At 67.1% G+C, this 56734-nt stretch carries 52 protein-coding genes, 1 tRNA gene and 1 pseudogene (1 of these 54 cut by a window edge); 13 read left to right on the top strand and 41 right to left on the bottom strand.

What is annotated here, in order from left to right:
- The 3 genes from murI to clpS form a co-directional block, all read right to left on the bottom strand.
- Positions 1-293, bottom strand: partial view of a glutamate racemase gene (gene murI, locus AB4Y72_RS18095; protein ID WP_441427519.1) — the start only. It extends 745 nt beyond the left edge of the window; 293 of the gene's 1038 nt are visible here — the first part of the coding sequence; it begins with the start codon at positions 291-293; the stop codon falls past the left edge of the window.
- 85 nt (positions 294-378) lie between these two features.
- The gene (locus AB4Y72_RS18090; RefSeq protein WP_441427518.1) at positions 379-945 is read right to left on the bottom strand and encodes a DUF2017 domain-containing protein; all 567 of its coding nucleotides are present in this window, start codon (positions 943-945) and stop codon (positions 379-381) included.
- Positions 938-1303: an ATP-dependent Clp protease adapter ClpS gene (gene clpS / locus AB4Y72_RS18085; protein ID WP_441427517.1), complete on the bottom strand. Its 366-nt coding sequence runs from the start codon at positions 1301-1303 to the stop codon at positions 938-940. Before clpS ends, AB4Y72_RS18090 begins: the two co-directional genes overlap by 8 nt.
- A 154-nt stretch (positions 1304-1457) precedes the next feature.
- On the opposite strand from clpS, the gene AB4Y72_RS18080 reads away from it, so the two are divergent.
- The 3 genes from AB4Y72_RS18080 (at position 1458) to AB4Y72_RS18070 (ending at position 3875) form a co-directional block, all read left to right on the top strand.
- Positions 1458-2786 (top strand): nicotinate phosphoribosyltransferase, encoded by a 1329-nt coding sequence (locus AB4Y72_RS18080; RefSeq protein WP_441427516.1) that lies wholly within the window; start codon positions 1458-1460, stop codon positions 2784-2786.
- Positions 2787-3440 (top strand): isochorismatase family protein, encoded by a 654-nt coding sequence (locus AB4Y72_RS18075; RefSeq protein WP_441427515.1) that lies wholly within the window; start codon positions 2787-2789, stop codon positions 3438-3440.
- An 84-nt stretch (positions 3441-3524) separates the two neighbouring features.
- Positions 3525-3875, top strand: coding sequence for a hypothetical protein (locus AB4Y72_RS18070; protein WP_441427514.1), 351 nt, complete (start codon positions 3525-3527; stop codon positions 3873-3875).
- A 95-nt stretch (positions 3876-3970) separates the two neighbouring features.
- On the opposite strand, the gene AB4Y72_RS18065 is transcribed toward AB4Y72_RS18070, so the two are convergent.
- From AB4Y72_RS18065 to AB4Y72_RS18030, 8 genes are all read right to left on the bottom strand, one after another.
- Positions 3971-5758: a DEAD/DEAH box helicase gene (locus AB4Y72_RS18065; protein ID WP_441427513.1), complete on the bottom strand. Its 1788-nt coding sequence runs from the start codon at positions 5756-5758 to the stop codon at positions 3971-3973.
- Between the two features lie 223 nt (positions 5759-5981).
- Positions 5982-6299: a DUF3039 domain-containing protein gene (locus AB4Y72_RS18060; protein ID WP_370122952.1), complete on the bottom strand. Its 318-nt coding sequence runs from the start codon at positions 6297-6299 to the stop codon at positions 5982-5984.
- Between the two features lie 83 nt (positions 6300-6382).
- Complete coding sequence (gene nagB, locus AB4Y72_RS18055) at positions 6383-7165, bottom strand: glucosamine-6-phosphate deaminase (protein WP_441427512.1); 783 nt, start codon at positions 7163-7165, stop codon at positions 6383-6385.
- A gap of 59 nt (positions 7166-7224) precedes the next feature.
- Positions 7225-8796 (bottom strand): transporter, encoded by a 1572-nt coding sequence (locus tag AB4Y72_RS18050; protein WP_441427511.1) that lies wholly within the window; start codon positions 8794-8796, stop codon positions 7225-7227.
- Positions 8778-9590 (bottom strand): ABC transporter ATP-binding protein, encoded by an 813-nt coding sequence (locus tag AB4Y72_RS18045; RefSeq protein WP_441427510.1) that lies wholly within the window; start codon positions 9588-9590, stop codon positions 8778-8780. Before AB4Y72_RS18045 ends, AB4Y72_RS18050 begins: the two co-directional genes overlap by 19 nt.
- A gap of 146 nt (positions 9591-9736) precedes the next feature.
- The gene (locus AB4Y72_RS18040; RefSeq protein WP_441427509.1) at positions 9737-10837 is read right to left on the bottom strand and encodes an NADH:flavin oxidoreductase/NADH oxidase; all 1101 of its coding nucleotides are present in this window, start codon (positions 10835-10837) and stop codon (positions 9737-9739) included.
- Positions 10837-11829, bottom strand: a complete 993-nt coding sequence (locus AB4Y72_RS18035) for a co-chaperone YbbN (protein ID WP_441427508.1) — start codon at positions 11827-11829, stop codon at positions 10837-10839. Before AB4Y72_RS18035 ends, AB4Y72_RS18040 begins: the two co-directional genes overlap by 1 nt.
- A 56-nt stretch (positions 11830-11885) precedes the next feature.
- Entirely contained in the window at positions 11886-13820 is a 1935-nt protein-coding gene (locus AB4Y72_RS18030; RefSeq protein WP_441427507.1) for a hypothetical protein, read from the bottom strand.
- Between the two features lie 321 nt (positions 13821-14141).
- Between AB4Y72_RS18030 and AB4Y72_RS18025 the strand changes: the two genes are divergently transcribed.
- Complete coding sequence (locus tag AB4Y72_RS18025) at positions 14142-15329, top strand: AI-2E family transporter (RefSeq protein WP_441427533.1); 1188 nt, start codon at positions 14142-14144, stop codon at positions 15327-15329.
- 107 nt (positions 15330-15436) lie between these two features.
- Here AB4Y72_RS18025 and AB4Y72_RS18020 read toward each other — a convergent pair whose 3' ends face one another.
- Positions 15437-16234, bottom strand: coding sequence for an alpha/beta hydrolase (locus AB4Y72_RS18020; protein ID WP_441427506.1), 798 nt, complete (start codon positions 16232-16234; stop codon positions 15437-15439).
- 23 nt (positions 16235-16257) lie between these two features.
- Positions 16258-16638, bottom strand: a complete 381-nt coding sequence (locus tag AB4Y72_RS18015; protein ID WP_441427505.1) for an ATP/GTP-binding protein — start codon at positions 16636-16638, stop codon at positions 16258-16260.
- Positions 16639-16692: 54 nt separating this feature from the next.
- Between AB4Y72_RS18015 and nucS the strand changes: the two genes are divergently transcribed.
- Both nucS and AB4Y72_RS18005 read left to right on the top strand, forming a co-directional pair.
- On the top strand, positions 16693-17388 hold the full coding sequence (gene nucS / locus AB4Y72_RS18010; RefSeq protein WP_441427504.1) for an endonuclease NucS: 696 nt from the start codon (positions 16693-16695) through the stop codon (positions 17386-17388).
- 289 nt (positions 17389-17677) lie between these two features.
- Positions 17678-17881 (top strand): cold-shock protein, encoded by a 204-nt coding sequence (locus AB4Y72_RS18005; protein WP_050687909.1) that lies wholly within the window; start codon positions 17678-17680, stop codon positions 17879-17881.
- Positions 17882-18223: 342 nt separating this feature from the next.
- Here the strand turns inward: AB4Y72_RS18005 and AB4Y72_RS18000 are convergent, their stop codons facing one another.
- The 13 genes from AB4Y72_RS18000 to AB4Y72_RS17940 form a co-directional block, all read right to left on the bottom strand.
- Complete coding sequence (locus tag AB4Y72_RS18000) at positions 18224-20875, bottom strand: bifunctional lysylphosphatidylglycerol flippase/synthetase MprF (RefSeq protein ID WP_441427503.1); 2652 nt, start codon at positions 20873-20875, stop codon at positions 18224-18226.
- Positions 20872-22224: an alpha/beta hydrolase gene (locus AB4Y72_RS17995; protein ID WP_441427502.1), complete on the bottom strand. Its 1353-nt coding sequence runs from the start codon at positions 22222-22224 to the stop codon at positions 20872-20874. Before AB4Y72_RS17995 ends, AB4Y72_RS18000 begins: the two co-directional genes overlap by 4 nt.
- A 5-nt stretch (positions 22225-22229) precedes the next feature.
- Positions 22230-22661 (bottom strand): DUF2550 domain-containing protein, encoded by a 432-nt coding sequence (locus AB4Y72_RS17990; protein WP_120954425.1) that lies wholly within the window; start codon positions 22659-22661, stop codon positions 22230-22232.
- A 10-nt stretch (positions 22662-22671) separates the two neighbouring features.
- On the bottom strand, positions 22672-22956 hold the full coding sequence (locus tag AB4Y72_RS17985; RefSeq protein ID WP_354187349.1) for a F0F1 ATP synthase subunit epsilon: 285 nt from the start codon (positions 22954-22956) through the stop codon (positions 22672-22674).
- A 1-nt stretch (position 22957) separates the two neighbouring features.
- A complete protein-coding gene (atpD, locus tag AB4Y72_RS17980) occupies positions 22958-24412 on the bottom strand; it encodes a F0F1 ATP synthase subunit beta (RefSeq protein WP_441427501.1) in 1455 nt (484 codons plus the stop codon).
- Between the two features lie 81 nt (positions 24413-24493).
- Positions 24494-25387 carry a F0F1 ATP synthase subunit gamma gene (locus AB4Y72_RS17975; RefSeq protein WP_441427500.1) on the bottom strand — a complete coding sequence of 298 codons (894 nt, stop codon included), beginning with the start codon at positions 25385-25387 and terminating at the stop codon, positions 24494-24496.
- Positions 25388-25463: 76 nt separating this feature from the next.
- Positions 25464-27101 carry a F0F1 ATP synthase subunit alpha gene (gene atpA, locus AB4Y72_RS17970; protein ID WP_441427532.1) on the bottom strand — a complete coding sequence of 546 codons (1638 nt, stop codon included), beginning with the start codon at positions 27099-27101 and terminating at the stop codon, positions 25464-25466.
- Between the two features lie 87 nt (positions 27102-27188).
- Complete coding sequence (locus AB4Y72_RS17965) at positions 27189-28013, bottom strand: F0F1 ATP synthase subunit delta (protein WP_441427499.1); 825 nt, start codon at positions 28011-28013, stop codon at positions 27189-27191.
- The gene (locus AB4Y72_RS17960) at positions 28013-28564 is read right to left on the bottom strand and encodes a F0F1 ATP synthase subunit B (protein ID WP_441427498.1); all 552 of its coding nucleotides are present in this window, start codon (positions 28562-28564) and stop codon (positions 28013-28015) included. The genes AB4Y72_RS17965 and AB4Y72_RS17960 overlap by 1 nt, the downstream gene beginning before the upstream one ends.
- Positions 28565-28612: 48 nt before the next feature.
- The gene (atpE, locus tag AB4Y72_RS17955; protein WP_003804776.1) at positions 28613-28831 is read right to left on the bottom strand and encodes an ATP synthase F0 subunit C; all 219 of its coding nucleotides are present in this window, start codon (positions 28829-28831) and stop codon (positions 28613-28615) included.
- Between the two features lie 125 nt (positions 28832-28956).
- A complete protein-coding gene (gene atpB, locus AB4Y72_RS17950; protein ID WP_441427497.1) occupies positions 28957-29757 on the bottom strand; it encodes a F0F1 ATP synthase subunit A in 801 nt (266 codons plus the stop codon).
- A 434-nt stretch (positions 29758-30191) separates the two neighbouring features.
- Positions 30192-30677 carry a hypothetical protein gene (locus AB4Y72_RS17945; protein ID WP_441427496.1) on the bottom strand — a complete coding sequence of 162 codons (486 nt, stop codon included), beginning with the start codon at positions 30675-30677 and terminating at the stop codon, positions 30192-30194.
- A gap of 155 nt (positions 30678-30832) precedes the next feature.
- Complete coding sequence (locus AB4Y72_RS17940; RefSeq protein ID WP_441427495.1) at positions 30833-31957, bottom strand: MraY family glycosyltransferase; 1125 nt, start codon at positions 31955-31957, stop codon at positions 30833-30835.
- A 308-nt stretch (positions 31958-32265) separates the two neighbouring features.
- Between AB4Y72_RS17940 and AB4Y72_RS17935 the strand changes: the two genes are divergently transcribed.
- Positions 32266-33162 (top strand): glycosyltransferase, encoded by an 897-nt coding sequence (locus AB4Y72_RS17935; RefSeq protein ID WP_441427494.1) that lies wholly within the window; start codon positions 32266-32268, stop codon positions 33160-33162.
- An 18-nt stretch (positions 33163-33180) separates the two neighbouring features.
- Here the strand turns inward: AB4Y72_RS17935 and AB4Y72_RS17930 are convergent, their stop codons facing one another.
- From AB4Y72_RS17930 to argS, 10 genes are all read right to left on the bottom strand, one after another.
- Positions 33181-33948, bottom strand: coding sequence for a WecB/TagA/CpsF family glycosyltransferase (locus AB4Y72_RS17930; protein ID WP_441427493.1), 768 nt, complete (start codon positions 33946-33948; stop codon positions 33181-33183).
- A complete protein-coding gene (locus AB4Y72_RS17925) occupies positions 33945-34733 on the bottom strand; it encodes an L-threonylcarbamoyladenylate synthase (protein ID WP_441427492.1) in 789 nt (262 codons plus the stop codon). Before AB4Y72_RS17925 ends, AB4Y72_RS17930 begins: the two co-directional genes overlap by 4 nt.
- Before the next feature lie 15 nt (positions 34734-34748).
- Positions 34749-35639, bottom strand: coding sequence for a peptide chain release factor N(5)-glutamine methyltransferase (gene prmC, locus AB4Y72_RS17920; protein WP_441427491.1), 891 nt, complete (start codon positions 35637-35639; stop codon positions 34749-34751).
- A gap of 17 nt (positions 35640-35656) precedes the next feature.
- Entirely contained in the window at positions 35657-36739 is a 1083-nt protein-coding gene (gene prfA, locus AB4Y72_RS17915; RefSeq protein ID WP_441427531.1) for a peptide chain release factor 1, read from the bottom strand.
- A gap of 55 nt (positions 36740-36794) precedes the next feature.
- On the bottom strand, positions 36795-38954 hold the full coding sequence (gene rho, locus AB4Y72_RS17910; protein WP_441427490.1) for a transcription termination factor Rho: 2160 nt from the start codon (positions 38952-38954) through the stop codon (positions 36795-36797).
- A gap of 318 nt (positions 38955-39272) precedes the next feature.
- The gene (gene thrB, locus AB4Y72_RS17905; protein ID WP_441427489.1) at positions 39273-40259 is read right to left on the bottom strand and encodes a homoserine kinase; all 987 of its coding nucleotides are present in this window, start codon (positions 40257-40259) and stop codon (positions 39273-39275) included.
- A gap of 2 nt (positions 40260-40261) precedes the next feature.
- A complete protein-coding gene (gene thrC / locus AB4Y72_RS17900) occupies positions 40262-41368 on the bottom strand; it encodes a threonine synthase (protein WP_441427488.1) in 1107 nt (368 codons plus the stop codon).
- Complete coding sequence (locus AB4Y72_RS17895) at positions 41369-42685, bottom strand: homoserine dehydrogenase (protein ID WP_441427487.1); 1317 nt, start codon at positions 42683-42685, stop codon at positions 41369-41371.
- Positions 42686-44173 carry a diaminopimelate decarboxylase gene (gene lysA, locus AB4Y72_RS17890; RefSeq protein WP_441427486.1) on the bottom strand — a complete coding sequence of 496 codons (1488 nt, stop codon included), beginning with the start codon at positions 44171-44173 and terminating at the stop codon, positions 42686-42688.
- A 5-nt stretch (positions 44174-44178) separates the two neighbouring features.
- Positions 44179-45843, bottom strand: a complete 1665-nt coding sequence (gene argS, locus AB4Y72_RS17885) for an arginine--tRNA ligase (protein WP_441427485.1) — start codon at positions 45841-45843, stop codon at positions 44179-44181.
- A gap of 185 nt (positions 45844-46028) precedes the next feature.
- Here argS and AB4Y72_RS17880 point away from each other — a divergent pair.
- From AB4Y72_RS17880 to AB4Y72_RS17870, 3 genes are all read left to right on the top strand, one after another.
- Positions 46029-46104 (top strand) — tRNA-Arg (locus tag AB4Y72_RS17880).
- Positions 46105-46273: 169 nt separating this feature from the next.
- The gene (locus AB4Y72_RS17875) at positions 46274-47365 is read left to right on the top strand and encodes a M4 family metallopeptidase (RefSeq protein WP_441427484.1); all 1092 of its coding nucleotides are present in this window, start codon (positions 46274-46276) and stop codon (positions 47363-47365) included.
- Between the two features lie 121 nt (positions 47366-47486).
- Positions 47487-47795, top strand: coding sequence for a protealysin inhibitor emfourin (locus AB4Y72_RS17870; RefSeq protein ID WP_441427483.1), 309 nt, complete (start codon positions 47487-47489; stop codon positions 47793-47795).
- A gap of 94 nt (positions 47796-47889) precedes the next feature.
- Here the strand turns inward: AB4Y72_RS17870 and AB4Y72_RS17865 are convergent, their stop codons facing one another.
- On the bottom strand, positions 47890-48855 hold the full coding sequence (locus AB4Y72_RS17865) for a GlxA family transcriptional regulator (protein ID WP_441427482.1): 966 nt from the start codon (positions 48853-48855) through the stop codon (positions 47890-47892).
- 81 nt (positions 48856-48936) lie between these two features.
- On the opposite strand from AB4Y72_RS17865, the gene AB4Y72_RS17860 reads away from it, so the two are divergent.
- Together AB4Y72_RS17860 and hrpA are read left to right on the top strand one after the other, a co-directional pair.
- On the top strand, positions 48937-49104 hold the full coding sequence (locus AB4Y72_RS17860; RefSeq protein WP_441427481.1) for a hypothetical protein: 168 nt from the start codon (positions 48937-48939) through the stop codon (positions 49102-49104).
- Positions 49105-49204: 100 nt separating this feature from the next.
- Positions 49205-53281, top strand: a complete 4077-nt coding sequence (gene hrpA, locus AB4Y72_RS17855; protein ID WP_441427480.1) for an ATP-dependent RNA helicase HrpA — start codon at positions 49205-49207, stop codon at positions 53279-53281.
- Positions 53282-53336: 55 nt separating this feature from the next.
- Here hrpA and AB4Y72_RS17850 read toward each other — a convergent pair whose 3' ends face one another.
- The 4 genes from AB4Y72_RS17850 to AB4Y72_RS17835 form a co-directional block, all read right to left on the bottom strand.
- Positions 53337-53765, bottom strand: a complete 429-nt coding sequence (locus AB4Y72_RS17850) for an HIT family protein (RefSeq protein ID WP_441427479.1) — start codon at positions 53763-53765, stop codon at positions 53337-53339.
- On the bottom strand, positions 53762-54916 hold the full coding sequence (locus AB4Y72_RS17845; protein WP_441427478.1) for an NAD(P)-dependent alcohol dehydrogenase: 1155 nt from the start codon (positions 54914-54916) through the stop codon (positions 53762-53764). Before AB4Y72_RS17845 ends, AB4Y72_RS17850 begins: the two co-directional genes overlap by 4 nt.
- Positions 54917-55016: 100 nt before the next feature.
- Entirely contained in the window at positions 55017-55403 is a 387-nt protein-coding gene (locus tag AB4Y72_RS17840) for a hypothetical protein (protein WP_441427477.1), read from the bottom strand.
- 145 nt (positions 55404-55548) lie between these two features.
- Positions 55549-56013 carry a MarR family winged helix-turn-helix transcriptional regulator gene (locus AB4Y72_RS17835; RefSeq protein ID WP_441427476.1) on the bottom strand — a complete coding sequence of 155 codons (465 nt, stop codon included), beginning with the start codon at positions 56011-56013 and terminating at the stop codon, positions 55549-55551.
- A 281-nt stretch (positions 56014-56294) separates the two neighbouring features.
- Here AB4Y72_RS17835 and AB4Y72_RS17830 point away from each other — a divergent pair.
- Positions 56295-56734, top strand: a pseudogene (locus tag AB4Y72_RS17830) (HNH endonuclease); the annotation flags it as partial.

The raw sequence follows: 56734 nt of genomic DNA, 5'->3' as shown, positions 1-56734 counted from the left end.
CCGGAATCGACGAGTTCGTCCATGACACCGAGGGCGTTCGCCCGGACCTCGGCAATGGGCAGGGGGCCGTAGGGGCCGTGCGCCGTGTCGCCGACGTAAAGGATGGATTCGTTGGGCAGCTGGTCGATGATCGACCGGGCTACGGTGAGGCCGCCGACGCCGGAATCGAAGACGCCAATGGGCCGCGATCCCAATTCTGCTGCCGGCTGGGCGCCCCCGGGTCCGGTGGCGGTGCTGCTCGCTGGGCTGTCCGCAGCAGCCGCTGCCTGATCCGTACTCGATGCTGAAGTCATAATTATTCGAGGATAGGACAACGCCTGCGGGGCAGCCATCACATTGTGGCGCGCAACTCGTGTCTCATGGGTCACATTCTTGCGCTCAGTGGCGGGCGTCGAGGGAGTGCGCCATGGCCTGGACCAGAGACTCCTGCAGCCAGGTGGTGAAGTTATAGACCAGCGCGAGGTAGCTCTCGACGTCCTCGGCCTGGGACCAGTCCTGCATGAGGTGGACGTTGTCGGCGTCGGCGTCGTCGCGGATGTCGAGGCGTTCGGCCAGCACCAGCCGGACGTCGTTGAGCGCGGTGGCCCAGTGCCGGGCGTCGTCCGGGGTCAGCACGAGGTTCTCCCGGTCCAGGCTCAGGGCGGCAGCCTTCAGCGCCCCGATCTTGCCTTCGCGCAGCGACCGCTCGGTGTAGCGGCGGAACTCCAGGGAGGCGTCGTCGTCGTTCTTCATCACGTTCGGCAGCAGCCGGCGCAGGGCGCGGTCCGTGGGCTCGCGGGCCTCGGTGTCCAGGCCCACGAGGGCAGCCAGCGGGTCCTCGTTGGCGCGCACCTCCGGCTCGAGCATGGAGATGACGTCGTCGAACAGGCTGCGCAGCAGTTCCCGCTCTGCCGGTTCCAGATGGCCCCGGATTCCCTTGTGTCCGTATTTGAATGCCTTAGCCACGTTTGCCTTTGCCTTTGCCGGAACCGCTTCCGTCCCCGCCGGTGGCTTTTTCCACCGTGGCCCACAGGCCGTAGCCATGCATGGCCACGGCGTGCTGCTCCACCTGTTCCTTGCTGCCGTGCGCCACAATCGAGCGGCCCTTCTTGTGGACCTCCATCATGAGCTTGTTGGCCTTGGTCTCCGAGTAGCCGAAATAGCTGCGGAACACGAAGCTGACGTAGCTCATCAGATTCACGGGGTCGTTCCAGATCACGAGGTTCCAGGGGATGTCCGGGGCGGTCAGGACGTCGGTGGACGTCACTGTTCCTGTCTGGGTGCTCTCCCGTGTGTCCGGGCCGAGGGCAACGCTGAGGGTCATCTGTCCATTCTATGGGGATGCTGGGCCCACGCCGGCGAGGGCCCCGCGGCGAAGCGAAGCGAGACGTGGGAGGCGGTGGGTGGGCCCACGCCGGCGAGGGCCCCGCGGCGAAGCGAAGCGAGACGTGGGAGGCGGTGGGGACTAGAGTGAATTTGTGAGTACCTCCGCTGGCTGGGACCGTCCCCGCACGTCCCTGTATACCGACCACTACGAGTTGACGATGCTGCAGGGGGCTTTGCAGTCCGGGGCGGCCCACCGGAAATCGGTCTTTGAGGCCTTCGCACGGCGGCTGCCGGACGGGCGCCGCTACGGGATCGTGGCGGGCACCGGCCGCCTGCTCGAGGGGATCACGAATTTCCGCTTCGGCGCACCCGAGCTGGACTACCTGCGCCGCACCAAGGTCGTGAACGACCAGACCCTGGAGTACCTGGCCGATTACAGCTTCTCCGGCGACATCTGGGGGTATCCGGAGGGTGAAGCGTACTTCCCGAACTCCCCCGTGCTGATCGTGGAATCGACGTTCGCCGAGGCCTGCATCCTGGAGACGTACCTGCTCTCCGTGCTCAACCACGACTGCGCGATCGCCTCGGCCGCTTCCCGGATGATCTCCGCGGCCGGAACCCGCCCGTGCATCGAGATGGGGTCGCGGCGGACGCACGAGGAGTCCGCCGTTGCGGCAGCCCGGGCAGCGGTCATTGCCGGGTTCGACAGCACCTCGAACCTGGAGGCCGGATTGCGCTACGGGCTGAAGACGGTGGGCACGGCCGCGCACTCCTTCACCTTGCTCCACGACTCCGAGCGCGAGGCCTTCGAGGCCCAGATTGCCGCCTTCGGGCCGGGGACTTCGCTGCTGGTTGACACGTACGACGTCGAATCGGCCGTCCGCACCGCCGTCGACCTCGCCGGGGACAAGCTGGGCGCGGTCCGGCTGGACTCCGGCGACCTCGTCGCCCAGGCCCAGTGGGTGCGGCAATTGCTCGACGAGCTCGGCAATGACCGCACCAAAATCGTGGTGACCTCCGACCTCGACGAATTCGCCATCGCGGCGCTGCAGTCCGCACCGGTGGACTCCTACGGCGTGGGCACGTCCCTGGTGACCGGCTCCGGCGCCCCGACGGCAAGCATGGTCTACAAGCTCGTCAGCCGCACCGACGACGCCGGCGAGTTCACCCCGGTCGCCAAGGCCGCCAAGAACAAGGCCAGCAAGGGAGGCCGCAAGTACGCGCTCCGCAAGCTCAACGAACGCGGGACCGCCACGGCCGAAATCGTGGGCGTCGGCCACCACCCGGAGGACGACGGCAACGACCGCCCGCTGCTGCGGCAGTTCGTCAAGAACGGCGAGCTCCTGCCCGGGTGGACCGGCCCCGAGGGGGTCCAGCGCGCCCGCCGGCGCCATGCGGAGACCATGAGGGAGCTCCCCGCGGTCGTGAACCGGCTGCAGCGCGGCGAAGCTGCCATCCCCACCATCTACGAGGAGGACTAAATGTCCCGCGCCCTGATCATCGTTGACGTCCAAAACGATTTCTGTGAGGGCGGTGCCCTGCCCGTCGCCGGCGGGGCCGGCGTCGCCGGGGAGATCAGCGAGTATGTTGACGCGCACCATGGCCAGTTCGACCACATCGTGGCCACCCAGGACTGGCACATCGATCCGGGAGCGCACTTCTCGGACGAACCTGACTTCGTGGAGAGCTGGCCGCCGCACTGCGTGGCGCGCACCCGGGGGGCGGAACTGCACCCTGATCTCGATCCGGAGTACATCCAGGCGTACTTCCGCAAAGGCCAGTTCGCCGCGGCGTATTCCGGCTTCGAAGGCCTCCTGGCCCCCGACGACGACGTCCCCACCGGCGACCGGAAGCCCGGCGCCATGCCCGTCCCCGGCGCCGAAGACGCCGATAGCTCTGAGGGGTCCGTTTCCGGCGAGGATGCGATCGGGCTGGACGACTGGCTGCAGAGCCACGACGTCGAGGATATCGTGGTGGTGGGGATCGCCACCGATTACTGCGTCAAGGCGACCGCCCTGGATGCCGTCCAGGCCGGCTACTCCGTCACGGTGCTGCGCGGCCTCACGGCCGGAATCGCCGAAGACCTCGACGACGCCGTGGCCGAGATGGAGCTGGGCGGCGTCGATGTCCTTTGAACCGGCCGCGGCAGTAGACTCGAAATCCTTGCCATACCGCCAGACTTGCCATATTGACAGACCCGTAGAACCCCGGAGTACACCATGAAGAAGACCCTGACCGTTCTCATTGCCGCCGGAGCGCTGCTCGGCGCCGCCGGCTGCTCAGCCTCGCCGCAGCTGAGCAACGCCGAAACCTGCGCCCGGGTCAAGACCGTGGTCTCCGCCCAGTCGGCCACGTCCGACAAGGCCGGCATGACCCGGGTCGCCAACCAGTTGAGGCCCATCAAGGCGTCGGCGTCCGACGACCTCCGGGCTCCGCTGCAGACCATCATCGAGTACTTTGACGAGTCGGCCAAGCCCAGCCCGGACACGGCCAAGCTCGCGAACATGAAGGCCGGCTACACGCAGGCGGGCCAGACCTACGGCCAGATCTGCGGCTCCGGCGGCCAATAAAGCCGGCTCAAGACCAGCAGAGCGGCATAAAAAATGGGACCAGGATGACCCTGGTCCCATTTTTTGCTGCGCGCGTCTTTCGAACCTGCCTGCGGCTACTTCCGCCCGATGAACCAGTCCTGCAGCTTCCGCAGACGGGTCTGCAGCTGCTCCTCGTTGGCCTGCGCGACGGCCGGGCCGCCGCAGACGGTGCGGAGTTTGGTGTGGATGACCCCGTGCGGGGTCCCGGTCCGGGCGGACCACGCCGCGACGTTCTTGGCCAGTTCCGTGCGCAGGTCCATGAGCATCCGGTGGTCGGGCACGGCCGGGGCCGCCGCCTCGGTGGTGGCCGCCTGCGGGGCGCGCTTGTTCTTGCGGTTGAGCTGGTCGTGCTGGCGCTGGCGCAGCAGGGTGCCCACCTGCTCGGCGTCGAGCAGTCCGGGGATTCCAAGGAAATCGAGCTCGTCTTCGGAGCCCACCTCGCCGCCGGTGCCGAACTCGCCGCCGTCGAAGAGCACGCGGTCGAAGGACGCCTGGGAGTCGAGGGCTTCGAATTTTCCCTTCATGAGCGAGTCGGAGGCCTTTTCCTCACGGTTCGCCTCGTCCATGAGCGAGTCTTCGGGGTTGAAAAGGCCGTCGCTGTCTTCCTTCTCCGGCCGGTCCAGGGCATGGTCCCGCTCGGCCTCCATGGAGTTGGCCAGGGCCATCAGCTGCGGCACCGAGGGCAGGAAGACCGACGCCGTCTCACCGCGTTTGCGGGCACGCACGAAACGGCCCACGGCCTGGGCGAAGAACAGCGGGGTGGACGTCGAGGTGGCATAGACGCCGACGGACAGCCGCGGAACGTCCACGCCTTCGGACACCATCCGCACGGCCACCATCCAGCGCTTCTCGCTGGCGGTGAATTCCTCGATCTTGCTGGAGGCCTTGGCGTCGTCGGAGAGGATGACGGTGGGCGATTCGCCGGTGATCCGCTTCAGCTGGCCGGCGTAGGCGCGGGCGTCCTCGTGGTCGGTGGCGATGACCAGGCCGCCGGCGTCCGGGACGCTGCGCCGCACTTCGCTCAGGCGCTTGTCCGCCCCGGCCAGGACGGCGGGGATCCATTCGCCGGCGGGGTTCAGCGCGGTGCGCCAGGCCTGCGAGGTGATGTCCTTGGTCACGGCCGACTCGCCGAGCGAGGCCGCCATTTCGTCGCCGGCGCTGGTGCGCCAGCGCATCTGACCGGAATAGGCCATGAACATGACCGGGCGGACCACGTGGTCCCGCAGGGCCTTGCCGTAGCCGTAGGTGTAGTCGGCCTTGGAGCGCCGGATCCCGTCCCGGTCCTCCGCATACTCCACGAACGGGATGGGCGAGGTATCGGAGCGGAACGGGGTGCCGGTCAGGGACAGCCGGCGGGCCGCGGGGTCGAACGCCTCGCGGAGGCCGTCTCCCCAAGACAGCGCCTCGCCGCCGTGGTGGATTTCGTCCAGGATCACCAGCGTCCGGGCGGCCTCGGTCTTGGCCCGGTGCAGCATGGGCTTGCTTGCCACCTGGGCGTACGTGACGGCGACGCCGATGAACCCGCGGCCGTGCTGGCCGTCGGCGTTCTTGAAGTTCGGGTCGATCGCGATGCCGACTCTGGCGGCGGCGTCGGCCCACTGGCGCTTCAGGTGGTCGGTGGGCGCCACGATGGTCACGCGGTTCACGACGCCGGACTCGATGAGCATGGAGGCCACCCGCAGCGCGAAGGTGGTCTTACCGGCGCCGGGGGTGGCGACGGCGAGGAAATCCTTGGGATGGGTGCTGAAGTAGCTGTCCAGCGCCTCCTGCTGCCAGGCGCGCAGTTTCGGGGCGGTGCCCCAGGCGGCCCGTTCGGGATAGGCAGGGGGAAGCGTGGGTCCGCCGAAGAGTGTCTCTGTCACTGGGGCGCCCCCCATCCGCGCATGGCTGCAGCCGACGGAGAAACCCAATTAAGCACAAAAACACCAATCTTTTCGGATGGACCGTAAGGCGGAAACCGGACAGCATGGACCGGAAAGCGGAAGAACAGGATGAAGGCGCCAAACCGCGGCAGTGCCGCCGGGCGCCGTCGGGCCAGGCCGCGGGCCAGCGCCTAACGGATCCCGTGCGGGCCGTTATTGGACGTTACTTGTCGCCGGAGCCCTTGCCGCCGTCGTTTCCGGGGCGCAGGCCCTCGTAAACTTCCTTGCACTCGGGGCAGACGGGGAACTTCTGCGGGTCACGGCCCGGTGTCCAGACCTTGCCGCAGAGGGCGATCACGGGTTCACCGGTCAGCGCGGATTCCATGATCTTTTCCTTGCGCACGTAGTGCGAGAAGCGCTCCCGGTCACCGGGCTCCACTTCCTGGCGCAGTTCCTCGCGCTCGATCGTGGCCGTTGACGTCCCGGCTCCGGAGAGCTCACGCATCGGGTCGTTTTCGAGAGGATCGGTCATGCTAGTCATGACACCCATCTTAGCCGTTAGAAGCGCGCCGCCGGACCTGCCGGATCAGGACGGCGGTCCTGCGGAAGGTTCGAAAGCGGCACCTAAAGGCCCTGCCAGGCGGGTTTGTGGTCGTAGCTGTGGCGGTAGTAATCGGCCAGCCGGAGTGAGGACGCCGCCGCCTCGTCGACCAGGATGCTGGCATGCCGGTGCAACTGCAGCACGGAGGCGGGGCAGATGGCGGCGACCGGCCCCTCGGCGAGGTCCCGCACGGCTTGGGCCTTCTGCGCGCCCGTGGCGACCAGCAGGACGTGGCGGGCGTCCAGGATGGTGCCCAGGCCCTGGGTCAGGACGTGGTGGGGCACCTCGGCCAGGCTGCCGAAAAACCGTGCGTTGTCCCGGCGTGTCTGCTCAATCAGGGTCTTGATCCGGGTCCGGGAAGCCAGGGAAGAGCCGGGCTCGTTGAACCCGATGTGGCCGTCCGTTCCGACGCCGAGCAGCTGCAGGTCCACTCCCCCGGCGTCGCAGATGCTGTCTTCATACCGCTGGCAGGCCGCGGGGATGTCCGTCGCCGCGCCGTCGGGCACGTGGACGTTGGCCGGGCTGACGTTCACCCGCGCCGTGAATTCGCGCGCGATCACCTCGCGGTAGGACTGGGGATGGCCCGCCTGGAGTCCCACGTACTCGTCCAGCGCGAACGCCCGGGCCTGGCTGAAATCCAGGCCGTCGCGCTCGTGCCGCAGGGCCAGCTCGGTGTAGATCGGCAGCGGGGTGGAACCGGTCGCCAGGCCCAGGACGGCGTCGGGCTTGCGGCGAAGAAGGGCCTCCACCGCATCCGCTGCCAGCGATGCGATCTGTTTGCTGCCGGGAAGGATGACAACTTCCATGATCCTGCCTTTACTGGCTTACCTGGTGTTCGGGGAGGGGCACTCCCAGCATGCACCCGTCAGCGGTTCACGGCCAGTTGTGCCAGCAGCTCGGGCGCCCGCCGGTCCAGCCAGGCTCCGCCGGTCCGGACACCGGCCGCAAAGAGCGCAAGGCCCAGGATTGGTCCGAGAACCAGGGTGATCCAGCCCGGCACGGGGCTTCCGGTGATGAACTGCGCGGCCACCAGCGCCGCTTCGGGCGCCACGAGGACCATGAGGACCGCCATGCCGCCGAACTGCACGGCGAGGGTCTGGGCCACGTTCCCCGGGGGTTTCTTGAAGGGGCTGTCTCCCGGCAACGGGACGCTGACGGTGTAGCGCGCCGAGATCACGGAGGCCAGGCCGAGCCCGCTGAAGAGGACGCCGAGCGAGAGTCCCAGGACCGCGGGCAGCTTGTCCCACGCCCCTGTGACGAAGAAGGGTCCAATGCTGAAGATGAGCACCACGGGCAACGCGAAGCTCAGGCATGCTGCCGCCCGGCCAAGCCGGTCGTCGGCGCCGCGCACGCCGGCGGCCACATGCAGGGCGAACGCGGTGCTGTCGTAGGAGACGTCCGTCGAGATGGACCATGCCAGCAGGAAGGCCGTCAGCGGTCCCACGAACTGGAAGGGGCCGTAGAACCCACTCTGGCTGCCCTGGAACAGGAACAGCACGGGCAGGAGCGGAACCACCACGAGCGCGCCGGCGTAGCGGGGATCGCGCAGCCAGTAGTACAGCGACCTCGCCGCGACGGCCGCGGCGGGCGTGGCAGGGAAGACGCGGAACAGGCCCGGCCCGCCGGTCCGCCGTTTGGACGTTCCGGCGTAGGGCGGGTTCACTAGGGCCCGCTGCAGGAGCACCTTCCAGGCCAGGGCGAGCCCGGCCAGGGTGGCCGCCGCGATGAGGAACTTCGCGGCCGCTGCCGCGTAGTTTCCCGCCGCGACCTCGCCGCCGAGCGCGAAGGCGGCCCCGGCCGGTGTCCAGGACAAGGTCCGGGCCAGGTCGGACGGGAAATCGCCCGAGCCGGAGATGCCCTTCGCGATGCCTGCCAGGATGGGGCCCATGAGGACGAGCGGGATGAGGAAGGCGACGGCGCTGATGTCCTTGAAGCGCCGGGAGCTTGCCAGGCCGGCCGTTGCGGTGGTCACCACCTTGGACAGCACCACGCAGCTCAGCACCCCCAGCACGGCACCCACGAGCGCGCCGGCCGCAGCGGGCGCGCTGCGGGACCACGTCCCCACGGTGGCGAGGGCGACGAGCGTGGTGGCCAGCCCCGGGATGCCGATCAGCCCGCCCAGGGCCAGCCCTGCCAGCAGCTGCGGCAGGGGCACGGCGAAGGTGGCGAAGCGGGCCGGGTCCAGGGTCATGTCGGCGGCGGAGACCGCCACCGGGATGATCGCCCAGCCCAGGAGAGCTGCCGCGCCGCCCAAGACCACCACGGTCTGGGCGAGGTCGATCTCCTGGCTGCGGAGGAACAGCAGCCCGGCAACACAAAGGCCGACAATGCCCAGGGCGTACAGGGCGCCGATGCCGATTCCCACCAGCTGCCAGGGGCTGCGCCGGAGACTGTTGCGCAGCAGGGTCAGCTTCAGCCTCAGAAGGTGCGCAACCATTCCAGCCCTTCCGTGTGGTTCCGGCCGCCCACCAGCTGCACAAAGCGGTCTTCCAGGCTTGCCCCGGCGCGGACGTCCTCCACCGTGCCGGCCGCCAGGACCCTGCCGCCGGCGACGACGGCGACGTGGTCGCACATGCGCTGGACCAGGTCCATGACGTGGCTGGAGACAATGACCGTCCCGCCGGAGGCGACGTAGCGGTCCAGGATGTCGCGGATGTTCGCCGCGGAGACGGGGTCCACGGACTCGAACGGCTCGTCCAGGACCAGAAGCCGCGGCGCATGGATCAGCGCCGAGGCGAGCGCGATCTTCTTGCCCATCCCGGCGGAGTAATCCACCACCAGCGTGCCGGCGTCGTTGCCCAGGTCCAGCGCGGCGAGCAGCTCCGCGACGCGTGAGGCCACGAGGTCCCGGTCCATTCCGCGCAGCAGGCCGGCGTACGTCACGAGCTGCTCGCCGCTCAGGCGGTCGAAAAGCCGGACGCCGTCGGGCAGGATGCCCATCAGCTTCTTGGCCTCCAACGGATGCTGCCAGACATCGACGCCGTGGACCAGCGCGGTGCCGAAATCGGGGCGCAGCAGGCCCGTCGCCATGGACAGCGTGGTGGTCTTGCCTGCGCCGTTGGGGCCGACCACCCCGTAGAAGGATCCTGCCGGGACCTCCAGGCTGATGCCGTCGACGGCGATTTTTTCACCGAAGCGCTTGGCGAGGCCGAGCAGGGCCAGGGCAGGTACCTGCGGGGCAGAGGCGAGCGGGGCTGGCTGTCCCTGCGGGCCAGGGTGTTGGGAAGTCATGACGCTAGACTAACCGGCCCGGAGCCGGAAAAGCGTAGTCCGCAAGGCGTACTCTTTTTCACCCGTTTTCACTCGTTTTCGCCCCGCACCTGCCCCGGAACCGGTATCTCCCGGCCCGGGGCCGGCGGGCCGTGCGGACCGCCGCCCTAGAACGAATGCCGGGGTACGGCGCGCTCGTATTGCGGCGGCCACGCCAGATCGTGGCCGAGCTCGAAGGCTGCCCGCAGCCACCAGTGCGGATCCCGGAGTGCGGCCCGGGCGATAAAAACGCCGTCGGCCTGGCCGGTGGCCACGGCGTGCTCGGCCTGTCCGGCCGAGGTCAGCAGCCCCACCGTGCCGGTTTTGATCCCGGTTTCGCGCCGGATCCGGGCGGAGAACCCGGTCTGGTAGCCCGGGCCGATCGGAATCTGCTGGTGGGCAACGGCCCCGCCGGAAGAAACGTCCACCAGGTCCACCCCGTGCTCCGCGGCGGCGCTTGCCATCCGGACGGAGGCCTCGGCGTCGATCCCGCCCGGCGCCCAGTCGGAGGCCGAGATCCGTAGCAGCAGAGGCATGGAATCGGGGATGACGGCGCGGACGGCATCCACCACGGCAAGCGTCAGCCGGTTCCGCCCCGCCTCGTCGCCGCCCCAGCGGTCGGTGCGGTCGTTGACCAGCGGGCTCTGGAACTGGTGCAGCAGGTAACCGTGGGCGCCGTGGAGTTCGATCGTGTCGAATCCGGCCTCGACGGCCCGCACTGCGGCGGCGGCGAAATCGGCGATCACGCCGTTGATCTGTGCTTCCGTCATGGCCGACGGCGGCGCGTAGCCGTCGAAGGCGCCCGTGCCGGGACCCACGGTGTCCCAGCCGCCCTCGGCCGCCGGCACGCTGCCGCTCTTGCCCGAAAACGGCCAGTAGGAGGATGCTTTCCGGCCGGCGTGCGCCAGCTGGGTGCCGATCTTGGTCTCCGCCGTGCCGTGGCGGTGCACGAAGGCGGTGATGCGTTCCCAAGCCTCGGCCTGGTCATCGTTGTAGATGCCGGCGTCGCGGGGGCTGATCCTGCCCGCCGCGTTCACCGAGTTGGCCTCGGTGAGGATGAGGGCCGCTCCCCCGGTGGCGAAGGAACCCAGGTGCATGAGGTGCCAGTCGGTGGGCACTCCCTCGCCCGTCTCGGGCTCGCAGCTGTACTGGCACATCGGGGACACCCAGCCGCGGTGCTGCAGCCGCAGCGACCTCAGCTCCAGCGGCGTGAAGAGCGCGGATCCCACTAGAAGAGCACCCGCGCGAGGCCCTGCCGCGCCTTGGCGACGCGTTCGTCACCGGTGCCCACGACGTCGAACAGCTCCAGCAGCCGGACCCGGGCGGTCTCCCGTTCCGGGCCGAAGTTGCGGCCAATGAACGCCACGATCCGGCCCAGGCCGTCCTCGATGTGGCCGCCGGCGATGTCCAGGTCCGCGACACCGAGCTGGGCATCGAGGTTGTCCGGCTCATCGGCCGCGAGCCGGCGGAGGGCATCGGATTCGGGCCCGGAGAGGGACTGCAAACGGTCCATGAGTTCCACCTGCGCCAGCCCGGCCTTGGCCTCGGCGTCGCTGGGCATCTCGTTCAGGGCCTGCCGGTAGGCTGCGGCGGCGGCGCCGTAATCGCCCGCCTCAATCGCGTCGAACGCCGCCTGGTGGAGCGGCGGCAGCGGCGGTGCCTCCGGTTCCCCGCTGCCGGGGCCGCCGGCTCCGATCCGTCCGGTCACGCCGTTGGCGGCCGCGACCTTGAGGAGTTCATCGAACAGGGAGCGTATTTGCTGTTCCTCCGCCCCGCCCTGGAAGAGCGGGACGGGCTGGCCCTTGACCACGGCGACGGCCGTCGGCACGGCCTCGACCTGGAAGGCCTGGGCAAGCTGCGGGAAAACGTCGATGTCCGCGGCCCCGAGGACCAGCTGGCCGTCGTAGCTCTCGACGACATTTTCGAGGACGTCCACCAGCTGGCCGGAGCCCGGCGAGTAGGAGGCCCAGAGGGCAATCACCACGGGCACCTGGGCCGAGAGCTCCACGAGCTCCTGGAAGTTGCCTTCGGTCACGTCCACGCGCAGCGGGCGGGCGGTGTCGTGGCCGCCGCGTCCTGGTGCGGCGGGGGCGCCCGGGGCGGCGGGGCCGGCCGCGGACGGCGCCGGCCGTTGTTTCAAGGCGGACAGATCGACGGCGCCGCGCAGGTTCAGCGGGCTGGCGGCAACTGGCGGGACCGGTCGGGAAGCTGGCGTTGTCATAGCTCCACTCTAGCCATTGAAGGCCGGCCCGGCGCCACCCGGGCCGGCGGCGACGGCTACTTGAAAGAAGCCCCCACCAGGCCGCGGGTGGCAGCCACCAGCTTCATTGGATCCTTGGACCCGGCGGGCGGAACGTAGACGGCCACGGACTCGGCGAAGTTCAGCACCATGCCCGTGCTGGTCTCCTTGCCGCCGGCCAGGGCGGCCGCGTCGTCGCCGATCGTGAGCTTGTCGCCCGAGGCCTTCGGGGTGCCGTCGAAGGCGAAGTTCAGCCGGCCCAGGACCAGCGCGCCGCCGTCGGCAGTTCGGAACACCACCGTGTTCCCCGGGGCCACCTTGTGCGTGAAGGAGAAATTACCATTGACGCCCGACTTGACGACGTCGGCCTGATAGGCGAGGGTGTCCGCGATGTACGGGGAGGACTTGCCCTCGACCAGCTTGTCCTTGAAGGCCGAGTCCGCCTTGGTCAGACGGTCGCCCAGGCCGGCGAGCGCTTCGTCGCCGCTGTAGAGCAGTCCGGACTTGTCCGCGGAGGCCAGCGTTTCGGTGCCGGCCCGCCCGATCGCCGGGAACGTCGCCCCCGGCTGCAGCGGCGTGCTGCTGATGAGCTTGTAGTTCTCCCGCGGGGAAGCCTGGGTCAGGGTCAAGAGCTGCGGAACGACGTTGCCGTCACCCTGCGTCACGGCCATGACCGAGCGCGGCCAGCTGCGCTTGTTGGTGACTACGGTGGTCAGCAGCTGGGTGGAGCGCACCGGCATGCGGGTCTCGTAGGAGCCGACCCGTGACCGGATCTTGTAATTCTGCGTGCGAACCTCAAGCTCGGACTGCGCCACTCGCGGCGCAAGCTTGGCGGCGTCCTTCGCCGCGTCACCGGCGTTGACCGCACTGGCGACCTGTTCCAAGATGCGGCGGAACTGGGCGTCCAGCAGCACCGGGGCATCGGGCGCCGGGTCCGCGGCGGAACTGCCCGCAGTCGTGCTGGTGGAGGCCGTGGCGCTGCTGGAGGCAGTGGCGCTCGGCGACGGCGACGGGGTCTGGGCAGTCTGCGCGGCCTGGGCCGCCACTGTGGTCCCCGTGACGGCTGCTGCCGTCAGCACCGCTACGACCACGCTGGAACGGCGCAGCGTACCTGCGCCCCACTTCTTCTGTTCCGGTGCAGTTTTTTTCTGTTCCGGGGCACCATCATCCGGCGCGGCCGGCTGCGGTGCAGTATTCTCCGGCGCGGCCGGCTCTGTTGCGGTGGTCCCGGTTGCGGTGGGCTGCGTTGCCCCGGCGGCCGGGTCCTCCGATGGCCGGCCGGCGCGGCGGGCCCCGGCCTTTGCCTGCGCGCGGCGAGCGAACGAGCTGCCGCCTCCTCCGCTGCGGGTGCCTGAGCCCCGATTGCCTGAGCCCCGGCCGCCGGACGAGGGCTTGAAGACGAGCAGCGCCCCACCCGCGATGATCAGGAGTCCCCCCAGCACCATCAACGGAATGGCCCAAGGGGTGGACGTATCGTTCGGGAAGGTCATCGTGACGGTGCTCGGCGCAGGCTTGGTGCCGTCCGTTGCGAGGAGCAGGGACCAGTCGCCGTCGGCCGGAGCGTTCCAGGAGTAGTTCATTTCACCGCTGGCGTTCTCCGTGCTGACCCAGAGATCGGACCCGGCCGGCGACGGCGCGGTGGCATCGCCGTCGGTGTGAATCAGCTGCAATGACTTGCCATCGTCCGAGACGCCGGCCACAGTGTTGTGCGCCGTCTTGGCCACCCACGCGTCGACGTCGTCCGACCGTCCGGCGGCCAGCATGAAGTTGCCCTGGCCCTTGACGTTGATCGTGACGGTTCCGGGGTGGAGGGTCCTCAGCTTTTCGTTGAAAACGGTCAGCGGCGCGGCCTGACCGGCCGGAGCCGTTGCCGTGATTGTCTCTGGGGGAGCCCAGAACGTCTTCTGGCCAATTCCGGCCAGCAGCGTCAGGAGGCCGAGCAGCACCAGGGCGACTGCAGTCTTGAAACGCAAAATACACCTATCATCAGCGGACATTTAGCTTCAATAGTAACCATTTTGTTACCCGCGAGTCAGATCGGTGACCCGGTCCGCCTCCGCCGCCAGCGTCCGCACGGTCGCCCTACCCTTGAGCTGACAAGCCTGCTGATAGTGTTTGCGGTGATCATCACACCAGCGCCGCCGCGGTGGCACCGCTTAGATTTAAGGGCATTCAACGCAGTGACTGAACACACGGATTCGTCCTCCGCAGGACCGGACCAAACCCAGGAATCCGGCAACCAGGAACGCAGCCCCCAGCCAACTGCCTCCAGCCCGCGGCTCGCCGCGGCCGGTGTGCTCCTTTCCCTGGCCCGGCGCCTGCGCCAGCCCTTGCCAGGAGCCCAGCCGCGGCTTCGCTTCGAGATGCCGCCCGAGCACGAGGCCGAAGCTGGAGCGGAGGCCGAGGACGGCATCGGCGAGCGATTCGGTAGCCCCGGTCCCCGGATGTCCACCCAGCATCCCCTGTACATGGGATTCATGGGCACGGTCGGCGTCGGCGTCGCGCTTCTGGTCTATTGGATCGGCTCCAACACGACACAGCTGCTCCTGTGGATCGTCACGGCCCTGTTCATCACCCTCGGCCTGGACCCGGTGGTGCGCTGGCTCGAAGGCAAGAACATCCCCCGGGCCGCCGGCATCCTCATGGCCGTGGCCACCCTGGCACTGGCGGTAGCCGCCTTTTTCGCCACCCTGATCCCCACGATCGTGCAGCAGGTAACGCAGGTGGTGCAGCAGTCGCCGCAATGGGTCCAGAATTTCATTGACTCGGACTTCTTCCGGACCGTGGACCAGCAGTTCGGCGTCCGGGACCGGATCTCCCAGGAGCTCGCGAAGTTCGTCAACAACTCGGAGGCCATGAGCGGCATCTTCGGCGGCGTGGTCGGCTTCGGCACCTCCGTGGCGAACGGGCTGTTCGGCGCCCTGATCGTGCTGGTCCTCAGCCTCTACTTCCTCGCCGCCCTTCCCTCGATGAAGAAGTGGGGCTACCGGCTCGCGCCGCGCTCGCGCCGCACCCGGGTCGCAGCCCTGTCCGAGGAAATCACCGGATCCGTGGGCAACTACGTGATCGGCCAGGCCGCCGTGGCACTGCTGAACGCCACCTTCGCCTTCATCGTGATGTCGATCATCGGAGTGCCGTTCGGCACGCTGCTGGCGTTCGTGGTGGCCCTGCTGGCGTTCATCCCGCTCGTGGGCGGCATGATCGCCGGGTTCCTGGTGACGCTCGTTGCCCTGACCGCCGGATGGCAGACGGCGCTCGTCTTCGCCATCTGCTACTTCGCCTACCTCCAGTTCGAGGCGTACTTCATCTCCCCGCGGATCATGCAGAAGGCGGTCGCGGTCCCCGGGGCCGTCGCCGTCATTTCGGTGATCGCCGGCGGCAGCCTGCTCGGCGTGCTGGGAGCCTTGATCGCCATCCCCACCGCCGCTGCGATCCTGCTCCTGGTCAAGGAGATCTTCATCGCCCGCCAGGACAGCCGCTAACCGGTTTCCGCACCGAATTTCCGCACTTAAACGCGCTTAAAGAGGGCAGCCGCACCGTGGATCCACGGTGCGGCTGCCCTCTTTCGGCGCGGTTTTCCGGATGGGGGTCAGGAATGCGCCGTGGCGACCGGACCGTCCCACTCCAGCGGCAGCGCGGTTCCGGCGCTGCCGGGGATGACCTCGTCCACGATCTCGTTGAGCACCCGCCCGGCGTATTTCTCCCCCACCCACAGGTGCTTGGCGCCGTCGACCCCCACCACCTGCGCCTGCGGAACGGCGGCGAACCTCGCCGCGGCGGCCGCCGGCTGCAGGTAATCGTCGTGCTCGGGGACCAGGACCTTCAGCGGCTTGGCCGTCTCGGCCCATTCCTTGAGATGCACGTCCGTGGCCCGGTGCAACGGGGGCGAGAGCAGCACTGCCCCTTCGATCTCCGAGGCTACGGGCTCCGTGGCGCCGTACATGAGGGCAAGCTCGGTGCCGAAGGACCAGCCCACCAGCCACCGGTTCGGAAGGCCCCGGTCCACAGCGAAGCGCACTGCAGCCTCGACGTCGAGCCGCTCGCCGACGCCTTCCTCGAAGGCTCCCCCGCTGGTTCCGCGCGGCGAGGACGTGCCCCGGGTGTTGAAACGCAGCACGGCGATCCCGGCGAGGGCCGGCAGCCGGTAGGAGGCCTTGCGGTAGACGTGCGAATCCATGAAGCCGCCGTGCGTCGGCAGCGGGTGCAGCGTGATGAGCGTTGCCTTGATCTCGCCGGATTCCGGGAGTGCCAGTTCGCCCACCAGCCGGTGACCGTCCGAGGTGCGGAGTTCGACGTTCTCGCGGCGGGCCGGGAGGACGGTGGAGGCGCGGATGGCGGTTGGCTCGGACGGCTGGGTGAAGACGTACGACGCGGGATCAAAAGTCATGCAGTCAACCTTAGCGAAAGCAGTCAGCGGTACCGGTAAGTCCGGGTGGTCCAGCAGTTGCTGTGCCAGTGGCGGCGCTCGGCGAGACCTGCCGCGGCACCAAAGAGGTGGTCCTCGGACCAGACCACCAAGTGGGCGATTCCCGGCAGGACGGCGGTGGAGCAACCGGGGCAGATGTACGTCTTCTCGGCACGGCTCGCGGTGATGGAGCGGACCATCCATTCGCCGTCGGGCGCGCTCTCGCGGCGGGCGATCCCTGTGCGGGCGCGCTCCAGGTCAAGTTCCGGCGTCGGGCCGTATTTGCCACCGGGTCTAGCTCCGGGCTTGGCTGACCGGCCGGAGCCTGAGTTTGCCGACGCTGCTTTTCCTGACGCTGGGCGGCGGGGGCGGTTGGAACGGGGCATGCTTCCATTCTGCCCCAGGCCCGCGACCATTCCGCAGACGGTAGAGTGGACCGGGTGCGTTTAGTCATAGCCCGCTGCTCCGTTGATTACGTCGGCCGCCTCAAAGCCCACCTGCCGCTGGCCACCAGGCTCTTGCTGGTGAAGGCCGACGGTTCGGTCCTGGTCCATTCCGATGGCGGGTCCTACAAACCGCTGAACTGGATGAGTCCTCCTGCGTCCCTGCGGGTCTCCAGCCCCGATGAGGTCGACGTTGAGGTCGGGGTCATCGAGCAGTGGACGGTCCAGTCCGCCAAGACCGATGACCGGCTCATCATCAACATTCATGAGCAAATCCATGACACATCCCACGAGCTGGGCCAAGACCCCGGGCTGATCAAGGACGGCGTCGAGGCCGACCTCCAGCGCCTCCTGGCCGCGCAGATCGAACTTCTCGGCACCGGCTTCTCACTGATCCGCCGGGAGTACTTCACAGCGATCGGCCCCGTGGACATCCTGGCCCGGGACGCTGATGGCGCCACCGTGGCCATTGAACTCAAGCGGCGGGGCGACATCGACGGCGTCGAACAGCTCACCCGGTACCTGGAACTGCTCAACCGCGATCCCCTGCTGGCCCCGGTCCGCGGAATCTTCGCCGCCCAGCAGATCAAACCGCAGGCCAAGGTGCTCGCCAAGGACCGCGGAATTGACTGCGTGACCCTGGACTACGATGCCATGCGCGGCGTTGACGACAGCGAATCCCGGCTCTTCTGAGCGCCCGCCGCGGCGCGCTGTGCGGGCGCCGCATGGCGTTCAGCAGTTCTTTGCACAAAATTTATGCATTTCTCTGGTGATCCCGTTGACCTGACGCACGTGTCATGAAATTCTTATACGAGTCTTTGTGTAGGTGTTTTTTCATGCTCGCAAGACATGTTGCGAGCGTGAAGCTCCTGCCGCCAAGATCCGGGCATCCGGATCCGAAGCCACGGTTCTTCTCGCGGAGTGACCAAGTGCGGTGTGAAGTGCGCCGGACTTATTCAAGATCCATAATGAGGAGAAACAAATGGCACAGGGAACTGTCAAGTGGTTCAACGCAGAAAAGGGCTTCGGCTTCATCACTCCGGATGACGCTGACGGCGATGTCTTCGTTCACTACTCCGAGATCCAGACCGGCGGCTTCAAGACCCTCGATGAGAACCAGCGCGTTCAGTTCGAGATCGGCCAGGGCGCCAAGGGCCCCCAGGCTACCGGCGTGACGCTGGTCTAGTCTCCGGCGGGGAACTGCCGAAAGGCATTCCCGCAATGAATGATCCCCGGCCTCGTGCCGGGGATCATTTTTTTGCATTGTTGTGCCGGATAGTTCCGGGCCCGCACTCTTTTGGGGCCGGCACTGCAGCCCCTTGTGTTTTTGGCATATAGCCATGTGCGAACGGCCCTTTTGGGGCACTGCCTTTTCGGACGCTGCCTTTTCGGACGCCGCCTTTTGGGAACACTGCCTTCTTTAGGGACGCGGAACATTGACCATCCACATTCCAGGGCCGGACGGATGCGGTTGACCCGGACGGATGCGTTTTCTGGCGGGCTCCGCAATTTCCCGTAGAGGTGGCGGCTAACGCACCAAGGTGCGCAACAGGCGTGCGCTCTGCCGGACGGACAATCCGGGAAGGTACGCCCGGCTCAGTGCGCGGCCCATCGCAGGCAACTGCAGGGGATCCTGGTAATACAGGTATAGGGTGCGGTACTCGGGTTTGAAGCGGGACTTGAAGGTCGCCAGCGAGCGGAACCCGTAGACGGGTTCCAGTGCCCGGCCCACCACGTCAAGGATCCCGGCCAGCCCTTCCGGTCCCTCGTCGTTGCCGCCCGCTTCCCTGCCGACCGTTTCACCGCCGCCCGTTTGGCCGCCGCCCTCCGCATTGCCCGGAAGATCGCCGCGCCCGTCCGCCCCGGCTCCGCGGTCCTTGGCCAGCGGCGAGCCGGAAAGCGAAATGACCTCGACGCTGCCCTTGAGCTCCCGCACGGCCGAGGCGATGAGGAACTCCATGACGCCCGGAAAGGCATCCCCGCGCCGCCGCATGAAGTCCAGCGTCCAGCTCACCAGCCGGCCGCTCTCGTAGACCGGCAGCCAGCTCGTGACCCCCTGCACCCGGCCGGTGGCCTCCACGGCCAAGCAGCACAGCACCTCGTCGTCGTCGAGCTCGTCGATGCCGCCGAGCGTGAAGCCCATTTCCGGTATATGTTTTTGAGCCGCCCACTCCTCGGAGACTTCGCTGAGCTGGGTCCGCAGCGGGGCCGGGAACTCGCTGTAGCGCCCCCACACGGCACGGACCCCGGTCTTGGCGGCGCGGTTCAGGGCGGTGCGCACGTTTTGCCATTCCTTGCCCTTGAACTCCAGTTCGCGAACGGCGAGCCGGGTTTCCTGGGCCACCGCCACACGGCGGAACCCGCGCGCCCGCAGCATCGGCCAGAGTTCGTCGGTGCACGAGTAGAAGCAGGGAATCAGGGCGTTCTCGGCACAGTAGCGCATGAAGCCTGCCGCGGTCTCCTCGTGGCGGGCGGCTGCTCCGAACGGTCCGGCCAGCGTCAGGGCCACGTTGCCGTGCTGCTGGTAGGCCACCCCGCCGTGCCGGTCCGGTGTGAACCAGAACCTGTTCGGTTCCCACAGCGCCATCCACGACAGGGAGTCACCGCCCTGCCGGATGAGCTCGCGGGCCGTGTCCCGGTCTTCGGAGCCGAGGTCGGTACTGTTCAGCCCGGTGCCGTGCAGCCGCCGCCGCAGGACCAGCCAGACCGCGGCCAGGGCAACGCCCCAGAAGATGATGCCGGAGGAGTCAAACAGGAACGCCTCTACTGCGTTGCGGTTCTGGAAGAGCCGGCTGTAGGCGCCCGGAAGGGGCAACGGCAGGTACTGCCGGGCGAGTTCCGCCACGAGGCCCAGGGGCCCGCGGTCGCGCTCCACCCCGCCGGCCGCCAGCCACGCCACCGTGTAGGCGCCAGCCAGCCCGAGCCACGTGCCGCCCACTACAACACCCAGGATCCCCCGGGCCCGCCTGGTCGTCTCCACCCGGAACTGCCGCCGGTTAAGCCAGAGCAGCACGACCAGCAGCAGCGGAACGGCCACCAGCGGGAGGACGTGGACGAAGCCGGATCCCATCACGGCCGTGTGCCGGTAGGAACCATGCGGAATCCGGGCGAACAGGGCGAGGTACACAGCAGCCAGGGCCGTCACCCCCAGCTGGACGATCATGGCGATCCGCAGCGCCAGACGGCGGCCCTGGCGCATGCCGTCCGCACAGATCAACAGCAAGATCACCGGGACGACTGCCAGCGCGAGACCCACCGGACCGGCGAACCCGGCCCGGCCGGCCTCCAGGCAGCCGGCGTCAACGGTTCCGCCGCAGTTTGCCTCCAACTGGCTCAGCGTGGGCAGCGGATTGAGCACGACATCGCGCAACAAGGCAAGAGGCCCGGTGGGTGTGCTGACAACGGCCGTGAGAATGGGCCCCACCGCAAAGATGGCAACCGTGAGGGCCAGCAGGTTGCGCGTCTCACGGCCAGTGGAACGGTGCCGGTGCAGGGTCCCCCGGTCACCCTGGATCCACCAGCCGGCCGCCAGGCCGGCCAGGGCGCCGGCCAGCCCCACCACCGTCTCCGGATGCCCCAGGTAGAGCACCAGCAGCAGGGCGGCTGACAACCCGGCGGTCCGCAGGCGCCGCTGCCACAGCGTGGGCAGTAATCCGCTGGCGGCGAGGGCCACCGCGAGGACGGCGGCGTAAGGACCGATCAGCCGGGCATTGACCATGAGCCCGAGCCAGCCGTCGCCGAGATAACGGGCCACCTGGGTGATGAGCAGGAACAACGTCACGGCCGCGAACTGGGCTGCGAAGAAGAACGCGGCCGTCCGCAGCGAGCCCAGGTGCCGTTCGGCGAGGCCCAGGAGCAACAGGATCATGAGCGAGGCCGCGAGGTAGGCCAGCGGGTTCGTGGCGAAGAACAGGGACGTGAACAGCGACCACCACTGGCCGGCCCTCAGCCCCGGGGCGCTGACGGAGGCGATGGGGAGCAGGGCGTGCGGCGGCCCGGACAGGAAGCTGCCGGTCAGGGCACCGATGAGCAGGAAGGCCGCGAGGACCGCCAGGGTGAACGGTACGGCACGGAAGTGCGCCAGCGCCCGCCGCGAGCCCAGCTGCCAGACGCCCAGCCAGGAAGGTCCCGCGGGCTCCGGAGGGGATGTGCGCGTGGGGGTGGTGGTCGTCTGGCTCATGCCGGGATCGCCCAGCGCCGGGCCAGGAAGTCCAGGCCACCGGGCAGGCCGTTGGCCGCGGTGGCCCACGAGTGTCCGGCATTGGCGATCCGGTGTTTCTCGACCGTGAATCCGGCCTGCCGTGCCGCGGCAGAGAGAACGTCCATGTATCCGGTAAATTTCGGATCGAGGTCCCCGGCCGCAAAGTAGACTCCATGGCCGTCGAAGCGGTTCTCCGCCATGAGGCTCAGCGGCGTCAACCGGTCGAAGGCCGCGGCGTCGCCGCCGAAGGAGGCCTGGATGGTCTTCCGGCGCTCCTTCGCGAGGGACGGTTCCCTCTCGCTCGAGAACGCCAGTGCCGCGCCGTAAACGTCCGGATGCCTGGTCACCATCTGCATGGCGCAAGTGGCTCCGAAGGAGAACCCTCCCACGGCCCAGTGCCGCGGGTCCGGATCGACGTCAAGCGTGCGGTTGATCCAGGCGGGCACGTCCCGGGCCAGGAAGGTGTCCGCCCGGGCAATCCTGCTGTCCATGCACAGCGAGTTGGCCGACGACGAGCCGTTGGGATCGACCACGACCGTCACCGGAGCCACCCCGGCGTGCCCCGCGGCGAACCGGTCCAGCCGGCTCCGCAGCGCGCCGCCGACCAGCCAATCCGCGGGACCCCCGGGCTGGCCGGAAAACAGGACGAGCACCGGCAGCGCGGGCCGGGGTGAACTCCGGTAGGCCGGCGGAAGGTAGACGTAGGCGGCCCGGCTTTGGAATCCGGAGACCGTGCCGGGGATGACGGCCTTGCGGATGACGCCGTCGGGAAGCGCTGCGGGTCCGTGCCACCGGGCGAGTTCGGTGGCCGCCTGGCCACGGGCCGCGCGCGTCAGGCCGGCATCGAGCGGCTTGATCCGGGCCACGGCCGTTCCCGTGAGGTCACCGACGGTGTGGTTCAGGCCAAAGTAGATGTTGATCTGCACGGCGGAAAGCGCCAGAACGGCCAGGAAAGCGGCCGTGGCAGTGGCGGCAGGGCCTACCAGGGCAGTCCGGTTCTTTCGGCCTCCCCGGAGGCCGTAGAGGAACTTTACCCACAGGAGAAGGGCGCCGACAGCGGGGACGGACCAGGCGAGGGTCTCCCCCGGCAACTCGTCCGCGAGGACTGAGATCCCGTAGACCAGGAACCAGTGGACGGCAGCGACGAGCGCCGCGGCGAGCAGGGCCACGGCGGCCACGATGACGACGGCCTGACCGGGCGGGCGCCGCCGGCCGTTGCGCCGGAAGGCGGCGTGCCAGAGGAGGTAGGCCAGGCCCGCTGCAGCGGCCGCCCACGCCGTCCAGACCACCGGGCCGTCGACCAGGCGGAGTCCATCGATGAAGTCCACCGGCGCTAGCGCCAGGTGCCGACGCCGATGACGGGTCCGGCCTCCAGCCAGGACGACAGTCCCGTGTAGGCGTCAAAGCGCATCGCAAGAAGGACCGGCTGCCCCTCGTAGCGGAGCTCCACGATCACGGCGTCAGGCTGGACTTTGAGAAGCTCGGATTCCGTGGGCTTGCGCCGGCCGAGCAGCTCCAGGGAACTGCGCCGGAAGGTGTGCTTGGGACGGACGCTGAGTGAGACCAGGCGGAACCACTCAAGGTCGTTGTCCTGATAACGACAAACCCCCATCTGCCAGCTCTTTCCAGCCGTGCAGATGGAGGCGTCCACCGTGCCGAGGGCGCGCCGCAGATTGAAGCGGCGCACCCCCGAAAGGCACAGTGCAAAGACCAGCAACGCAAACGCCGTTGCCAGGAGGATGAACGGCAAACCGATATCGTTCATCAAGGTCGTGCTAGCGGATCCCCGCAGTAGCCGCGTCGCCCATTTGGGCGTTGTCAGCAACAATGACCACCCGGTTGTTGTCGACGGAGAAGAATCCGCTGTCGACAGCTACGGAGATGCGGTCACCGGACACCGGCTCAATAGCCAGTTCACCTTCGGCCAGAATCGCCAGCAGGGGCGAGTGGCCGGGCAGGATTCCGATTTCACCATCGCTGGTGCGGGCCTTGACCATCTTGGCCGCTCCGGACCACACGAAGTGATCCGCTGCGACAATCTCAACCTCAAGCTCAGCCATATTACTTGGTCTGTTCCTGGATCTTGGCCCACTGGCGCTCGACGTCGTCCAGGCCGCCGACGTTGAAGAACGCCTGCTCTGCAACGTGGTCAAGGTCGCCGTCGCAGATCGCGGTGAAGCCTTCAACGGTGTCCTTGATGGACACGGTGGAGCCTTCGACGCCGGTGAACTGCTTGGCGGTGTAGGTGTTCTGCGAGAGGAACTGCTGGATGCGGCGTGCACGCGAGACAACAATCTTGTCTTCTTCAGAGAGTTCGTCAACGCCCAGGATGGCGATGATGTCCTGAAGTTCCTTGTTCTTCTGCAGGATCTGCTTGACGCGGACGGCCGTGTTGTAGTGGTCGTGGCCGATGTACTGCGGATCCAGGATGCGGGACGTCGACGTCAGCGGGTCAACGGCCGGGTACAGACCACGGGAGGCGATTTCACGGGAAAGTTCCGTGGTCGCGTCGAGGTGTGCGAAGGTCGTGGCCGGGGCCGGGTCGGTGTAGTCATCTGCGGGAACGTAGATGGCCTGCATCGAGGTAATCGAGTGGCCCTTGGTGGACGTGATGCGCTCCTGGAGGAGACCCATCTCGTCAGCCAGGTTCGGCTGGTAGCCCACGGCCGACGGCATGCGGCCGAGGAGGGTGGAAACCTCGGAGCCTGCCTGGGTGAAGCGGAAGATGTTGTCGATGAAGAGCAGCACGTCCTGGTTCTGAACATCGCGGAAGTATTCCGCCATGGTCAGGGCGGACAGTGCCACGCGCAGACGGGTTCCCGGCGGCTCATCCATCTGGCCGAACACAAGGGCGGTGTCCTTGAGGACGCCTGCCTCTTCCATTTCAACCCAGAGGTCGTTGCCTTCACGGGTACGCTCGCCGACACCGGCGAACACCGAGGTGCCACCGAAGTTGCGGGCAACACGAGTGATCATTTCCTGGATCAGCACGGTCTTGCCGACGCCGGCACCACCGAACAGACCGATCTTGCCACCCTTGATGTACGGGGTGAGGAGGTCGATCACCTTGATGCCGGTTTCCAGCATCTCGGTGGAGCCTTCCAGGGTCGCGAAGGCGGGAGCCTTGCGGTGGATCGGCCAGCGTTCGCTGATCTGGAGTTCGGACTCGGCAACGTCGAGGGGCTGGCCCAGGACGTTGAAGATGTGTCCCTTGACGCCGTCGCCCACGGGCACGGAGATCGGGGCACCGGTGTCCACCACGTTGGTACCGCGGACAAGTCCGTCGGTGGCCTGGAGGGAGATGGCACGGATGAGGTTGTCGCCGAGGTGCAGGGCAACTTCAAACGTGATGGTCTTGGTCTCACCGTTGAGTGTGATCTCGGTGGTGAGGGCGTGGTAAATCGAGGGGATTGCGTCAGCCGGGAATTCGACGTCGACAACCGGGCCAATAACACGTGCAATGCGGCCGGTAGCACCGGTCGTTGCGGCTACGTGTTCGGTAGCAGTGGCAGTCATCTCTCTCACTTCACTCAGTAGATGGCGTGGGGTTAAGTTTATCTTTTGTTGCAGGTACAGCTGGATCCGGACTCGTGCTGGCTAGGACGCGTTCAACGCGTCGGCACCGGCCACGATTTCGGAAAGCTCCTGCGTAATTTCAGCCTGGCGGGCAGTGTTGCGCAGACGCGTGTACTTCTTGATGAGATCCGTCGCGTTGTCGCCGGCGGACTTCATCGCCCGCTGGCGGGCTGCGAGCTCGGAAGCTGCTGCCTGCAACATGGCGGCGAAGATACGTGATTCGATGTAGCGCGGCAGCAGGGCATCGAGAACCTGCTCCGTTTCCGGCTCGAACTCGTAGAGGGGCAGCAGGTCCGATTCGGACGCGGCAGTCTCTTCGACAACCTCGAGCGGCAGCAGACGGACGACCGTCGGCTCCTGGGTCACCATCGACTTGAAGCGGGTGTAGACGACGTGGATTTCGTCGACGCCGCCCTCTTCGTAGGCGGTTGCGAAATCGGCCAGCAGTGCTTCGCTGACTTCCCGCGCGGTCGCAAACTCCGGTGCATCCGTATTGCCAGTCCATACGCGTGCGTATTCACGGTTCCGGAAGTCGAAGTACGCCTGCGCCTTGCGGCCGACCAGGAACGTCTTGACTTCCTTGCCTTCCTCGTGGAGCAGCTCGTTGAGGCCTTCGGCCTGCTTGAGGACGCTCGCCGAGTACGAACCTGCGAGGCCACGGTCCGAGGTGATGACCAGGACGGCGGCCCGGCGGATTTGCGCCGGCTCGGTGACCAGCGGGTGGTCGATTTCGCTCTGGCTTGCGACAGCAGAAACGGCACGCGTGATCGCGTTTGCGTAAGGCAGTGAAGCTGCTACGCGTGCGCGGGCCTTGCCGATGCGCGAGGTAGCGATCAGTTCCATCGCCTTGAAGATCTTGCGCATCGACGTCGTCGAGCTGATCTTCTGGCGGTAGACCCGGATCTGGGCTCCCATACTTATCCTTTCCTAAGATCCCGGTGGCCGGGACTGCCGGAACCCGTGCGGGTCCCGGCAGTCCCTGCCAGCGAAACTAGCGCTTCTGCTTGACGATTTTTTCCTGGTCGACCTGATCCTCGCCGATGGGGGCGTGCTCCTCGTGCCCCGCACCGACCAGGAGGTTGTCTCCCTCGCCGAAGAAGCCCTTCTTGAAGTCCACGATCGCGGTCTTCAGTGCTTCAGCGGTGTCATCGTCCATGACGTTGGTCTGGGCCAGGGTCGTCAGGATGGAGGACTTGTGCTTGAGGTGCTCCAGGAACTCGGTCTCGAAGCGGTTGATGTCTTCAACCGGAACGTCGTCGAGGTAGCCGTTGGTGCCGGCCCAGATGGAAACAACCTGGTTCTCGACCGGGAACGGCGAGTACTGGCCCTGCTTGAGCAGTTCCATCAGGCGTGCACCACGGGTCAGCTGCTGGCGCGATGCCGCGTCCAGGTCCGAGGCAAACATGGCGAAGGCCTGCATGTCGCGGTACTGGGCCAGTTCCAGCTTCAAGGTACCGGAGACCTTCTTCATGGACTTGACCTGGGCGGCGCCACCGACGCGGGAGACGGACACGCCGACGTCCACAGCGGGGCGCTGGTTGGCGTTGAAGAGATCCGACTGCAGGAAGATCTGGCCATCGGTGATGGAGATCACGTTGGTCGGGATGTAGGCGGACACATCGTTCGCCTTCGTCTCGATCAGCGGCAGGCCGGTCATCGAGCCTGCACCAAGCTCATCGGAGAGCTTGGCACAACGCTCCAGCAGACGGGAGTGCAAGTAGAACACGTCGCCGGGGTAGGCTTCGCGTCCCGGCGGGCGGCGCAGCAGCAGTGACACTGCACGGTAGGCCTCGGCCTGCTTGGACAGGTCATCGAACACGATGAGGACGTGCTTGCCGCCGTACATCCAGTGCTGGCCGATGGCCGAGCCGGCGTACGGTGCCAGGTACTTGAAGCCTGCGGGGTCAGACGCCGGGGAGGCCACGATCGTGGTGTATTCCAGCGCGCCGTTGTCCTCAAGGGTCTGGCGGACGGCTGCGATCGTGGACGCCTTCTGGCCGATGGCTACGTAGATGCAGCGCACCTGCTTGGTGACGTCGCCCGAAGCCCAGTTGGCCTTCTGGTTGATGATCGTGTCGATCGCGATGGCCGACTTGCCGGTCTGGCGGTCACCGATGATCAGCTGGCGCTGTCCACGGCCGATCGGGATCATCGCGTCGATGGCCTTCAGGCCAGTCTGCATCGGCTCGTGAACCGACTTACGCTGGGTTACGCCGGGCGCCTGGAGTTCCAGGGCGCGGGTGGCCTCAGCCTTGATGTCGCCGAGGTCGTCGATGGGCTGGCCCAGCGGGTCAACCACGCGGCCGAGGAAGGCGTCGCCAACCGGCACGGACAGAACCTGCCCGGTGCGGTGGACTTCCTGGCCTTCTTCGATTCCGGTGAAGTCACCGAGGACGATCACACCGATCTCGCGGACGTCAAGGTTCTGGGCCAGGCCCAGGGTGCCGTCTTCGAAGCGAAGCAGCTCGTTCGCCATGACCGAGGGAAGGCCCTCAACACGGGCGATGCCGTCACCTGCGGTTGTTACACGGCCGACCTCTACGCGCTCTGCGTTTCCGGGTTCGTAGGACGCCGCGAACTCGTTCAACGCATTACGGACGTCGTCGGCGTTGATGGTCAATTCGGCCATCTGCAGTCCCTGCTCTCCTGTTTTCGTGATCATCGTTGCTCACGATGACCGGGGTTTCTTGTCGTTAGGTTGTGCTTGTCCGGCTGGCTAAGCGATCTGACGCTGGAGCTGGCCCAGGCGGCCGGCAACCGAAGCGTCTACCACTTCGTCACCTACCTGGATCCGGATGCCACCGATCAGTGCCGGGTCGACGTTCATGTTGATCTTGAGCTCGCGCCCGTAAAGGGCGTTAAGCCCCGTCTGCAGGCGGCTGGTCTGGATCTCCGTCAGCGGACGGGTGACGCTGACCGTTGCAATCCAGCGCTGCTGGCGCTTGGCGGCAAGCTCGGCGAAACGACGAACCAGTTTGGTGACCTTGAGTCCACGGGGGGCCGTGACGGCCTGACCGATCAGGACTTTCGCTTCCTCGCTCGCACCGGGTACGAGCTTCTCGGCGAGGGACACCTTGGCGGCCGGGCTGGCCTGCGGCTCGGACAGAGCACGCTGGACCTCGTGGCTGGACTCAACTGACTGGTTGAAGGCGAACAGATCGTTCTCCAGCGATTCCAGTCCGGTGAGCCCGGAGGCAGAGACGGCCGACTTGTTCTCGGCAACAGCGATGACCACCGAAGCGGCAAGGGTCTCGAGTGCATCGCCGATATCCCGTGCAGATGCCCAGCGTGAGCTGGCCAGTCCGCCCGCGATCTCCACAGCATCGGCGGACACTTTTCCGCCGAAGAGCTGCTTGACCAGCGCCGACTTTTCGTCACCGCTGCGGGACGGGTCAGTCAGGGCACGGCGCAAACCAGCCGAGCTGTCCACCGTTCCCAGGATTCCGAAGAGTTCCTTCGCCAACTGCAGCGACGCGGTGGGAAGCTTGGCCTCCAGTGCCGCCAGCGCAGCGGCCAGCGATTCGCTCGATACACCTGCCATTACTTAGCTACACCCGCGTTCTGGTTCTCCAGATCTGCCAGGAAGCGGTCCACCACGCGGGCCGACCGTGCATCGTCGCTCAGTGCCTCGCCGACGATGCGGCTCGCCAGCGTCGTGGCCAGCGTGCCGACCTCCGCGCGCAGCGACACAACGGCCGCCTGGCGCTCGGATTCGATCTGGGCGTGGGCCTGTGCGGTGATGCGGGCAGACTCGGCGCCTGCCTTCTCCTTCAGCTCTGCCAGGATCTGGGCACCTTCGGCGCGTGCTTCCTCACGGATGCGGTTGGCTTCAGTGCGCGCTTCCGTCAGCTGCTGCTTGTACTCTTCGAGTGCTGCGGAGGCCTCGGCCTGGGCCTTTTCGGCCTTGGCGATGCCACCCTCGATGGCCTCGGCCCGCTCAGCAAAAGTCTTCTCGAACATCGGGACAACGTACTTGACCACGATGTACATGAGGACAGCAAAGCCGGCGAAGACTACAAGCATCTCCCAAGGATTGGGAACGAGGGGGTTAGTACCGCCTTCGGTGGCGGCTGAGATGATCGTTTGATTCATATTTCACCCGTCCTTATCTACTCGGTTCTGGATGTTCGGTTGTTCTGTTTACTTGAGAACGAACGCGAAGACCAGGCCAAGGATGGCGAGGGCTTCAGTCAGCGCGAGGCCGAGGAATGCAATCGGCTGCAGGACGCGCTGGGCTTCCGGCTGACGTGCCACACCGTTGATGTAGGCGGCGAACACGAGACCCACACCGATACCACCGCCGATGGCGGAGAGGCCGTAGCCGATGAGGTTGAGGGAGCCGTTGATGGAGCCTTCCATTTTTCTTCCTTTCAAGATGCCACCCATGTGGCAGGTTGTTTGGGTTGCTTCATCCCCGTGAGGGGAAGACTATGTTGTGCCGTCTGGCGGTGTGCCTGCGAGCGTTGCGCCTGCTGGCCTTGCGCCTAGTGGCTGTCCGCGTGCAGCGCGCCTTCGATGTAAATCGCGGTCAGCAGCGTGAACACGTAGGCCTGCAGCACCATGATCAGGGCTTCGAGCATGTACATGGCGATGGCACCGGCAAGGACGAGTACGGACGCGCCCTTGAGGAGGACGTTCTCTTGCATCACGAGGAATTCGATGCCCGCACCGGAAATCATCACGATCAAGTGGCCGGCAAGCATGGTGGCGAACAGACGGAGGCTGTGCGTGACCGGGCGGACCAGGAAGTTGGAGATGATCTCGATCGGAACGACGATCGGAAGGATGTAGAACGGAACGCCGGAAGGAACGGTGGCCAGCTTGAAGTACCGGAGGCCGTTCTTCTTGATGCCGATGGCGATCCAGGTGACGTACACGATCAAGGCGAGCACGTAAGCGCCGCCGACATGCGAGAAGGTCGGGAGCTGGATCACGGGGATCGCGCCGTAGATGTTGTTCACGAGGATGAAGAAGAACAAGGTGAACAGCAGCGGGACGTACTTCATGAAGTCCCGGCCGCCGATGATGTCCTTGGCGATGCCGTTGCGGACGAAGCTATAGGCGGCCTCGCCTGCGAACTGCAGCTTGCCGGGGACGAGCTGCTGCTTCCGCGCAGCTAGCAGAAAGAATGTAGCGATAATGACAACCGACAGGATCACCAGCAGCATCTGCTTGGAAAATCCTTCGGCCGCACCCCAGGGGATGATAGCCGGCAGGTGAAGTTCTTCAATTCCAGGAGGCGTGAAGGTTCCTGAATCTTGGGCCGGGAGCGCAAGCGCGATCAACGCGTTTCCTCTCTGCAGTGTCCATCATTGGGCGTTGGGCGGGGACCGGCGACATTGCTGCCCGCCTCTCCCCCTGTGAAATTATTTGGCATTACTGTTCCTCGTCCTTGGACGGGCCACGTGCAGCATTGTCCCCATCAGCTAAAGTCCTGTTACTGGTGAGGCCGTGCATATGAGAAAGATAGAACCCTCCCGCAGCTCCAAGCAGAGCGCCTGCGAGCACAATCCAGCGGGTTCCCCACAGATTATCCAGTCCCCACCCTATCAAACTCCAGACGATGATTCCGCCAACAATGTAGCTGAAGACGGCGATGCCGGCGTTGTATCCGCCGTCGCTTCCATCTGCGGATACACCGGGGGCGCCGGCCGTAGTTTTCGGGGTTTGGGCAGCCGCGTTGTGAGGTCTAGCAGAGGGCTTGCGGCCACTTTTGCGGCTAAACATTGGTGCCGCCTTTTCGGGTGTCGGGATCGTTGTAAATCTGAAGCCTCGCCTTGCTGAAACCGTAGATCTCGGCTGCCTGCCAGACCACCACGGTCACGACGGCGCCGATCAGGAACCAGCGGCCGTGCAGCCAGGCCGGGGCCCCGATGACAAAAAGGACAACGGCAAAGCCCACAACCTTGACGAAATACGTCGCGACGAAGAGTCCGATTGCTCCGGAGGGGTTGTTGCGGCCAACGAAGTGGCCCACCGCGAGGCTGATGGCAAAGAACGCCATCACCAAGGCTCCCCCGAAGAGGGAGGACCAGAACCCCGCGGCACCGTTGAAGATCCAGGCGGCGACGCCGGTCAACAGGAGTGCGGCGGCGGCTGCGGCCGAGCTCATGGCCAGCAGCTTCAGCCACAACGATTTTGTGGGGCCGGAGACACCAACGGGTCCGGTGCCGGAGGTTGGTCCGGGTTCGGCGTTGGAGGTCATGAGATCCCAATCGTCGCGGTGCGGTGCTGGCCTTGAGTGCTGGTCAAGGCGTGCTGGTGAAGGCGGGCGGCGAAGTGCCGCCCCGCAATTCTACATTAGATAGAAATTATTCGGAAAAGCGCGTCCGGACGGCTCGGTCCGGCATGCCGGGCAGGCTAGTCCGGTGCGGCGGTGATCCGGTCCGGCCCGCGGTGGCGGAGGTACGGCCATGCGGTCACCACAGCCATGATTGCCGCGGCGGCCAGGTCGACGGCGAGGACGATGTGCCACGGGAAGATCGCGAACGCGAGCCCGCCGAAGGCAAGAATGCAGGTCCACAGGTACATCAGCACCACAGCGCTGCGGTGCGAGTAGCCAATGTCCAGCAGCTTGTGGTGCAGGTGCCCGCGGTCCGCGGACCATGGGGACCGGCCCAGCGCGGTCCGCCGCACAACGGCCAGGCACAGGTCCAAGAGCGGGAGGAACAGGACGGCGAACGGCAAGAGAATGGGGATGATGGTCGGGATGCCGCTCGCCCGGTCGTAGAGTCCGGAGGTGATCTGGCCCGTGGACACGACGCCGGCCGAGGCCATGATCAGTCCGATCAGCATGGCTCCGGAGTCACCCATGAAGATCTTCGAGGGGAACCAGTTGTGCGGCAGGAACCCGACGCAACTGCCAACCACAATGGCGGTCAGGAGGGTGGCCAGGTCTGAACGGTCCAGCAGGACGGCGGTCCGGTGGACCCAGTAGGCCGTGAGGAAGAACGCCGCTCCCCCGATGATCGCGACCCCCGCGGCGAGGCCGTCGAGGCCGTCGATGAAGTTGAACGCGTTCATGGTGGTCACGATCAGCCCGGCTGTCAGCACGATGCTCACGGCCTCATTTTGAATCACGAGCGGCTCGGGGATGAACGGGATGACCGTCATCCGCACTCCCCAGGTGGCCACGACCACTGCCGCGGCGCTTTGGCCGATCAGCTTGACCCACCAGCGCAGGTCCAGCAGATCGTCCGCGACGCCGACGAGCACAATGACACCGGCGCCGGCGAGGATGCCCCAGGCCGCCGTGTTGTTGCGGAAGATGTCCTGGACGAAGAAGGAATTGCTTGCCGTGACCAGGGCCACCATGACCCCGGCAAAGATGCCGAGCCCGCCAAGCCGGGAGACCGGCGTCGAATGCATGTCTCGGCTGCGGATAGGGGAATAGAGCTCCATCTTGTTGCCGACGAGCCGGGCACCCCAGGTGGCCGCGTAGGTCACGAGCGCTGCCGTCAGCATCATGAGCAGGTACATGATCATGGGAAGACCACCAGAGCTGGGCCAGCGGCACAATCACAGGCGCAGGCACTACACGGCAGCACCATCCGCAGCCCCGGGAGCACCGGTGACCTGCGGATATGGGGTGAATTGAATTGCCGTGGAACTGTCTTTCGAAAAATGAAACTTCTCCGTCGCCGTGCGCAGGGCAGGCAGTGCGTAGTGCCTGACAGGGCTGTATTACAGTGGACTCTAGTCAAGATACTAATGCCAACGGCCACCTGTCTTCGCGTCACACGGCCCTCCGCCGGCGGGAAAACCACTGACGGTCGTGCTGAAAGGACCCCGCGATGACCCCCTCGGTTGCAGTCGCTGCCGTGACGTTCGACCGTCCCAGGGAGCTGGCAGTCCTGTTGGACGCGATCAACAACCAGAGCTCTCCGGTGCGCTCCATCTGCCTCGTAGACAGCGGCACGGTACCCTCCAAAGACGTCGCCGCACGGCACGCCAACGTGGACTATGTCCGCTCCGAGGCGAACCTCGGCGGGGCCGGGGGTTTTTCGCTGGCGATCCTGAAAGCCGTTGCAAGTGGGGCGGACTGGATCTGGATGATGGATGACGACGCCGAGCCGGGCGATCCGGAATGCCTGGCCACACTGCTCCGCGAGGCCGAGGCCCGGGACCTGGAAGCCGTGGTTCCCCTCGTGGTGGCCCCGGGCCACCCGGACCGGCTGTCCTTTTTCTTCCGTCTCAACGGCAAGGTCACGCATGAGCGTGCGCAGGTGGAAAAGGTCGGGTTCCTGCCGGACGACGGACACTTCTTCAACGGCGCCCTGATCCGTTCCGATGTCTTCTTCAAAGTGGGCCTGCCGGACATGCGCTTGTTCATCCGGGGCGACGAGGTGGACTTCACGCTGCGGCTGCGCAAGGCCGGGATCCGTTTCGGCACGGTTACCACCGCGGCCATCACCCACCCGCACGCGTTCTCCGAAACCAAGCACGTTTTCGGCGCCCGGTGGCACGTGATCGTTCCCGACTCCGCTTTCAAGCGCTACTTCTATTACCGGAACCGCGGCTACATGATCCGCCGCCACTTCCGGGTCAAGTCCTTCGTTGCTGACGTGGGCGGCTACCTCGGCTACTTCCTGCGCAGCGGCGATGTGCGCGGGCTGGCCGACTGGTTCCGGGCGTTTTCCACCGGCCTTCGCGGCAAGGGCTTCGGCCCGCTGGAGGACCAGAAGTTCTGAGCGGTCCCGCCGGCTGGGCTAAGGCTCCCGGCGGAGCCGCCGGCGCAACAGCAGACCCAGCAGGACCCACGGCTCACAGAACACCCGGTACGCCACGCGTTGCGGGTGCAGCATGAGCCGCCAGGCCCACTCGAGCCCGAGCCGCCCGATCCAGCGCGGCGCCAGTTTCTGGACGCCGGCAATCTGTTCGATGGCGCCGCCCACGGCGCAGTAGACCGCTGGCGGGAGGCTGGCACGCCGGCGGGCCAGGACCTGTTCCTGCAGCGGCATGCCCAGGCCGAGGAGCACCAGCTGCGGGCGGAACCGGGACAGCCATTCGATGGCGGTTTCCTCAACGTCCACGTTCCAGCCTTCGCCCGGCATGCCCTCGACGCGGGCCCCCGGAACGATCTCCCGCAGCTTGGCCACGGCGCCGGCATTGGCGACGACGCCGGCACCGATCACGGCGATCCGTTCGAGACCGGCCACGTTGCCCAAGGCGGGAATCCAGTCCGTCGATCCCAAGCGGTAGTCCATCACCGCTCCGCGGCCGTTGTCCGCGTCGCCGGTCCTGGCCCAGAGCCACAGCACCGGCGCGCCGTCGATCAGCACCACGTCGCTGTTCTCATAGAACGACCGGAAGGCGGGATCGGAGTGCAGCAGCGTCACGCTGTGCAGGTTGTGCCCCACCACGAACCGTGTCCCGCCCTCTGCGACGTATCTGCTGAGGACGGCGGTCAGGCCGGTAACTGTCAGGGGCGTCGCCTCGACGTCGAGGAAGGGGACGAGTTGGCGCTCCAGCGTCATGCGGAGCCAGTTCCCGTCTCCGGCGCCGCGCCAGCCGACTCTGTGCCGGCAGGCTCAACGCTGGCAGGCTCCGCGCCGGCCGGCTCAGTGGCGGCCGGCTCAGCGCCGGCAGGTTCAGGAGCGTTGCCGTCGACGTCGATCAGGTCCGGAACCACGCCCCGCAGGCGATCGAGGCTGATGGCTCCCTGGCGGACCACGCGCAACGGCGACGCCGTGGCGTCGACGATGGTCGAGGCGAGGGCCTCCGCGCCTGTGGCAGGCCGCTGGCCGCCCTCAAGGTAGACTTCCACGGATTCGGCCAGCTGGGCCTCCGCCTCCGCGGCAGTCTGCGCCGCTGCGTGTCCGGTCCGGTTCGCGGAGGATACGGCGAGTGGTCCGGTCAGCGTCAGCAGGTCCTGGGCGATCTCGTCGGCCGGGATCCGCAGGGCCACGGTGCCCTTCGTCTCGCCGAGATCCCAGGCCAGTGACGGCTGGGCGTGCAGGATCAGGGTCAGGCCGCCGGGCCAGAACGCCTCGGCCAGCCGACGCGCCTCGGCCGGAACGTCAGTGGCGAGCCCGTCGAGGGCGTTCAGCCTGGGGATCAGCACGGGCGGCGGCATCTTCCGGCTGCGGCCCTTGGAGGCAAGCAGCAAGGTCACGGCCAGAGGTGAAAAGGCATCGGCGGCAATGCCGTAAACGGTGTCGGTGGGGAAGACCACACATTTGTTCTCGCGGATGGCCCGCTGGGCGTGTTCAAGTCCTGCGGCGCGCTGCTCAGCCGCCGCGCAATCGTAGCTAGTCGTCACTGGCCTATTCTTTCATCACTTGTCGCGCGGTCCTGACGGTGTCAGCACAGCACTGGTGGCGCGGTCCTTGCCGTTGAGGTCCCGGTGCGTCGTCACCTCGGAAAAGTTTCCGCTGCGCTTGAGCATCGCGGCGATCCATTCCGACTGGACTTCGGCGTGCTCCATCACGAAGTAGCCGCCGGGCACCAGCAGCCGGGCGGCCGAGGCGGCCGCCGCCGTCGGAAGTTCCATCCCATCCGCTCCCCCGCCGTACAGCGCCTCGGGCGGGTCGTGCAGGGCCACTTCGGGTTCGTTCGGGATGGCTTCGGCGGGAATGTACGGAGGGTTGGACACGACGACGTCGAAAGTGCCGTTGTGTTCGGCCAGCGCGTCGCGCAGATCACCGCGGATGAGGTGGACACCCAAGGGCAGCAGATTTTTTGCCGCCCAGGCATGCGCGAATTCGCTGTACTCCACTGCATGGACCTCCGCGCCGGGAACCTCGTGCGCGATCGACCCGGCGATCGCGCCGGACCCGGTGCCCAGATCCACGACTTTGGGGTGTGTCAGACCCCGCAGCCGGGCCTGGGCGGCAAGCCAGTCAATCACCAGCTGCACCACGGATTCGGTTTCGGGCCGCGGGATGAAGACGCCGGGTCCGACGGCAAGTTCGAGGTAGCGGAAATGCGCCACGCCCGTAATGTGCTGCAAGGGGATCCGCTGGGCGCGTTCGGCAACGAGGTCGGCATAGCCTTCCGGGGCCGGTGCATCCCCGAGCATCAGCGCGCGCAACCTGCCCAGGCCGACGCCGAGCAGGTGCTCGGCCAGAAGCTCGGCGTCGACGCGCGGACTGGGCACGCCGGCCGCGGCCAGGACCGCAGTCGCTTCACGGATGGCCTCGGCGAGGCTCGCTCTGCCTGCTGTCATCACGGACTGGCCCGCGCCTACTCGCCGATGGCGTCGAGCCTGGACTGCTCGTCCAGTTCGATGGCCGACTGGATAACCGGTTCCAGGTCGCCGTTCATGACCTGGTCCAGGTTGTAGGCCTTGTAACCGGTGCGGTGGTCCGCGATCCGGTTTTCCGGGTAGTTGTAGGTCCGGATGCGCTCGGAACGGTCCATCGTGCGGATCTGCGACTTGCGCTGCGCCGAGTTCTCGGCGTCGATGATCTCCTGCTGGTGGGCCAGGATGCGGGCGCGCAGCACGCGCATGCCGGCTTCCCGGTTCTGCAGCTGGGACTTCTCGTTCTGCATGGCCACCACGATGCCGGTCGGAAGGTGGGTGATGCGCACCGCCGAGTCGGTGGTGTTGACCGACTGCCCGCCGGGACCGGAGGACCGGTAGACGTCGATCTTGAGATCGTTCTGGTTAATCTCGAGTTCTTCAGGCTCGTCCACTTCGGGCAGCACCAGCACGCCCGCGGCCGAGGTGTGGATGCGGCCCTGGGATTCCGTCACGGGCACGCGCTGCACCCGGTGCACCCCGCCTTCGAACTTCAGCCGCGCGTACACGCCTTCGGCCGGGTCGTTCGAGTTGCCCTTGACGGCCATCTGGACGTCCTTGTAGCCGCCAAGGTCCGACTCGGTGGCGGAGATGATCTCGGTCTTCCAGCCGCGGGATTCCGCGTAGCGGCTGTACATCCGCAGCAGGTCGGCGGCGAACAGGGCAGCCTCGTCGCCGCCTTCGCCGCCCTTGACCTCCAGGATCACGTTGCGCGCATCGTCCGGGTCGCGCGGGATCAGCAGCCGGCGCAGTTTGGCCGAAGCCGTCTCCAGCGCAGCCTCCAGCTCGGGCACCTCCGCGGCGAACTCGGGGTCCTCGTCCGCCATTTCCTTGGCGGCCGCCAGGTCATCGCTGATGCCCTCCCAGCGGTGGTAAGCCTCCACAATGCCGTTCAGCTGAGCCGAGCGCCGCCCCAGTTTCCGGGCCAGCCGCTGGTCAGCATAGACAGCGGGATCCCCAAGCTGCGCCTGGATAGACTCGTGCTCATCCAACAGGCCCTGTACGGACTGCTCACGATCGCAGATCGTGAGCCACCCGGCGGGGGGGCGGGGCCGCCAATTTTCGAGCGGTTACGCGACGCTACTTGTCGTTATCGGACTTCGCACCAAGCGTCGTTTTCTGCACCTGCATGAGGAACTCGACGTTGCTCTGGGTCTCCCGGATCTTGTTGGTCAGCAGCTCAAGGCTCTGCTGCGTTTCGAGTCCGGAGAGGACGCGGCGCAGCTTCCACATGATCTTGACTTCCTCGGGAGAAAGCAGGTTCTCTTCGCGGCGGGTACCGGACGCGTTGACGTCCACCGCCGGGAAGATGCGCTTGTCTGCCAGCTGGCGGGACAGGCGCAGTTCCATGTTGCCGGTGCCCTTGAACTCTTCGAAGATGACCTCGTCCATCTTGGAGCCGGTCTCGACGAGCGCGGTGGCCAGGATGGTCAGCGAGCCGCCGTTTTCGATGTTGCGGGCTGCACCGAAGAAACGCTTCGGCGGGTACAGCGCCGCGGAGTCCACGCCACCGGACAGGATGCGGCCGGAGGCCGGGGCTGCCAGGTTGTAGGCGCGGCCCAGGCGGGTCATGGAATCCAGGAGCACCACAACGTCCATGCCCATTTCCACGAGGCGCTTGGCGCGTTCGATGGAAAGTTCGGCCACGGTGGTGTGGTCGTCGGCGGGACGGTCGAAGGTCGAAGCAATGACCTCGCCCTTGACGGTGCGCTGCATGTCCGTGACTTCTTCGGGCCGTTCGTCAACGAGCACCATCATGAGGTGGACCTCAGGATTGTTGGTGGTGATGGCGTTGGCAATGGACTGCAGGATCAGCGTCTTGCCAGCCTTCGGCGGCGAGACGATCAGGCCGCGCTGGCCCTTGCCGATCGGGGCCACGAGGTCGATCACACGCGGGCCGATCTTCTTCGGGTCCGTCTCGAGGCGCAGGCGCTCGGAGGGGTACAGCGGGACGAGCTTCGCGAATTCGACGCGGTCCTTGAGTTCCTCGGGGGTCTTGCCGTTGACCGAGGTGACACGGACCAGGGCGTTGAACTTCTGGCGGGCGGACTGCTGGCTGCGGTCCTCGCCTTCGCGCGGCGCCCGGATAGCGCCGACGACGGCGTCGCCCTTGCGCAGGTTGTACTTCTTGACCTGGGCGAGTGAGACGTAGACGTCGTTCGGGCCCGGCAGGTAGCCCGAGGTGCGGATGAACGCGTAGTTCTCGAGCACGTCGAGGATACCGGCGACCGGCAGGAGGACGTCGTCCTCGGTGACCTCGACGTCGTCGACGTCCGGTCCCTGCTGACGTCCGCGACGGCGGTCGTTGCGGTCGCGGAAGCGGTCGTTGCGCGAGGAGTTGTCCCGGCTGTCCTGCTGGCCCTGACGGTCTCCGCGGTCGTTGCGGTCACGACGGTTGCGTCGGTTCCGGCGGCTTCCGCCGTCAGAATCGTCACTGTCGCGGGTGTTATCGCGGGTGTTGTCGCGGGCGCTATCGCGGGTGTTCTCGCGGCTGCCGGCGGTTTCGTCGCGGCCGCCGCGGCCGCGGGTGTTGTCGCGGCGCTGGCCGTCTTCGCTGCCCTGCTCGCGCTGTTCACGCTGTTCGGTGCGCTGTTCACGCTGTTCGGTGCGGGTTTCAGTGCGCTGCTCGGCTGCGGGCTGTTCGGCCTGGGCCTCGCCGGCGTTCTGGCCAGCGGTCTCGGCGGACTGAGCTGCGGCTTCGCCGCGGCGGCGGTTGCGGGTGCGCGGCTGCCGGGTGCGGTCGCTGCTTTCCGTTCCGGACACGGCGCCCGATTCCGGGGTTCCGGCTTCAGCAGCAACGGGAGCCTCAACCGGGGCTGCGGCGGGTGCCTCTGCGGCGGTGGTGACGACGCCGTCGCTGCCTGCGCGGCGGCTGCGGCCACGGCGGGCGCGGGGGCTTTCCTGGGCCGTGTTTTCCCTGGCCAGGGACTCGTCGCCGGCGGCCGGCGCGGCTGCAGCAGCCGGGGCCGCCGCGTGGGCAACGGCGCCGTTGTCGCTCGCCTTGTCAGCAGCGCGGGCCGGAGCCTTGCTTACTGGCGTGCCTGCACGGTGGGCGGAAATGGCCGTGACCAGATCGCCCTTGCGCATGCGGGAACCGCCGGAAATGCCCAACTGGCTGGCGAGGGCCTGGAGTTGGGCGAGCTTGAGGCCTGCAAGGCCGCTGCTCTTGGCGGGCGCTGCCGATGATCCGGCAGCAGAAGATGTATCCACAGCCGGAGACAGCTCAGTGGTTTCGGTCACGAAGGATCCTTCCCCCTCGACGGCGTCCAGGCTAAGAGCTGGACGCGGTGATTTGATCTGGGCTGCAGTTCAGATCCGCAGCCGTGATTTCGGCCTTGCCGGATGGAATTTCGGCCAGCAGGGCCGGATACTGCTTCACCATGCACGATCCGAGAAATGAGGAACGGCGGGCTGACGCTTCAGGGGGCAGAGCAATTCTGCTGATTCCTGCGGCAGACCGAAAGCAGGTGGCACCGGAAAATATAGCGCAGTGAAAGATGAGAGAGCCTACGTGGCCAACATCGCGGTCTTAGAACGGGTCTTAGAACAGTTGCGTATTTACCGCCGGTGCACTTCCACTTTAGCACCTTCGACGTCCACGGCCAGCTTCATCACGCGCCAGCCCACTTCGGGCGTGTTGTCCGCGGTGTGGGCGCCAATGAAGTCCACGACCTCGCGGGCCTCGGTTTCCCCGTTGGCCAGGACCAGCACGGTGGGTCCGGCGCCGGAGACGACGGCGGCGTGGCCCTTCCGCCGCAGCGCGGCGATCAGCTCGGCGCTCGGCCGCATCGCCTGGGCGCGGTAGCTCTGGTGCAGGTAGTCTTCCGTGCCCGGCAGCAGGAATTCCGGGTTGCTGGTCAGCGCGTGGATCAACAATGCGGCGCGGCCGGAGTTCATCGCCGCCGCATGGTGGCCCACCGATGCCGGCAGCAGTGCCCGTGCGGCCTCCGTGGAGAGCTCGTAGTCCGGAACCGCGACGACGGGAATGACCGTGGCAGCCACGGTTGCGCAGGTGCTGCTGTACTGGTCACTGTCCTGCCATGACAGCGCCAGTCCGCCGAAAATGGCGGGTGCGACGTTGTCCGGGTGGCCCTCCATTTCGCTCGTGAGCTGCAGGATCCAGTCCCGGCCACGGCGGGACTCCGCCGGAACCAGCGCATTCGCGGCGCTGACGGCGGCCACCACGGCCGAGGCCGAGGAGCCCAGGCCGCGACCGTGCGGGTTGACGTTGTCCGCCGTGATCCGCAGGCCTTCGTGCCGGAAGCCGAGGCGGTGCAGCGCCTCGGTGAGGGCCTTGACCACAAGGTGGGTTGCGTCGCGGGGCAGCGACTCGGCGCCCTCGCCACTGAGCTCGAATTCAAGTTCGCCGCTGGCCAGCGTTTCCACGGTGAGCGTGTCATGCAGTGTGAGGGCCAGTCCGAGGCTGTCGTAGCCGGGGCCCAGGTTGGCGCTGGTGGCCGGCACCCGCACGGTAACCAACTGGCCTGCCGGAACGGCCGGGGAACCGGCAGCTGATTCGGCCGGGACGGTGAGGGTGGTTTCCAACGTTATTTTTCTTCCAGTCCCAGTGCTGCGGCGACGGTGACGACGTCGTTGGAGACCTTGACCGGCTGCACGTCGCTGCCGTCCTCGGTGCGCAGCGCCCATTGCGGGTCCTTGAGGCCGTGACCCGTCACCGTGATCACGATCGTTTTGCCGGCCGGCACTTCCCCGGCGGAGTGCTTCTTGATCAGTCCGGCGACGCCGGCAGCGGAGCCGGGCTCCACGAAGACGCCCTCCCGGGCGGAGAGCCAGCGGTGCGCGGACAGGATTTCCTCGTCCGTGACGGCCTCAATCACGCCGCCGGATTCGTCCCGGGCGGCCACGGCAGTGTCCCAGGAGGCGGGGTTGCCGATCCGGATGGCCGTGGCGATGGTGTCGGGTTCGGTGATGGGGTGGCCCGCGACGAACGGGGCCGCTCCCGCGGCCTGGAAGCCCCACATGACCGGGGTCTTCGTGGCGACGGCGGGCAGCGACCCGGCGGTGGGAGATTCAAACGCCCCCGCGTACTCCTTGTAGCCCTTCCAGTAGGCGCTGATGTTGCCGGCGTTGCCCACGGGAAGGACGTGGAAGTCAGGGGCGTCGCCCAGGGAATCCACCACTTCGAAGGCGCCGGTCTTCTGGCCCTCGATCCGGGCCGGGTTGACGGAGTTGACCAGGAACACCGGGTAGGACTCGCCGAGCTTGCGGGCGATGTCGAGGCAGTCATCGAAGTTGCCGTCGACCTGCAGCAGCGTCGCACCGTGCGCGATTGCCTGGCTGAGCTTGCCCATGGAGATCTTGCCCTCCGGGACGAGCACGGCGCACTGCAGCCCGGCCGCGGTGGCGTACGCCGCGGCGGACGCCGAGGTGTTGCCGGTGGACGCGCAGACCACGGCCTTGGCGCCGGCGGCCACCGCGGCTGTCATGGCCATGGTCATGCCCCGGTCCTTGAAGGACCCGGTCGGGTTCATGCCCTCGACCTTGAGGTAGACGGTGCTGCCGGTCAGCTCGGAGAGGTGGCGGGCGTGCACGAGTGGCGTTCCGCCCTCCCCCAGGGTGATGACCTTAGTGGCTTCCGTGACAGGAAGACGATCGGCGTATTCGCGGATGACACCGCGCCATTGGTGAGCCACTTAGACCCCTTCTACCCGCAGTACGGATGTGACGGAATTGATGACGTCCAGGGCCTTCACGGCCTCGACGGTTGCTGCAAGGGCCGACTCGCGGGCCCGGTGCGTCACGATCCGCAGTTCGGCCGACTCCACGTTGGAGTCGGCGTCGCGGTGGATGGTCTGCCGCATGATTTCGATGGACACGCCGTGCTCCGCGAAGAGCTGGGCGATCCGGGCCAGGACGCCGGGCTGGTCCGCGACGTCGAGTCCGATGTAGTAGCTCGTGACGGCTGCGGAGATGGGCAGCGCGGGCACGTGCCCCGTGGTGGTTTCGGTCCGGCCAGGACCACCCAGGACAATGCGCCGGGCCGCGGAGACGAGGTCACCCAGCACGGCGGACGCCGTAGGGGTGCCGCCGGCACCCTGGCCGTAGAACATCAGTTCACCGGCGTTCTCCGCTTCGATGAAGACGGCGTTGAACGCACCGCGGACGGCGGCGAGGGGGTGTTCGCGGGGCAGCAGGGTGGGATGGACGCGGACCGAGACGCCGGTTTTGCCGTTCTCGTCAACCAGTTTCTCGGCAATGGCCAGCAGCTTGATGACAAAGCCGGCTTCCTTGGCCGCTGCAATGTCCGCCGCGGTGACCGAAGTGATGCCCTCGCACGAGACGTCTTCCAGGGCGAACCGGGTGTGGAAGGACAGCGACGCAAGGATCGCGGCCTTGGCGGCGGCGTCGTAGCCTTCCACGTCGGCCGTGGGATCGGCTTCCGCGTAGCCCAGCCGCTGCGCCTCGGCCAGGGCGTCGGCGAACTGCGCGCCCGTGGAGTCCATCTGGTCGAGGATGAAGTTGGTGGTGCCGTTGACGATCCCGAGCACCCGGGTGATCCGGTCGCCGGAGAGGCTGTCGCGGATGGGCCGCAGGATGGGGATGGCGCCGGCGACGGCGGCCTCGTAGGACAGCTGCACCCCGGCCTTGTCCGCTTCCTCGTACAGCGTGGGACCGTCCTGGGCCAGGAGCGCCTTGTTGCCGGTGACGACGCAGGCCCCGTTGCGCATGGCCGTGAGGATCAGGGTGCGGGCAGGCTCGATGCCGCCCATGAGCTCGATCACGACGTCGGCGTCCTTGACCAGGGTCTCGGCATCCGCGGTGAACAGTTCCTGCGGCAGCTCGACGTCGCGCTCGGCGTCGACGTTGCGCACCGCGATGCCCGTCAGTTCGAGCCGGGCGCCCGTGCGGGCGGCGAGGGCGCCGGCGTCGTCAATGAGAATCCGCGCAACCTGGGCCCCAACGTTGCCACAGCCCAGCAGGGCCACTTTCAGGGTTCGCAATTCGGTCATTCAGACTCCCATGTCGCGGTTGAGCAAATCTTCTTCGGTTTCCCCGCGGACAATGAGCCGGGCAGATCCATCGCGGACAGCGACAACGCCCGGCCGGGCCAGATAGTTGTAGTTGCTAGACAGGGCCCAGCAGTAGGCGCCGGTCCCCGGTACAGCAAGCAGATCACCGGCTGCCACGTCCTTGGGCAGATATACATCTCTAACAACTATGTCGCCGCTCTCGCAATGTTTGCCCACTACGCGGGACAGCTGCGGAGCGGCGTCCGAGGCCCGCGACGCCAGAATTGCCGAATAATCCGCGTCGTACAGCACCGGCCGGGGGTTGTCGCTCATCCCGCCGTCCACCGACACATACCGGCGCGGGTACGTAACGTCGCCGCCGGCAGCCTCGCCGGACCCGGGGGCATCCGGGGCCGCTGCACCCGGGGAATCCACCCGGACGGTCTTGAGGGTGCCGACCTCGTACAGCGTGAAGGTTGTGCTTCCGACGATCGCCCGGCCCGGTTCGATTGAGATCCGGGGGGCGGAAATGCCCAGCGCTGCGCACTTGGCACGGACGACGGCGGCCATCGCCTGCGCGATCTCGGCGGCCGGGCGCGGGGTGTCAACGGGGGTGTAGGCGATGCCGTAGCCGCCCCCGAGGTCCAGCTCGGGCAGCACGATGGAGTACTTTGCCTGCATCGCGGCCAGGAAGTCCAGGAGCTTTTCCGCGGCGAGGGCGAACCCGTCCGGCTCGAAGATCTGGGAGCCGATGTGGCAGTGCAAGCCCAGCAGTTCGATGCTCTCGTGCCGGATCGCCGCGGCCACGGCTTCCTCTGCGGCGGAAAGCCCGGCCTGGTCCGTCGAGTCCCCGGCCATGGAGAGGCCGAATTTCTGGTCCTCGTGGGCGGTGGCGATGAATTCGTGGGTGTGGGCGTGCACTCCCGGGGTCAGCCGGAGCATGACCCTGGCGGTGGCGCCCCGGTTGGCGGCGATCGCCGCGACCCGGTCGAGTTCGTCGAGGCTGTCCACCACGATCCGGCCCAGTTGCATGTCGAGCGCCCGGTGGATCTCGCCGTCGGACTTGTTGTTGCCGTGCAGCGCGACGTCGGCGCCCGGGATTCCGGCGAGGGCGGCGACGGCGAGTTCGCCGCCGGACGCGGTGTCCAGGCGCAGCCCCTCTTCCTCGACCCAGCGGACCACGGACGTGCACAGGAAGGACTTGCCGGCGTAGTAGACGTCCACTCCCCCGCAGATATCGGCGAAGGCATCGTTGAACGCGTCGCTGAAGGCCCGGGCCCGGGCCCGGAAGTCGGTCTCGCTCAGCACGAACAGCGGTGTGCCGTACTCGCGTTGCAGCTCGCTGACCGTCAGCCCCTCGATGGTGAGCTCGCCTGCATCGTTCCGTTCGACACCGGCCGCCCACAGCGGCTCGTGGAGGGCGTTGAGGTCTGCGGGTACCTGGAGCCAATCGGGCGCGAGCGGGGACTTTCCTGATGCTTCAGTCATGGCAGTTACATCCGTTCCGGCGCCGAGACGCCCAGCAGTTCCAGTCCGTTGGCCAGCACCTGGCTGGTCGCATCGTTGAGCCACAGCCTCGTCCGGTTGGTGTCGGTAATGGGATCCTCGCCCTGGGGCGCCACCCGGCAGGCGTCATACCAGCGGTGGTAGGCGCCGGCGATGACCTCCAGGTGGCGGGCCACGCGGTGCGGCTCGCGCAGTTCGGCAGCTTTGGCCACCACCGAGGGGTAGCTGCCGAGGTACGAGAGCAGTTCGTTTTCGGTGGCGTGGTCCAGCAGGGACGCATCGAAGCTGTCCTTGCCGTTGACACGGCGCTCGACGCCGGCGGCGACGGCGTTGCGGGCGGCGCCCCGGGAGCGCGCATGGGCGTACTGGACGTAGAAGACGGGGTTTTCGTTGCTGTGCTTCTTCAGCAGCTCCGGGTCCAGGGTCAGCGGCGAATCAGCCGGGAACCGGGCGAGCGAGTAGCGCACTGCATCCCTCCCGAGCCAGGAGATGAGGTCCTTGAGCTCGATGATGTTGCCCGCGCGCTTGGACAGCTTGGCACCGTTGACAGAGACCAACTGCCCGATCAGGACCTCGATGTTGACCTCGGGATCGTCACCGGCGGCGGCCGCAATGGCCTTGAGCCGGTTGATGTAGCCGTGGTGGTCGGCGCCGAGGAGGTAGATCTTCTCGGTGTAGCCGCGGTCTTTCTTGGACAGGTAGTAGGCGGCGTCGGCGGCAAAGTAGGTCGGCTCGCCGTTCGCGCGGATCATCACGCGGTCCTTGTCATCGCCGAAGTCGGTGGTGCGCAGCCAGACCGCACCGCCGTCGTCGAACACGTGGCCCTGTTCGCGCAGGCGGGCGACGGCGTCTTCGATCGCGCCGGCGTCGTGGAGTTCCTGTTCGGAGAAGAAGACATCAAAGGCCACGCCGAACCCGGCCAGGGTCTGCTTGATGTCGTGCAGCTGCGCTTTGTACGCGGCGCCCCGGATCACCGGCAGGGCCGCCACTTCGGTGAGCTCGCGGATGCCGGGGTGCTCGCTGAGCACCTCGTGGCCGAGGTCGGCGATGTACTGGCCGGGGTAACCGCCCTCGGGCACGTCCCGGCCGTGCAGCCGGGCGAACACGGAGTTCGCGAACACGTTCATCTGGGATCCGGCGTCGTTGATGTAGTACTCGGCCGTGACGTCGGCGCCGGAGGCCCGGAGGATGCGGGCGATGGCGTCGCCGAGGGCGGCCCACCGGGTGTGGCCGATGTGCAGCGGGCCGGTGGGGTTGGCGGAGACGAACTCCATGTTGACCACGTGCCCGGCGAGCGCGGTGTTGGTGCCATAATCCGCGCCGGCCTCGACGATGGCCTTGGCGAGGGCGCCCGCGGCCGCGGCGTCCACCGTGATGTTCAGGAAGCCGGGGCCGGCGATGTCCACCGCCGACACGCCGTCGATCAATTTCAGCCGGGCGCTGAGGACGGACGCGAACTCCCGCGGGTTGGTCCCGGCCGCCTTGGCCAGCTGGAGGGCGACGTTGGTGGCCCAGTCCCCGTGGTCCCTGTTCTTCGGACGCTCAACGCGCACCTCATCCGGAATCTCGGCCACGGAAAGGGCGATGTCGCCGGCCGCGACGGCGTCCTTCAGGCAGGCGGATATGGCAAGGGAGAGCTCTTCTGGGGTCACCCTTCTAGCCTACCGGTGGGCCCGTGGTGCGGCGGAATTTGGGCCCCGGCATGACGGATGAGGTGACCCGGGGCCCCGGTCCGGACCCCGGCTCCCGACGCGAGGAAAGAATCCGATTTTCCGTTGAGGGCCACCTTCCTGCTAAGCTCTAGGACGTCCCGCTGGAAACGGCAGGATCCCTGACTGCCCTCGTAGCTCAGGGGATAGAGCGTCTGCCTCCGGAGCAGAAGGTCGTTGGTTCGATTCCAATCGAGGGCACCATCGGAACCCCGCCACTTCAACGAAGTGGCGGGGTTTTTTGTGCCTAATCCCGGTGAAAGAACGCGGAAAACCAGCGGCTTTCCCCCTGCCAATTGTCGGTGCCCGCTCGTAGGCTGTGTTCATCGGTGGCGGGCTACCCTGCACGCCCCGAGGCATGAGGGGGTCTCACATGTTCTTTCCACACCGCTTCTTTTCACACCGCTTCTTTCCACACCGCTCCTTCCCACACTGCTCCATCGTTCCGCCCTATTTGCTCCGCCGCCTGGCTGCCCAGGATGAACTCTCCGGAGCGGCCGAAGCCGCCCGCAACGCGCTCCTCCACGTCCCGACCTTCCATGCCGCACGAGCCGAGCTGTCCCTGCTGGCGCCCCCCGGAGTGCGGGGGGCCAAGTCCGGGCCGCCGGAGCGCACCATCTACGATGCCCGGTCCCTGGAACAGCTACCTGGCAGTCCGGTCCGCAAGGAGGGCAAGGCACCCACCGGGGATCCGGCCACGGACGAGGCGTATGACGGGCTCGGCCACACCCACCGGCTCTACGCAGACGCCTTTGGCCGCGATTCCATTGACGGACGGGGACTGCCCCTCGAAGCCTCGGCCCATTACGGCAAACGCTATGACAACGCCTTCTGGGACGGCCGGCAGATGGTGTTCGGCGACGGTGACGGCGAGGTCTTCGGCCGGTTCACCAAGTCACTGAGCGTCATTGGCCACGAGCTCGCCCACGGTGTCACGCAGTACTCGGGCGGCCTCAACTACCGCAACCAGGCCGGCGCCCTCAACGAATCCTTGTCCGACGTCTTTGGCGCCCTCGTGGAGCAGTATGCGAAGCAGCAGTCCACCGCGGAGGCGAGCTGGCTGATCGGCGAGGGTCTGTTTACGGACCAGGTGCAGGGCGCCGCCCTGCGGTCCATGAAAGCGCCGGGGACCGCCTACGACGACGACGTCCTCGGCAAGGATCCCCAGCCGGACTCGATGGATTCGTACGTGCGGACGAGCGCGGACAACGGCGGGGTGCACATCAACTCCGGCATCCCCAACCGCGCATTCTGCCTCGTGGCAACGGCCCTCGGCGGCAACGCCTGGGACGCCCCGGGGCAGATCTGGTACCAGACCCTTTCCGGCGGCACGCTCTCGCCAAACGCCACGTTCGGGGCCTTTGCCCGGGCCACTGCGGCTTCCGCCAAGGAGCTCTTTGGCGCCGATTCCCCGGCACATGACGCCGTCCGGTCGGCGTGGGAAACTGTGAAGGTGAAGCTGTAACCCCAACGCAGCAACCCGGCCGTGAGGATCGCGGACTCGTGAAAGTCCAGGCACATGAAATCGCAGGCTTATGCAGATCACAGTCTCATGAATTTCTCACGCTCATGAAGATCACACGCTCATGAAAATCACAGTCCAGCGCAGCGGCGGCATGGCCGGAATGCCGCGGACGTGGACCGTCCGGCCGGAGCCGCCCGAGGACACCGACCGGTGGCAACCGCTGATTGAGGCCTGCCCGTGGGACGCCGTTGCCGGAACCGGCGGGGCGGCCGGCCAGCCGGACCGGTTCATGTACAGCATCCGGGCAGGCCAACGCCGCGCGGTCCTGCCCGAGCGTGAACTGACGGGGCCGTGGCGCGACCTGGTCGAATGCGCCCGCGCCGCGGCAGAGCAGGCAGCAGGGCAAGCAGCGTCGCCGGATCCCGACTAGCCGCGGCTCCCCCCGCAGCGCCGCCCCTGTAGCGCAGCGCCGCCCCTGTAGCGCAGCGCCGCCCCTGCAGCGCGGCTCCGCATACCGTGGCACCTTAGGCCGTGGCCAGGTGTCCCCGGAACGTGCGCCGGTAGGACTGCGGGCTGGTGTCCAGCGCCTTCGCAAAGTGGTGGCGCAACAAGACCGAATGCCCGAAGCCGGACTCACGGGCGATCTCGTCAATATTGAGCTCCGTGCTCTCCAGCAACTCCTGGGCGCGCAGCACCCGCTGGGAGTTGAGCCAGGCCGCCGGAGTTGCCCCCGTTTCCGAGCGGAAGCGCCGCGCGAACGTCCGTGGCGACATGTGGACCCGGGCCGCCAGTTCGTTGACCGGGTGTTCCTCGTCCAGGTGCCGGACCATCCACTGCAGCAGCTGTTCCATCGGTTCCGAGCCGCACTGCGGAATGGGCCGGTCGATGTACTGTGCCTGGCCGCCGTCTCGGTGTGGCGGCACCACCATGTCCCGGGCGATGGCTGCGGCCACCTTGGCGCCGAATTCAACGCGGACCAGGTGCAGGCAGGCATCGACGCCCGCGGCTGTGCCGGCGCTGGTGATGATCCGGCCGTCTTCGACGTACAGGACGTTTTCATCCACCTGGACGGCGGGATACTTGGCGGCGAGCTCCTGGGAGTAGTGCCAGTGCGTGGTGCAGCGGCGGCCGTCGAGCAGGCCAGCCCGGGCCAGCGCGAACGCCCCCGAACAGATGGACATCACCCAGGCACCGCGGGCATGGGCTGCCCGCAGGGTCTCCAGAACGGATTCGGGAACGTCCTCGTCCCGGCCGTACGGCGCCATCACCACCAGATCCGCGTCCGCAGCCGCCTCCAGCCCCAGACTGACGTGCATGCTCAGACCGGATTTGAGCGGAACGTCGCCCGGTTCCGGGGCGCAGACGCGGAAATCGAAGGCCGGCACGCCGTTTCCGCGGCCCGAGCGATCGACGCCGAAGACCTCGAAAGCCGTCGCGAACTCGAAGATCGAGAAGTTGGGGACCACGATCATTGCCACTGATTTGATCATGAATCCAGTGTGGCAGAAATTATAGCTTTTTGGGCATTTCTGCCACTTCTTTTCATGGGTGCATCGGCGAACCATGGAGGTATGGAACTCCTCGGAATCGCCCTCATCGTCCTGATCCTCGCCGTCGTCGCCGCCACGATCTCGGCCCTGCGCAAAGATGGCCTCGGCCACACCCCGCCCGTCCGCTCGGACGAGTATTGGATGGCCCGGGACCTTCCCAGCGTCAACTACACCCTGCGGACCTTCTGACCCCCGCGCCCCGCCACGGGCCCGGCCCATACGGCCGGGCCCTCACCATGCGGCGTGACTGAACACGGGACAGCGGGCCCCCAGTAGACTGTCTTCAGCCATGACATTGCATATTTCCTACCCCGCCGAGCTGCCCGTTTCCGAGCGCCGCGAAGATCTGATGGCCGCCATCGCGGCCAACCAGGTGACCATCATCGCCGGCGAGACCGGCTCGGGTAAGACCACCCAGATCCCGAAAATGTGCCTGGAGCTCGGCCTGGGCGAGAACGGGCTGATCGGCCACACCCAGCCCCGCCGGCTCGCGGCCCGCACCGTCGCCGAGCGCATCGCGGAGGAACTCGGCGTCGAGATCGGCCAGGAGGTGGGCTTCCAGATCCGCTTCACCGGCGAGGTCAGCCGCTCCACCAAGGTCAAGCTCATGACCGACGGCATCCTGCTGGCGGAAATCCAGCGTGACAAGCTGCTGCGCAAATACAACGCCATCATCATCGACGAGGCCCACGAACGCAGCCTCAACATCGACTTCATCCTCGGCTACCTCAAGCGGATCCTGCCGCAGCGCCCGGACCTGAAGATCATCATCACCTCCGCCACGATCGATCCGGAGCGGTTCGCCAAGCACTTCGGCAGCGAGGACGAGCCCTCCCCCATCATCGAGGTCTCGGGCCGGACCTACCCGGTGGAGATCCGCTACCGGCCGCTCTCCCAGCCTGCGGGCGGCGGCGCCGACGACGACACCGGCGAAGGCGCGGCCTCGGACGACGAACTGGAAGAGGACCGCGACCCGCTCGACGCGGTGTGCGACGCCGTCGACGAGCTCGCCCTGGAGGCCCCCGGCGACATCCTGATTTTCTTCTCCGGCGAGCGCGAAATCCGCGACGCGGCGGAGGCCTTGAACGCCCGCATCCAGTCCAACCGGCGACTGGCCGGCACCGAGGTCCTTCCGCTCTTCGCCCGGCTCAGCCTGCAGGAGCAGCACAAGGTCTTCCACCCGGGCAGAAACCGCCGGATCGTGCTGGCCACCAACGTCGCGGAAACCTCGCTCACCGTCCCCGGCATCAAGTACGTCATCGACACCGGCACGGCCCGCATCTCCCGCTACTCGCACCGCACAAAGGTCCAGCGCCTGCCGATCGAGCGTGTCTCGCAGGCGTCGGCCAACCAGCGTTCGGGCCGCTGCGGCCGTGTCTCCGACGGCATCGCGATCCGGCTGTACTCCGAGGAAGACTTCGAATCCCGGCCGCTGTTCACGGACCCGGAAATCCTGCGCACCAACCTGGCGGCCGTTATCCTGCAGATGACCGCCATGGGCGTGGCCCGGGGGCCAAAGGATGTGGAGAACTTCCCCTTCGTCGAGCCGCCGGATTCGCGCGCCATCAACGACGGAGTCAGCCTCCTGCGCGAACTTGGCGCCCTTAGCGCCGCGGGGCAGGAACCAACGGACGACGGCGACGGACGCAACGGCTCCCGGCGTGCCGGGGCTGCTGCCGGCCGGAACGGCACCGGCCGAAGCGGGGGCGGGCTCACCGCCGTCGGGCAGCAGCTGGCTCAGCTGCCGGTGGACCCGAGGCTCGGCCGGATGATCGTGGAGTCCGGCAAACGCGGCTGCGTCCGGGAAGTCATGATCCTGGCCGCGGCGCTCACCATCCAGGACCCGCGGGAGCGCCCAACCGATAAGCAGCAGCTCGCCGCGGAGAAGCACGCCCGGTTCCGGGACGAGAACTCGGACTTCACCGGCTACCTGAATCTGTGGAACTACCTGCAGGAGAAGCAGCAGGAGCTGTCCTCCACCGCGTTCCGCCGGCTCTGCCGCAACGAGTTCATCAACTACTTGAGGGTCCGCGAATGGCAGGACCTCTTTGCCCAGCTGCGCCAGCTCGCCCGGCCGCTGGGCATCAGCCTGGACAACAAGCGCCTGGCCGATCCCGTGGGCAACCATGACGGCATCCATATCAGCCTGCTCTCGGGGCTGCTGAGTCATATCGGCATCCTCGACGAGCGCAAGCGCGAGTACGCCGGCGCCCGCGGCAGCCGCTTCGCAATCTTCCCGGGCTCGGCACTGTTCAAGAAGTCCCCCACCTTCGTGATGGCCGCAGAACTCGTCGAGACGAGCCGGCTCTGGGCCCGCGTCGCGGCGAAGTTCGATCCGCTCTGGGCCGAGCAGGTGGCCCCGGGCCTGGTCAAGCGCAGCTACAGCGAACCGCACTGGTCCAAGAAGATGGGCGCGGTGATGGCCCACGAAAAGGTCACCCTGTACGGCGTGCCCATCATCCCCAGCCGGCGCGTCAATTACGGCACCGTGGAACCGGAGCTCTGCCGCGAGCTCTTCATCCGCCACGCCCTGGTTGAAGGCGACTGGCAGACCCACCACAAGTTCTTCCACCGCAACCGCGCCCTGCTGCACGAGGTCGAGGAGCTCGAGGCTCGGATGCGGCGCCGGGACATCCTGGTGGATGACGAGACGCTGTTCGAGTTCTACGACGCCCGGATCGGCAAGAACGTCGTGTCCGAGCGGCATTTCGACAAGTGGTGGAAGGACGCCCGGCAGCAGGATCCCGCGCTCCTCGACTTCGACCAGTCTCTGCTGATCAGCGAGGACGCCGCGGCTCTGGATGATTCGGCCTACCCGAAGACCCTGCTGCACAAGGGCTTCGAGCTGCCGCTGAGCTACGAGTTCCATCCCGTGGCGCCCGGCTCGCCGCCGAATCCGTCCGACGGCGTCACCGCCGAGGTCCCCGTGCTGTTCCTGAACCAGCTCGACGACGCCGCGTTCCGCTGGCTGATCCCCGGGCAGCGGGTGGAGCTTGTCACGGCGCTGATCAAGTCGCTGCCGAAGCAGATCCGAAAGAACTTCGTTCCCGCGCCGGACGTGGCACGCCAGGCCGTCGCGGCTCTGGAGGCCGACTTCGATCCCGCTACGGACGAACTCGAACCGTCACTCGAACTGGTGCTGCGCCGGATCCGTGGACAGGTCATCCCGCCCGGGTCCTGGAACTGGGACGCCGTGCCTGCGCATTTGCGGGTCAGCTTCCGCGTGGTGGATTCCCGCGGCAAGGTCCTGGATGAGGGCAAGGACCTCGGCGCGCTGCAGGAGCGGCTGGCCCCGGCCACCCGCCGCGCCATCGCCGAGTCCCTCGGTGCCACCCCGGCCACCACGGCGCCGGCGAAAGGGACGGCGGCCAGGGGGAAGGCCGGTGCGAGCGGGACAGCTCCGGCGAACGGAAGGGACGCGGGCCGGGTTTCCCGGTCCGGCGCGTCGCCGTCGGCCGCTCTGGCCGGCGCAGCATCCGCCGCGCCGGGCGGCTTCGCCGAACTGTCCGGGCTGACGGACTGGACCTTCGGACCTGTCCAGCGCCAGGTCCAGGGCAGCGTCGGCGGCCACACCGTCACCGGCTACCCGGCCCTGGTGGACGAGGGCACGTCGGTGGCGTTGCGGATCTTCCAGACGCAGTCCGAACAGCTGGAGGCCATGCGCGCCGGAGTCATCAGGCTTCTGGCCCTCAAGGTGCCGCCGCCGGACCGCTACATCCTGGAGCACCTGAACAACACCGAGAAACTGACGTTCAGCCAGAACCCCCACGGGTCCGTGAGCGCGCTGATCGCGGACTGCGCCCTGGCCGCCGTCGACAAGCTCACGCCGGCGGAGCTGCCGTGGGACGAGGCGTCGTTCAAGGCGCTCTACGAAAGCGTCCGGGCAGAGCTGATCGACACGGTCTTCACGGTCACCGCCGTCGTCGAACGGATTCTGGCAAGCACCCGCCGGATCGAAAAGCAGCTGAAGGGCACCACGAGCCTAGCTCTGATCAGCGCACTCAACGACGTCAAGAGCCAGCTGGAGCAGCTCGTGTATCCCGGTTTCGTGGCACGCACGGGCTACGCGCAGCTCAGCCAGTTGCCGCGTTACCTCGCGGCGATCGAAAAGCGCCTCGAGAAGCTGCCGGGCAACGTCCAGCGGGACGCCCAGCACATGGCCGCTGTCCAGGCCCTGGAAGACGACTACGACGACGCCGTCTCCGCACTCCTGCCCGGACGGCGGGCCGGTGCGGATTTAACCCACGTGCGCTGGATGATCGAGGAATTGCGGGTGAGCCTCTTCGCCGTCGAACTCGGCACCGCGTACTCGGTGTCCGAAAAGCGCATCCGCGCGGCCCTTAACAAAGTACTGGCGCCGGCATAGACCCCTTGGGGGTGCTGCGCCGGCGCCAGTTCCTGATTGAGTCAGGCGTGAGGAGCTACGCGTCCGGGACGTGCTCCGCGTGCCCGGCCGCACGGAGGCCTTCACGGAGCTTCTCCGCGTTGGCGTCCAGCTTGGCAGGATCCGGGTGCTGGTCGACCGAGCCGAAATCAAAGTCCGCCATCGAGTTGGAGGGCCACACGTGGACGTGCATGTGGTTGATTTCGTAGCCGGCCACGATCAGGCCGGCGCGGGCGGCGCCGAACACGTCCACCTGGACGGCGCCGATCTTCCGGGCAACCTCCATGACCCGGCCGAGGACCTCAGGCGAGGCGTCGGTCCAGCGGTCCACTTCCTCCGTGGGCACCACCAGGGTGTGGCCGTCGGCCAGCGGGCCCACCGTCAGGAATGCCACGACGTCGTCCTCGCGCCAGACGAAGCGGCCCGGGATTTCGCCGTTAATGATTTTCGTGAAGAGAGTGCTCATGCGTCCGCCTTTTCCGCCGGGGACCCCAGGGTGCTGACGTCCAGGACAAAACGGTACTTCACATCGCCGGCCACCATGCGGTCATAGGCTTCGTTGAGCTGGTCCGCCCGGACCACCTCGACGTCGGACACCACACCGTGTTCGGCGCAGAAGTCCAGCATCTGCTGGGTCTCGGCGATGCCGCCGATCAGCGACCCCGCATACGCGATCCGGCGCCGGATCAGCGCGCCGGGATTGACGGGCGGCATCGCTTCCGAGGGCAGGCCCAGCTGGAAGAGCGCGCCGTCCAGGCGAAGCGTGCGGAAGTACGGGTTGAGGTCGTGCGGCGCAGCGACGGTGTCGATGATGACGTCAATGCTCCGGTCCGCCGCCTCCATCGCGGCCGGATCCGTGGAGAGGATGACGTCGTCGGCGCCCAGCTCGCGGGCCGCTGCGAACTTCTTTTCCGACGTCGTGAACACCTTGACCTCGGCGCCCATGGCCTTGGCGATCTTGACGGCCATGTGCCCGAGGCCGCCGAGACCGACGACACCGACCACGTCGCCTTCCTCGACTTCAAAGTGGTTCAAGGGCGAATACGTGGTGATGCCGGCGCACAGCAGGGGCGCGGCCGCGGCGGGGTCCAGGCTCTCCGGGACGCGCAGGACATAGTTGCGGTCCACGACGATGGACGTCGAGTACCCGCCCTGGGTGATGGCGCCGTCGTTGCGGGGATCCTTGGCGCCGTAGGTTCCGATCATGCTGTTTTCGCAGTACTGCTCCAGGCCGTCCAGGCAGCTGTCGCATTCGCGGCACGAATCCACCATACAGCCCACGCCCACGCGCTCACCCACGGTGAAGTCGTCCACCGCCGAGCCGAGACGGGTGACCCGGCCGACGATCTCGTGGCCCGGGATCAGCGGGTAAGTGTCTCCACCCCATTCGCCGCGGGTGGCGTGCACGTCGGAGTGGCACAGTCCGCAGAATTCGATGGCGATCTCAATATCCTCCGCCTTGGGTGCCCGGCGGGACACGGTCAGGGGAACAAGTCCGCTATCCGGTGCGGTGGCACCGTAGGCAGCGACCAGGCGCGCGCCCGGCATCGAGGTGTCCGAGGTCAGATCGGGAAGCGGCTTGGCGAGGGGCGGCGGTACGGGACGTCCGGGAGTCATGATCCGACGCTACCCCCGGGTGCGGCCGCTACGCCAATTCGGGGGCGGGCGGCCGGGGCCGCGCCGGCCACTACGCTCCCCGGGCGGAATCTCCCGGCCGTCAGCTGAGCGAGAGGACGAGATACAGGACTGCAAGGAGCAGTGCGACGGGGGTCATGGTGAGGCGTTCCGGTTTGCTGCGCGAGATCCCATTCATCACCACTCCCAGCGTGAAATACGCCGTCAGCACCCAAACGACAACCGCGGTGGCGGTTTCACTGACCGCTGGCGGGACCATCTGGGCCCTGGCCAGCGCCGCATAGGCAAAAAGCGCGTAAAGGGCAATGGACACCGCGCTTCCGATCCGGAGCCTGGCCGGGAGGACATCGTGCTGTCCACCCCAAGCCATCTTCCCGAACGGCGCCCCGCCGATCAGGGCGGCCTGAAAAATGCTCAGACCGGCCAGGATGGCGCAGGCGACTATCGCGGCAAGCTGAACTACGGCCATGAGGAAACCAATCTCGCGTCCGGCGCCGGGAGATCCCGGCTCCAAAGGTCGGGCATCTCGGGTTCGCCCGTTCGGATGAATTCCAGGAAGGGCGGACAAGGGATCGAGAGAGCAGCCGCCGCTGGAGGTTTCGTGATACGCCGAGTCATGGCCGTTCCCCCGCGCTGGCGTTGAGTACCCGGAGGGCATTGTCGCTAATCCGGTCGAGCTGTAGAACCAATGCTTTGACGTCTACTCCCTCATCAACTCCGTCCTGATGGGTTTCGAGGCCGCGCCAGGCGCGTTCCAGCAGCTCCGCTCCCTTCCGGGATAACGAGATTGTGTTCGCCCGGGCGTCCTCCGGGTGGGGCCGCGCCGTGACCAGATCATCATCGAGGAGCCGTCGGAGCCGCTGGGTGATTGACGCCCGTGACACGTCAAGATTGTCTGCAATTTGTCGTTGCGTTAGCTGGCCGACTGTGCCGATGGTGAGCAGAACCAGGAAAGCTGAATAGCGCATTCCGTGGTGTTCCTGGAGGTAGCGGTCCGCGACCCGGTCCACGAGCAACGTGGCGCGGTGCAGCTTGAAGACAGCGCTCTCTACGATGCCGTGCTGTTCGGTGTTGTCCATATTGTTAAGCAGTTAACTAATATCGGCTTTTGTTGTCAAGGGGGCAACACCGCCGGCCCGCCACAGCAACGCGGGGTCACTTGCGGCCTATGAGGCGGCGGATTTATGGGCGCTAGGTGACCTCGCGTTGCTGTTGCCGGCAGCCGTGTCGGACCTTGGCTTGCCTACCGGCGGTGCTTCGCGGGGGGCCACTGCGGGCAAACTGGACAGGTAGTTCGTGCCGATGTCTGCGGCGGATCAACTGGGGTTTAACTGTCACAGGTGCCCGATAGTCTGATTCCATGGACGGCAATCAGGGGCCCGATGTGGTTCCGGCAGCATCCGGCGGGACTGGCTTCAGGCGCGCCGGGCACGACGGCGGGTCCTTCACCGCGGCCGTCGAGCTGGTGACCGCCGTCCCCGCGGCGACCGACAGTGCCGGACTGATCGACCGGATCCGCCAACTCGAAGACGCCAAATCCGCCATCGCAGCCCGGCAGGCCCGGATCGCTGTGGCTTTCGACCTCCTGCAGCGCCGCGAGCAGGCCGCCGCCGGCATGCCCGCCGCGAAACTCGGGGCCGGGGTCGGCGCTCAGATCGCCCTCGCCCGGCGCGAATCCCCCGCCAAGGGCGGTCGGCTGCTGGGCCTGGCCAAGGCCCTGATCACCGAAATGCCGCACACCCTCGCGGCGCTGGAATCCGGGATCCTCAACGAATGGCGGGCCACGCTGATCGTTCGCGA

It is taken from the genome of Arthrobacter sp. YAF34, from assembly GCF_052113245.1.
Classification (GTDB): Bacteria; Actinomycetota; Actinomycetes; order Actinomycetales; family Micrococcaceae; genus Arthrobacter.
This window is presented reverse-complemented; position numbering and strand designations above follow the sequence as displayed.

Excerpts from the sequence above, each read along its gene's own strand:
- AB4Y72_RS17850 (WP_441427479.1), bottom strand. The coding sequence starts at position 53,765 with ATGAGCACTCTCTTCACGAAAATCATTAACGGCGAAATCCCGGGCCGC.
- AB4Y72_RS17860 (WP_441427481.1), top strand. The coding sequence starts at position 48,937 with ATGGAACTCCTCGGAATCGCCCTCATCGTCCTGATCCTCGCCGTCGTC.
- AB4Y72_RS17935 (WP_441427494.1), top strand. The coding sequence starts at position 32,266 with ATGACCCCCTCGGTTGCAGTCGCTGCCGTGACGTTCGACCGTCCCAGG.
- clpS (WP_441427517.1), bottom strand. The coding sequence starts at position 1,303 with ATGACCCTCAGCGTTGCCCTCGGCCCGGACACACGGGAGAGCACCCAG.
- prmC (WP_441427491.1), bottom strand. The coding sequence starts at position 35,639 with ATGACAGCAGGCAGAGCGAGCCTCGCCGAGGCCATCCGTGAAGCGACT.
- atpD (WP_441427501.1), bottom strand. The coding sequence starts at position 24,412 with ATGACTGCCACTGCTACCGAACACGTAGCCGCAACGACCGGTGCTACC.
- AB4Y72_RS17990 (WP_120954425.1), bottom strand. The coding sequence starts at position 22,661 with ATGAACGATATCGGTTTGCCGTTCATCCTCCTGGCAACGGCGTTTGCG.
- AB4Y72_RS17930 (WP_441427493.1), bottom strand. The coding sequence starts at position 33,948 with ATGACGCTGGAGCGCCAACTCGTCCCCTTCCTCGACGTCGAGGCGACG.
- lysA (WP_441427486.1), bottom strand. The coding sequence starts at position 44,173 with ATGACTGAAGCATCAGGAAAGTCCCCGCTCGCGCCCGATTGGCTCCAG.
- AB4Y72_RS18015 (WP_441427505.1), bottom strand. The coding sequence starts at position 16,638 with ATGCCCCGTTCCAACCGCCCCCGCCGCCCAGCGTCAGGAAAAGCAGCG.
- AB4Y72_RS17835 (WP_441427476.1), bottom strand. The coding sequence starts at position 56,013 with ATGGACAACACCGAACAGCACGGCATCGTAGAGAGCGCTGTCTTCAAG.
- AB4Y72_RS17840 (WP_441427477.1), bottom strand. The coding sequence starts at position 55,403 with ATGGCCGTAGTTCAGCTTGCCGCGATAGTCGCCTGCGCCATCCTGGCC.
- nagB (WP_441427512.1), bottom strand. The coding sequence starts at position 7,165 with ATGGAAGTTGTCATCCTTCCCGGCAGCAAACAGATCGCATCGCTGGCA.
- AB4Y72_RS18075 (WP_441427515.1), top strand. The coding sequence starts at position 2,787 with ATGTCCCGCGCCCTGATCATCGTTGACGTCCAAAACGATTTCTGTGAG.
- hrpA (WP_441427480.1), top strand. The coding sequence starts at position 49,205 with ATGACATTGCATATTTCCTACCCCGCCGAGCTGCCCGTTTCCGAGCGC.
- AB4Y72_RS18000 (WP_441427503.1), bottom strand. The coding sequence starts at position 20,875 with ATGAGCCAGACGACCACCACCCCCACGCGCACATCCCCTCCGGAGCCC.
- AB4Y72_RS17945 (WP_441427496.1), bottom strand. The coding sequence starts at position 30,677 with ATGACCTCCAACGCCGAACCCGGACCAACCTCCGGCACCGGACCCGTT.
- AB4Y72_RS17895 (WP_441427487.1), bottom strand. The coding sequence starts at position 42,685 with ATGACCGAATTGCGAACCCTGAAAGTGGCCCTGCTGGGCTGTGGCAAC.
- AB4Y72_RS17985 (WP_354187349.1), bottom strand. The coding sequence starts at position 22,956 with ATGGCTGAGCTTGAGGTTGAGATTGTCGCAGCGGATCACTTCGTGTGG.
- AB4Y72_RS17870 (WP_441427483.1), top strand. The coding sequence starts at position 47,487 with ATGAAAATCACAGTCCAGCGCAGCGGCGGCATGGCCGGAATGCCGCGG.
- AB4Y72_RS17940 (WP_441427495.1), bottom strand. The coding sequence starts at position 31,957 with ATGATCATGTACCTGCTCATGATGCTGACGGCAGCGCTCGTGACCTAC.
- AB4Y72_RS17960 (WP_441427498.1), bottom strand. The coding sequence starts at position 28,564 with ATGAATCAAACGATCATCTCAGCCGCCACCGAAGGCGGTACTAACCCC.
- AB4Y72_RS18045 (WP_441427510.1), bottom strand. The coding sequence starts at position 9,590 with ATGACTTCCCAACACCCTGGCCCGCAGGGACAGCCAGCCCCGCTCGCC.
- AB4Y72_RS18050 (WP_441427511.1), bottom strand. The coding sequence starts at position 8,796 with ATGGTTGCGCACCTTCTGAGGCTGAAGCTGACCCTGCTGCGCAACAGT.
- AB4Y72_RS17865 (WP_441427482.1), bottom strand. The coding sequence starts at position 48,855 with ATGATCAAATCAGTGGCAATGATCGTGGTCCCCAACTTCTCGATCTTC.
- AB4Y72_RS17875 (WP_441427484.1), top strand. The coding sequence starts at position 46,274 with ATGTTCTTTCCACACCGCTTCTTTTCACACCGCTTCTTTCCACACCGC.
- AB4Y72_RS17965 (WP_441427499.1), bottom strand. The coding sequence starts at position 28,013 with ATGGCAGGTGTATCGAGCGAATCGCTGGCCGCTGCGCTGGCGGCACTG.
- AB4Y72_RS18060 (WP_370122952.1), bottom strand. The coding sequence starts at position 6,299 with ATGACTAGCATGACCGATCCTCTCGAAAACGACCCGATGCGTGAGCTC.
- atpE (WP_003804776.1), bottom strand. The coding sequence starts at position 28,831 with ATGGAAGGCTCCATCAACGGCTCCCTCAACCTCATCGGCTACGGCCTC.
- AB4Y72_RS18005 (WP_050687909.1), top strand. The coding sequence starts at position 17,678 with ATGGCACAGGGAACTGTCAAGTGGTTCAACGCAGAAAAGGGCTTCGGC.
- AB4Y72_RS18035 (WP_441427508.1), bottom strand. The coding sequence starts at position 11,829 with ATGACAACGCCAGCTTCCCGACCGGTCCCGCCAGTTGCCGCCAGCCCG.
- atpA (WP_441427532.1), bottom strand. The coding sequence starts at position 27,101 with ATGGCCGAATTGACCATCAACGCCGACGACGTCCGTAATGCGTTGAAC.
- AB4Y72_RS18020 (WP_441427506.1), bottom strand. The coding sequence starts at position 16,234 with ATGACTTTTGATCCCGCGTCGTACGTCTTCACCCAGCCGTCCGAGCCA.
- AB4Y72_RS17845 (WP_441427478.1), bottom strand. The coding sequence starts at position 54,916 with ATGACTCCCGGACGTCCCGTACCGCCGCCCCTCGCCAAGCCGCTTCCC.
- AB4Y72_RS18070 (WP_441427514.1), top strand. The coding sequence starts at position 3,525 with ATGAAGAAGACCCTGACCGTTCTCATTGCCGCCGGAGCGCTGCTCGGC.
- AB4Y72_RS17975 (WP_441427500.1), bottom strand. The coding sequence starts at position 25,387 with ATGGGAGCCCAGATCCGGGTCTACCGCCAGAAGATCAGCTCGACGACG.